The organism is Polynucleobacter necessarius, assembly GCF_900096765.1.
GTDB classification, from domain to species: domain Bacteria; phylum Pseudomonadota; class Gammaproteobacteria; order Burkholderiales; family Burkholderiaceae; genus Polynucleobacter; species Polynucleobacter necessarius_F.
The window spans coordinates 1,488,050-1,545,720 of record NZ_LT615228.1; the positions used below are offsets into that span (position 1 = coordinate 1,488,050).

The 57,671-nt window shown below is 44.7% G+C and carries 54 protein-coding genes, 1 tRNA gene and 8 pseudogenes (2 of these 63 running past the window's edge); 33 read left to right on the forward strand and 30 right to left on the reverse strand.

From position 1 onward, the window contains the following. From DXE33_RS07725 to DXE33_RS09635, 10 genes and pseudogenes are all read right to left on the reverse strand, one after another. Nucleotides 1–250: pseudogene (locus DXE33_RS07725) on the reverse strand (DUF2461 domain-containing protein); it reaches 434 nt to the left of the window's first position. Between the two features lie 132 nt (nucleotides 251–382). Then, on the reverse strand, nucleotides 383–1,567 hold the full coding sequence (locus DXE33_RS07730; RefSeq protein ID WP_114639374.1) for an MFS transporter: 1,185 nt from the start codon (nucleotides 1,565–1,567) through the stop codon (nucleotides 383–385). Between the two features lie 160 nt (nucleotides 1,568–1,727). After that, nucleotides 1,728–2,621, reverse strand: coding sequence for a cation diffusion facilitator family transporter (locus DXE33_RS07735; protein ID WP_114639769.1), 894 nt, complete (start codon nucleotides 2,619–2,621; stop codon nucleotides 1,728–1,730). A 37-nt stretch (nucleotides 2,622–2,658) separates the two neighbouring features. Continuing rightward, nucleotides 2,659–3,741 (reverse strand): ATP-binding protein, encoded by a 1,083-nt coding sequence (locus tag DXE33_RS07740; protein ID WP_114639375.1) that lies wholly within the window; start codon nucleotides 3,739–3,741, stop codon nucleotides 2,659–2,661. A 2-nt stretch (nucleotides 3,742–3,743) separates the two neighbouring features. Beyond that, entirely contained in the window at nucleotides 3,744–4,400 is a 657-nt protein-coding gene (locus tag DXE33_RS07745; RefSeq protein ID WP_114639376.1) for a winged helix-turn-helix domain-containing protein, read from the reverse strand. Then, nucleotides 4,381–5,019: a cytochrome b/b6 domain-containing protein gene (locus DXE33_RS07750; protein ID WP_114639377.1), complete on the reverse strand. Its 639-nt coding sequence runs from the start codon at nucleotides 5,017–5,019 to the stop codon at nucleotides 4,381–4,383. Before DXE33_RS07750 ends, DXE33_RS07745 begins: the two co-directional genes overlap by 20 nt. Then, entirely contained in the window at nucleotides 5,016–5,450 is a 435-nt protein-coding gene (locus DXE33_RS07755; protein ID WP_231970439.1) for a diheme cytochrome c, read from the reverse strand. Before DXE33_RS07755 ends, DXE33_RS07750 begins: the two co-directional genes overlap by 4 nt. A gap of 28 nt (nucleotides 5,451–5,478) precedes the next feature. Further along, nucleotides 5,479–5,871 (reverse strand): DUF1924 domain-containing protein, encoded by a 393-nt coding sequence (locus tag DXE33_RS07760; protein ID WP_174222301.1) that lies wholly within the window; start codon nucleotides 5,869–5,871, stop codon nucleotides 5,479–5,481. Nucleotides 5,872–6,048: 177 nt separating this feature from the next. Beyond that, on the reverse strand, nucleotides 6,049–6,690 hold the full coding sequence (locus tag DXE33_RS07765; protein ID WP_197712014.1) for a DUF6803 family protein: 642 nt from the start codon (nucleotides 6,688–6,690) through the stop codon (nucleotides 6,049–6,051). 57 nt (nucleotides 6,691–6,747) lie between these two features. Then, complete coding sequence (locus DXE33_RS09635; protein WP_162785433.1) at nucleotides 6,748–7,080, reverse strand: hypothetical protein; 333 nt, start codon at nucleotides 7,078–7,080, stop codon at nucleotides 6,748–6,750. Between the two features lie 37 nt (nucleotides 7,081–7,117). On the opposite strand from DXE33_RS09635, the gene DXE33_RS10770 reads away from it, so the two are divergent. Beyond that, nucleotides 7,118–7,258 (forward strand): hypothetical protein, encoded by a 141-nt coding sequence (locus tag DXE33_RS10770; RefSeq protein WP_331851809.1) that lies wholly within the window; start codon nucleotides 7,118–7,120, stop codon nucleotides 7,256–7,258. Nucleotides 7,259–7,512: 254 nt separating this feature from the next. After that, the gene (locus DXE33_RS07775; RefSeq protein ID WP_162785434.1) at nucleotides 7,513–8,268 is read left to right on the forward strand and encodes a hypothetical protein; all 756 of its coding nucleotides are present in this window, start codon (nucleotides 7,513–7,515) and stop codon (nucleotides 8,266–8,268) included. A 95-nt stretch (nucleotides 8,269–8,363) separates the two neighbouring features. Here DXE33_RS07775 and DXE33_RS07780 read toward each other — a convergent pair whose 3' ends face one another. Continuing rightward, nucleotides 8,364–9,011 (reverse strand): aquaporin, encoded by a 648-nt coding sequence (locus DXE33_RS07780; protein ID WP_114639381.1) that lies wholly within the window; start codon nucleotides 9,009–9,011, stop codon nucleotides 8,364–8,366. 225 nt (nucleotides 9,012–9,236) lie between these two features. Here DXE33_RS07780 and DXE33_RS09865 point away from each other — a divergent pair. Together DXE33_RS09865 and DXE33_RS07790 are read left to right on the forward strand one after the other, a co-directional pair. Continuing rightward, nucleotides 9,237–9,512 (forward strand): annotated as a pseudogene (locus tag DXE33_RS09865) (type II toxin-antitoxin system RelE/ParE family toxin). A gap of 20 nt (nucleotides 9,513–9,532) precedes the next feature. Next, nucleotides 9,533–9,820 (forward strand): helix-turn-helix domain-containing protein, encoded by a 288-nt coding sequence (locus tag DXE33_RS07790; protein WP_114639770.1) that lies wholly within the window; start codon nucleotides 9,533–9,535, stop codon nucleotides 9,818–9,820. Nucleotides 9,821–9,879: 59 nt separating this feature from the next. On the opposite strand, the gene DXE33_RS07795 is transcribed toward DXE33_RS07790, so the two are convergent. From DXE33_RS07795 to def, 9 genes and pseudogenes are all read right to left on the reverse strand, one after another. Further along, nucleotides 9,880–9,955: transfer RNA gene (locus tag DXE33_RS07795), tRNA-Phe, on the reverse strand. An 87-nt stretch (nucleotides 9,956–10,042) separates the two neighbouring features. Then, nucleotides 10,043–12,226 carry an OsmC domain/YcaO domain-containing protein gene (locus tag DXE33_RS07800; protein ID WP_114639382.1) on the reverse strand — a complete coding sequence of 728 codons (2,184 nt, stop codon included), beginning with the start codon at nucleotides 12,224–12,226 and terminating at the stop codon, nucleotides 10,043–10,045. A 110-nt stretch (nucleotides 12,227–12,336) separates the two neighbouring features. Continuing rightward, nucleotides 12,337–12,519 (reverse strand): annotated as a pseudogene (locus DXE33_RS10725) (helix-turn-helix domain-containing protein); the annotation flags it as partial. A gap of 155 nt (nucleotides 12,520–12,674) precedes the next feature. Continuing rightward, nucleotides 12,675–13,020: pseudogene (locus DXE33_RS10730) on the reverse strand (response regulator); the annotation flags it as partial. 2 nt (nucleotides 13,021–13,022) lie between these two features. Then, entirely contained in the window at nucleotides 13,023–15,299 is a 2,277-nt protein-coding gene (locus DXE33_RS07810; RefSeq protein WP_231970440.1) for a sensor histidine kinase, read from the reverse strand. Between the two features lie 20 nt (nucleotides 15,300–15,319). After that, nucleotides 15,320–15,901 carry a DUF4390 domain-containing protein gene (locus DXE33_RS07815; RefSeq protein WP_114639385.1) on the reverse strand — a complete coding sequence of 194 codons (582 nt, stop codon included), beginning with the start codon at nucleotides 15,899–15,901 and terminating at the stop codon, nucleotides 15,320–15,322. Then, on the reverse strand, nucleotides 15,898–17,226 hold the full coding sequence (gene rsmB / locus DXE33_RS07820) for a 16S rRNA (cytosine(967)-C(5))-methyltransferase RsmB (protein WP_231970441.1): 1,329 nt from the start codon (nucleotides 17,224–17,226) through the stop codon (nucleotides 15,898–15,900). The genes DXE33_RS07815 and rsmB overlap by 4 nt, the downstream gene beginning before the upstream one ends. Nucleotides 17,227–17,247: 21 nt before the next feature. Continuing rightward, nucleotides 17,248–18,231: a methionyl-tRNA formyltransferase gene (gene fmt / locus DXE33_RS07825; RefSeq protein ID WP_114639386.1), complete on the reverse strand. Its 984-nt coding sequence runs from the start codon at nucleotides 18,229–18,231 to the stop codon at nucleotides 17,248–17,250. Between the two features lie 9 nt (nucleotides 18,232–18,240). Then, nucleotides 18,241–18,756 (reverse strand): peptide deformylase, encoded by a 516-nt coding sequence (def, locus tag DXE33_RS07830; RefSeq protein ID WP_231970496.1) that lies wholly within the window; start codon nucleotides 18,754–18,756, stop codon nucleotides 18,241–18,243. A gap of 76 nt (nucleotides 18,757–18,832) precedes the next feature. Here def and dprA point away from each other — a divergent pair. Beyond that, nucleotides 18,833–19,497, forward strand: a pseudogene (gene dprA / locus DXE33_RS07835) (DNA-processing protein DprA). A gap of 205 nt (nucleotides 19,498–19,702) precedes the next feature. Continuing rightward, nucleotides 19,703–22,366 (forward strand): DNA topoisomerase III, encoded by a 2,664-nt coding sequence (locus DXE33_RS07840; protein ID WP_231970442.1) that lies wholly within the window; start codon nucleotides 19,703–19,705, stop codon nucleotides 22,364–22,366. Nucleotides 22,367–22,425: 59 nt separating this feature from the next. Here DXE33_RS07840 and DXE33_RS10250 read toward each other — a convergent pair. The 7 genes and pseudogenes from DXE33_RS10250 to rpmH all read right to left on the reverse strand — a co-directional run. Then, nucleotides 22,426–23,427: pseudogene (locus DXE33_RS10250) on the reverse strand (FAD-dependent oxidoreductase); the annotation flags it as partial. Nucleotides 23,428–23,473: 46 nt separating this feature from the next. Beyond that, a complete protein-coding gene (locus DXE33_RS07850) occupies nucleotides 23,474–25,339 on the reverse strand; it encodes a phosphoenolpyruvate carboxykinase (GTP) (RefSeq protein WP_114639389.1) in 1,866 nt (621 codons plus the stop codon). 89 nt (nucleotides 25,340–25,428) lie between these two features. Next, the gene (gene mnmE / locus DXE33_RS07855; RefSeq protein ID WP_174222324.1) at nucleotides 25,429–26,790 is read right to left on the reverse strand and encodes a tRNA uridine-5-carboxymethylaminomethyl(34) synthesis GTPase MnmE; all 1,362 of its coding nucleotides are present in this window, start codon (nucleotides 26,788–26,790) and stop codon (nucleotides 25,429–25,431) included. 41 nt (nucleotides 26,791–26,831) lie between these two features. Next, nucleotides 26,832–28,496: a membrane protein insertase YidC gene (gene yidC, locus DXE33_RS07860; RefSeq protein ID WP_114639391.1), complete on the reverse strand. Its 1,665-nt coding sequence runs from the start codon at nucleotides 28,494–28,496 to the stop codon at nucleotides 26,832–26,834. Nucleotides 28,497–28,511: 15 nt separating this feature from the next. Further along, nucleotides 28,512–28,745 (reverse strand): membrane protein insertion efficiency factor YidD, encoded by a 234-nt coding sequence (gene yidD / locus DXE33_RS07865; protein WP_114639392.1) that lies wholly within the window; start codon nucleotides 28,743–28,745, stop codon nucleotides 28,512–28,514. A 1-nt stretch (nucleotide 28,746) separates the two neighbouring features. Continuing rightward, nucleotides 28,747–29,064, reverse strand: a complete 318-nt coding sequence (gene rnpA / locus DXE33_RS07870) for a ribonuclease P protein component (protein WP_114639393.1) — start codon at nucleotides 29,062–29,064, stop codon at nucleotides 28,747–28,749. An 8-nt stretch (nucleotides 29,065–29,072) separates the two neighbouring features. Next, a complete protein-coding gene (rpmH, locus tag DXE33_RS07875) occupies nucleotides 29,073–29,207 on the reverse strand; it encodes a 50S ribosomal protein L34 (protein ID WP_011903922.1) in 135 nt (44 codons plus the stop codon). A gap of 227 nt (nucleotides 29,208–29,434) precedes the next feature. Between rpmH and dnaA the strand changes: the two genes are divergently transcribed. From dnaA to priA, 26 genes and pseudogenes are all read left to right on the forward strand, one after another. Beyond that, entirely contained in the window at nucleotides 29,435–30,859 is a 1,425-nt protein-coding gene (dnaA, locus tag DXE33_RS07880) for a chromosomal replication initiator protein DnaA (RefSeq protein ID WP_231970444.1), read from the forward strand. A 279-nt stretch (nucleotides 30,860–31,138) separates the two neighbouring features. Beyond that, nucleotides 31,139–32,254 (forward strand): DNA polymerase III subunit beta, encoded by a 1,116-nt coding sequence (dnaN, locus tag DXE33_RS07885; RefSeq protein WP_114639394.1) that lies wholly within the window; start codon nucleotides 31,139–31,141, stop codon nucleotides 32,252–32,254. 11 nt (nucleotides 32,255–32,265) lie between these two features. Then, nucleotides 32,266–34,764 carry a DNA topoisomerase (ATP-hydrolyzing) subunit B gene (gyrB, locus tag DXE33_RS07890; RefSeq protein WP_114639395.1) on the forward strand — a complete coding sequence of 833 codons (2,499 nt, stop codon included), beginning with the start codon at nucleotides 32,266–32,268 and terminating at the stop codon, nucleotides 34,762–34,764. A gap of 1 nt (nucleotide 34,765) precedes the next feature. Beyond that, the gene (locus tag DXE33_RS07895) at nucleotides 34,766–35,260 is read left to right on the forward strand and encodes an SET domain-containing protein (RefSeq protein ID WP_114639396.1); all 495 of its coding nucleotides are present in this window, start codon (nucleotides 34,766–34,768) and stop codon (nucleotides 35,258–35,260) included. An 8-nt stretch (nucleotides 35,261–35,268) separates the two neighbouring features. Beyond that, complete coding sequence (locus DXE33_RS07900; protein WP_114639397.1) at nucleotides 35,269–35,493, forward strand: DUF3717 domain-containing protein; 225 nt, start codon at nucleotides 35,269–35,271, stop codon at nucleotides 35,491–35,493. Between the two features lie 95 nt (nucleotides 35,494–35,588). After that, nucleotides 35,589–36,357, forward strand: a pseudogene (locus DXE33_RS07905) (ABC transporter ATP-binding protein). Further along, nucleotides 36,354–37,053, forward strand: a pseudogene (locus DXE33_RS07910) (ABC transporter ATP-binding protein). Before DXE33_RS07905 ends, DXE33_RS07910 begins: the two co-directional pseudogenes overlap by 4 nt. 64 nt (nucleotides 37,054–37,117) lie before the next feature. Continuing rightward, nucleotides 37,118–38,299 carry an ABC transporter substrate-binding protein gene (locus DXE33_RS07915; protein ID WP_174222304.1) on the forward strand — a complete coding sequence of 394 codons (1,182 nt, stop codon included), beginning with the start codon at nucleotides 37,118–37,120 and terminating at the stop codon, nucleotides 38,297–38,299. 17 nt (nucleotides 38,300–38,316) lie between these two features. Further along, nucleotides 38,317–39,237, forward strand: coding sequence for a branched-chain amino acid ABC transporter permease (locus DXE33_RS07920; RefSeq protein WP_114639399.1), 921 nt, complete (start codon nucleotides 38,317–38,319; stop codon nucleotides 39,235–39,237). A 2-nt stretch (nucleotides 39,238–39,239) separates the two neighbouring features. Further along, nucleotides 39,240–40,169 (forward strand): branched-chain amino acid ABC transporter permease, encoded by a 930-nt coding sequence (locus tag DXE33_RS07925; RefSeq protein WP_114639400.1) that lies wholly within the window; start codon nucleotides 39,240–39,242, stop codon nucleotides 40,167–40,169. Nucleotides 40,170–40,283: 114 nt separating this feature from the next. Next, on the forward strand, nucleotides 40,284–41,021 hold the full coding sequence (locus DXE33_RS07930; RefSeq protein WP_114639401.1) for a TSUP family transporter: 738 nt from the start codon (nucleotides 40,284–40,286) through the stop codon (nucleotides 41,019–41,021). A 106-nt stretch (nucleotides 41,022–41,127) separates the two neighbouring features. Beyond that, nucleotides 41,128–43,047 (forward strand): tRNA uridine-5-carboxymethylaminomethyl(34) synthesis enzyme MnmG, encoded by a 1,920-nt coding sequence (gene mnmG / locus DXE33_RS07935; protein WP_114639402.1) that lies wholly within the window; start codon nucleotides 41,128–41,130, stop codon nucleotides 43,045–43,047. Beyond that, complete coding sequence (rsmG, locus tag DXE33_RS07940; protein ID WP_114639403.1) at nucleotides 43,044–43,724, forward strand: 16S rRNA (guanine(527)-N(7))-methyltransferase RsmG; 681 nt, start codon at nucleotides 43,044–43,046, stop codon at nucleotides 43,722–43,724. Before mnmG ends, rsmG begins: the two co-directional genes overlap by 4 nt. 7 nt (nucleotides 43,725–43,731) lie before the next feature. After that, nucleotides 43,732–44,502 (forward strand): ParA family protein, encoded by a 771-nt coding sequence (locus DXE33_RS07945; RefSeq protein ID WP_114639404.1) that lies wholly within the window; start codon nucleotides 43,732–43,734, stop codon nucleotides 44,500–44,502. A gap of 18 nt (nucleotides 44,503–44,520) precedes the next feature. Next, on the forward strand, nucleotides 44,521–45,411 hold the full coding sequence (locus DXE33_RS07950) for a ParB/RepB/Spo0J family partition protein (RefSeq protein ID WP_114639405.1): 891 nt from the start codon (nucleotides 44,521–44,523) through the stop codon (nucleotides 45,409–45,411). Nucleotides 45,412–45,546: 135 nt separating this feature from the next. Further along, the gene (locus tag DXE33_RS07955; protein ID WP_197712016.1) at nucleotides 45,547–45,996 is read left to right on the forward strand and encodes an ATP synthase subunit I; all 450 of its coding nucleotides are present in this window, start codon (nucleotides 45,547–45,549) and stop codon (nucleotides 45,994–45,996) included. A 40-nt stretch (nucleotides 45,997–46,036) separates the two neighbouring features. Then, nucleotides 46,037–46,912 (forward strand): F0F1 ATP synthase subunit A, encoded by an 876-nt coding sequence (gene atpB, locus DXE33_RS07960; protein WP_114639406.1) that lies wholly within the window; start codon nucleotides 46,037–46,039, stop codon nucleotides 46,910–46,912. Nucleotides 46,913–46,957: 45 nt separating this feature from the next. Then, nucleotides 46,958–47,224: a F0F1 ATP synthase subunit C gene (atpE, locus tag DXE33_RS07965; protein ID WP_114639407.1), complete on the forward strand. Its 267-nt coding sequence runs from the start codon at nucleotides 46,958–46,960 to the stop codon at nucleotides 47,222–47,224. Nucleotides 47,225–47,287: 63 nt separating this feature from the next. Beyond that, nucleotides 47,288–47,758, forward strand: a complete 471-nt coding sequence (locus DXE33_RS07970) for a F0F1 ATP synthase subunit B (protein ID WP_114639408.1) — start codon at nucleotides 47,288–47,290, stop codon at nucleotides 47,756–47,758. A gap of 1 nt (nucleotide 47,759) precedes the next feature. Then, entirely contained in the window at nucleotides 47,760–48,296 is a 537-nt protein-coding gene (locus DXE33_RS07975) for a F0F1 ATP synthase subunit delta (protein WP_114639409.1), read from the forward strand. A 45-nt stretch (nucleotides 48,297–48,341) separates the two neighbouring features. Beyond that, nucleotides 48,342–49,883 (forward strand): F0F1 ATP synthase subunit alpha, encoded by a 1,542-nt coding sequence (atpA, locus tag DXE33_RS07980; protein WP_114639410.1) that lies wholly within the window; start codon nucleotides 48,342–48,344, stop codon nucleotides 49,881–49,883. 15 nt (nucleotides 49,884–49,898) lie between these two features. Further along, on the forward strand, nucleotides 49,899–50,768 hold the full coding sequence (gene atpG, locus DXE33_RS07985) for a F0F1 ATP synthase subunit gamma (protein WP_114639411.1): 870 nt from the start codon (nucleotides 49,899–49,901) through the stop codon (nucleotides 50,766–50,768). 55 nt (nucleotides 50,769–50,823) lie between these two features. Continuing rightward, nucleotides 50,824–52,224, forward strand: coding sequence for a F0F1 ATP synthase subunit beta (atpD, locus tag DXE33_RS07990; protein ID WP_114639412.1), 1,401 nt, complete (start codon nucleotides 50,824–50,826; stop codon nucleotides 52,222–52,224). A 21-nt stretch (nucleotides 52,225–52,245) separates the two neighbouring features. Then, nucleotides 52,246–52,662 carry a F0F1 ATP synthase subunit epsilon gene (locus DXE33_RS07995; RefSeq protein WP_114639413.1) on the forward strand — a complete coding sequence of 139 codons (417 nt, stop codon included), beginning with the start codon at nucleotides 52,246–52,248 and terminating at the stop codon, nucleotides 52,660–52,662. Nucleotides 52,663–52,677: 15 nt separating this feature from the next. Beyond that, nucleotides 52,678–53,790, forward strand: a complete 1,113-nt coding sequence (gene hemE / locus DXE33_RS08000) for a uroporphyrinogen decarboxylase (RefSeq protein ID WP_114639414.1) — start codon at nucleotides 52,678–52,680, stop codon at nucleotides 53,788–53,790. A gap of 265 nt (nucleotides 53,791–54,055) precedes the next feature. Further along, nucleotides 54,056–56,185 carry a replication restart helicase PriA gene (gene priA / locus DXE33_RS08005; RefSeq protein ID WP_114639415.1) on the forward strand — a complete coding sequence of 710 codons (2,130 nt, stop codon included), beginning with the start codon at nucleotides 54,056–54,058 and terminating at the stop codon, nucleotides 56,183–56,185. 2 nt (nucleotides 56,186–56,187) lie between these two features. Here priA and gcvH read toward each other — a convergent pair whose 3' ends face one another. Then, nucleotides 56,188–56,580 (reverse strand): glycine cleavage system protein GcvH, encoded by a 393-nt coding sequence (gene gcvH / locus DXE33_RS08010; RefSeq protein ID WP_114639416.1) that lies wholly within the window; start codon nucleotides 56,578–56,580, stop codon nucleotides 56,188–56,190. 89 nt (nucleotides 56,581–56,669) lie between these two features. On the opposite strand from gcvH, the gene DXE33_RS08015 reads away from it, so the two are divergent. After that, nucleotides 56,670–57,314: an MBL fold metallo-hydrolase gene (locus tag DXE33_RS08015; RefSeq protein WP_408634186.1), complete on the forward strand. Its 645-nt coding sequence runs from the start codon at nucleotides 56,670–56,672 to the stop codon at nucleotides 57,312–57,314. Between the two features lie 43 nt (nucleotides 57,315–57,357). Here DXE33_RS08015 and DXE33_RS09640 read toward each other — a convergent pair whose 3' ends face one another. Both DXE33_RS09640 and DXE33_RS08020 read right to left on the reverse strand, forming a co-directional pair. After that, nucleotides 57,358–57,543 (reverse strand): hypothetical protein, encoded by a 186-nt coding sequence (locus tag DXE33_RS09640; RefSeq protein ID WP_162785435.1) that lies wholly within the window; start codon nucleotides 57,541–57,543, stop codon nucleotides 57,358–57,360. Between the two features lie 41 nt (nucleotides 57,544–57,584). Continuing rightward, nucleotides 57,585–57,671: the 3' end of a fatty acid desaturase gene (locus DXE33_RS08020; protein WP_114639417.1), read on the reverse strand. It continues 948 nt past the right edge of the window; only the last 87 of its 1,035 coding nucleotides appear in the window; the start codon falls outside the window, past its right edge; it ends in the stop codon at nucleotides 57,585–57,587.

Consider the following 57,671-nt stretch of genomic DNA (forward strand, 5'->3'; position numbering starts at 1 on the left):
ATGGATGCTTGGCCTTTGAGAAACGAGCATCCCGATTAATTCTAAAAAGAGATCTCTTGGGGTCGCCCCATAACGGGATATTCTTTTTGGATAAGTTTTCCGAGAGCGCTTCCGTAAAACACTTCATTGGCTCTCACACAAAGTCTTCATATTCAGATCGATGTTCAGCAAACCAAAATCGATTTTGGTTCTGAGTCAAATCCTCAAAAAACACAAAAGCCTTTGGATCAAAGCCAAGAAAATTTTTCATAAAGCGTAATCCTTATAAGCAATCTTAGCGCTTAAACAAATCTTGCTCGTTGGCTCCGGCTCAAGCAAAACTCACCTGATTCGCCACGCCCTAAAGCACGAATTAAATATGGAGAAAAAAATCATATTTCAATTAAGCCTTTTTGACATCTTGTGTTTGATATACCCAAGCTGCCATCAATATAAATGCTAATAGGGCACAAGCTCCCGAAAACAAGAATGCGTAAAGAGGTGCAATGGATTCGTAAATCCACCCAAAAATGAATGATGCAGGAAATAGCATCAGCCCCGTAATTAAATTAAACCAACCAAATGCTGTCCCTGCCAAACCCTTAGGCGCCATATCTGCCACGAGAGCCTTCTCTACCCCCTCGGTTGCCGCCTTAAATAGTCCATAAACGCCAAAGAGTGCAAATATTTGGTAAACGGAAATATCTGGCAAGCCCATCGCGATGTAAAAGAATGCAAAGGAAATCCACGCAATCAAAATAAATCTCTTACGGCCGAAAGTATCTGAAAGCGCCGATAGAGGCGTACCAAATAAGGTTGTAATTAATGAGATGGCTGCCCAAAGCAATGGGATCTCTTCCTGTGGAACCCCTGCTTCCTTTGCTCTCAATAACAAAAACATATCTGAAAAATTGCCTAATGCAAAGATTCCCGCCACAACAAGATATCTTTTAAATTGGCTAGGCATGCCTTCAAGCGACCAACTGAATTTGCTTGTCTGTGGAGCAGCCTCTCGCCGGGGCTCGCGAATAAATAAAGCTAGTGTGATGGTGATGACTGCAGGAACTATTGCCCATAAAAAAATTTGCTTCAGCGGCATGCCCATCGATAAAAACATCGCCGCCAATAAAGGGCCATTGACTGCGCCGGCATTATCCATCGATCGATGCAGGCCAAATGTAATGCCTCGCTGATTTTCGTTCACACTCTCAGCCAATAAAGCATCACGGGGCGAGCTTCGCAAGCCCTTTCCCATGCGATCTGTAAACCGGATCGCCAGAACCCAAAGCCATGAATTAGCAATTGCAATCAAAGGTCTTCCAATTCCAGCAAGCGTATAGCCGAGGACGATCCAGGGCTTTGCTTTTTTGGTGCGGTCGACGATGACACCAGAAACTAATTTAAAGATGCTTGAGGTTGCTTCTGCAATGCCTTCAATAATGCCTAACGCTTTTGGTCCAGCCATGAGTACGGACGCGAGATACAAAGGCATGAGTGGATAGAGCATTTCGCTCGCCGAGTCGTTCACTAGACTAATAAGGCCAATTAGCCAAACGGTTCGAGGGAGAGCGAGGATGGTTTTGAACATAAACCCAATTTACTCTTGTTTTATTGTTTAAGCCTCTAATTAAAACTTAGAAATAAAAAATCCACCCAAAGGTGGCTTCTTATTTCTTGGTAGCCTAAGCAGGAGAGGCTATGAAAGAGAGCATCAGCCCTACATCTAAGCCGTCATTTAAATCGATATGCTAGACAGGATCAATATGGGTCATCACATTGAGAACAGGCAATTCTTTCATGATCTGATTTCTTGCAGTTAGGACAATGTCATGACCTGCTTGAACAGTAGAGTTAGCATCTACCTCAATATGAACATCAACTAAGATCATGTCACCCATCTTACGAGTTCTTAAGTCGTGAAACCCTTTCACGCCTTGTGTTGATCTAATGATCTCTTCAATTCTTTGATGCTCTTCGTTTGAAACCGCTCTGTCCATCAAATCATGGAGAGCATCCCAACTAAACTCCCAACCCGTTTTAGCCACCATCAAACCTACGACTAAGGCACCAACCGAATCTAAGATGGAATAGCCGAACAGTGCCCCAACAATACCTACGGCAACCACTAAAGATGAAGCTGCATCCGATCTAGCATGCCACGCATTTGCCACTAACATAGAAGAGCGCACTCGCTCTGCTACTGAGAGCATATATCTAAATAATAATTCTTTCGCCACCAGAGAGCCTAGCGCGACATATAAGGCCATAATTTGAATTTGTCCGGATGGAGCTGGATCAATGATTTTTTCACCGGCCTTCCAAAGCATGCCAATACCCACAGCCAGTAATGAGACGCCTAAAAATATAGAAGCGGCGGTTTCATATCGCTGGTGCCCATAATGATGATCTTCATCTGCATCTTTGCTGCTGTGGTGATTGGCAAATAAAACTACAAAGTCAGCCACTAAATCGGTCAGAGAATGAATGCCGTCGGCAATCAAACCCTGCGAACCAGACACAATGCCGGCAAATACTTGAGAAATAGTCAATCCAATATTAACAACTACACTGACCAAAGTGCTTCTTTTGGCAGCCTGCTGTTTATCTGGAGTCTCTATTTCGTGGTCTTCTAAATAATTCATATTGACAATAATACCAACCAAGTTTGTCATTTATGTGTCATAAAGGAAATTTTATGGACACCAGCAAGCCGCCCAATTGAGGACTCTTAGATACACTGATAGATAAATTCTGCACATCCGCAATCTTTTTAATAATCGACCAACCTAAACCGCTACCAGCTGAATCATGCTGTCCAATACGCTGAAATCGAACACCAAGTTTTTTGATTTGGTCATTAGTTAATCCAACGCCACTGTCTTCAATAGATAGATACACATGTCCATGTTGTTGAATTACAGATACATCAATCTGGCCATTTGAAGGAGAGTAACGAATTGCATTATCTAAAAGATTTCTAACCACAATACTTAAAAGAGCTTCATTAGCATTGACCTGATAAGCACCTTCTTCGATAAATTGAATTTGTTGGTGTTTTAACTCAACTTTAGGGTATACATTCGCTATCTGTTTTGTAACAAAATCAGAGATGCTAATAGCATAACGATCAAATACTTCTTTAGATGTTTCAACCCTTGATAACGCTAGCAATTGCTCAATTAATCTACTCGCTCGATCACATCCCTCAATTAAGTTATCCAAGGCATCTTCTTTAATTTCTTTTTTAAGCTTAATCACTTCTGCTTGCGCTTTAATTGCAGCCAATGGTGTTCTTAGTTCATGCGCCGCATCCGCAGTAAAACGCTTTTCATGTTCTATGGATTTTTTGACTCTCAATAGCAGTTCATTGAGCTCATCCACAAGGGGTGATATCTCCTCAGGGAGTCCTGATATTTCAATAAGCTCTAGAGATTCAGGCGTTCTATCAAATATGGCTCTTTGTAAAACAAAGATAGATGAGCTTGCCCAATATACGATGGTGTAAACAATTACAGTTAAGATTGGCAACCCAATAATTAATGGCCATATTAGCCCCCACAACAAATCACTTAACAACTCATCTTTTTCATGGGTTAGCTGATCAATTGAAATATGGTGCTCGATAATCTTATGGAAAATTTCTTCTAATTCATTCTTGGCATCAAACCAAACCAATATTGAAGTTCCAATCCAAATAATGGTAATACAACCAATGATCAGGACTAGTAGGCGATTTTTTAAAGAAAATGTTTTAGAGCCCATAACTAGCCTCTGAATTGGTAGCCAACGCCACGAATGGTTTGAATTAAGTCTGAACCAATTTTTTTTCGCAAGTTGTGAATATGAACTTCTAAAGCATTACTTTCGACTTCATGACCCCAGCTATATAACTGGTCCTCCAACTGAGTTTTTGTTAAAACTCTATTAGAAGAAAGTATTAGCGCATGCAGCAAAGAGAATTCTTTTTTGGACAAATCTAGTTCTTGGCCATCAAGTTGTGCTTGATATGACAAAGGATTCAACATTAGCCTTCCAACTTTAATTTCATTCTTGCTAACACCTTCAGATCGCCTAATGATTGCCCTCAACCTTGCCGCTAAGACTTCAAGAGCCACAGGCTTTACAACATAATCATCACCACCCAAATCTAAGCCCTGAGTAATACTGTCAACCCCATCTTGAGCAGTCAAAAGTAGCACGGGCAATTGGATACCATCAGAGCGAATTTCTTTTAATACAGAAAAACCATCTCTAAATGGCAAACCAATATCTAAGATTAGTGCAGTGTAGTTTGTGTTTTTAATTTCATACGATACCGCCTCACCATCTCGCACCCAATCCACTTGAAACCCATGTTGGATCAAGCCTTGCTTAAGCGCATTGCCTAAATTTTTGTCATCCTCAGCTAAAAGTACTCTCATTACCAAATTCTAAATTGAATACCCAAAAATAAATCATTAGTAACAAGATTATTACTGTTACCCACTTATAGGCTCTCGCCTTAACAACTATTACACTCATCTTTGAAGTAGCTGTTGAATTATTTTTTTGTAAGTAGTGATACAAAGCATTTAATAAAATTGAGCCCACATGAACTACAACAACCGCTATGAGCGCATTGCCTACTAACTCGTGTAGCTCGCTAATCAGTTCGGGTCCTATTTCATTAAAAGTTAAATAGCCGGTAGCCGATACCAATAGGACCAAAAACATCAATACATAAGCGGCCAAAAAACCAATGGCATTCAACCCCATCAATGCCTGTCTCTCACCAGATAGAATAGCTTTAATGTTTTCATGAACCTTTAGAAAACGAGGTTTGATCGTGGAGAATCTCGCATATTTAGAGCCGATGAATCCCCAAATTACTCTAAAGCCAACAATACCCAACATCGTATATCCCAAGGTAACATGGACAAGCCTAAATTGTTCACTTTCTTGAGTAAGAATTGCTCCCACAAAGCACAGCGCCAATATCCAGTGGCTCACATATAGCGGGGAATCCCATACCAGCATTCTTTTTCTAATTTCATTGATCATTTTGGAATCCTCACAAAATCTTCGTTGTAGTTACCTTTATCGGCTGTTGTATGACAAGCCATACAGTTAGATTTACTTTTAACTTTTGGGTTTGACCATGTTTTTGGATCAATTTCTCGGTGTTTTTTTACAAACCATGATGATTCTGTAATTCGATCATTTGGCGGGGCAATAGAAGTTTTTCTACTTGCTCCAGAATTATCGGTTAGCCACTTAGTAATTTCCTTTGTTGACTGAGGATCAAGTGAAGCATCAACCCCATAGTGCTTACCTAAGCTATTCATGATTCTTACCCACGACTCTTGTGGAAGAAGTGATGGTTGATAAACCATGTGACATGAAGCACATTCAGCTTGTACTTTTTCAGGAATTTTTACTCTAGGCACATTTACATCGGCTAGAGCATTAGCTGAGACAGTGAGCAATAACAAGAATTGATATATTTTTCTCTTAAGCCACCTATTTGAGTGAATTTAGATAGGCCATAACATCAGCCTTTTCTAATGAAGAACATTCGCGTCCAAGCACATCATTGCAGTTGCGCTTGAACCACTTGTTTACCTTTGCCTCATCTGTAAATCTTTTTGGGTTAAATGCTGGGGCTAATGGGCTAATGGATTTATCTGTAGAGGCATGCTTACCGTCTTTAGTAGGAGGAAATCCATGACATGTGGCGCAACTCCAATCTTTATCTTGTTTGCCGGTAAAAAACTTTTCACCTCTTACTGAGGAGGCGGATTGGTGGGCGTCGGATGCGTACTGTTTTTCTAATGAAACAGCATCAATAGCCCACACATTTACCGTGAACAGTCCAATTAAGGAAACGCCTATAGTTTTATTAATTAATCTCATAAATCCCTCCATGTGATTAATTTAGCCGTTGAATATTAAGAAATACTTAAGTTTTGTCATTCAAAATGACATCGACTAGCGCAAGGGTATAAAACAATTGGAGTGGTGAAAGCAAAAACCACCCGAAGGTGGTTTTAATGTTTCCTGGGGGACAGTACTGATAATACCAATATTGCCTTAATGATTGTGTCCTTGATTATTCATAGGCATTTGGCCACCACCCATAGGCATTTGATTAGAAGGCATATTGCCCATCATTTGTTGATGTTGTTTCATCATCTTTTCGTGCTCTTCCGGATGGCAAAACTCATGATCATCAGGGCCTGAGCTCATTTGATGAGCGCTTGCACCTTTATAGCCAAGAATGCTTGGATCCACCATGCCAGCAATCATCGCAATATGTCCAAACACCAAGAACAAAGCCACGCAGATCGCATGAATCTTTAGCTTACCCATTTGATCTAAGGCTCGATTAACTAAACCAAACTCCTGTAGGGCAATCCAAATTAAAGGCAAGCCCGCAATCACATAACTACCTACCGCAATCGGATCAACGATAGTTCTCCATTCACCAGCTTTAGTGATTGGAATGACGGCATTGGTCATGATGTAATAAATGATGCCAATAAAATAGATGCCTACTGCAATACCAGCAAAGCGATTGAGATAATACACAGCGCCATCAAACTTACGAGTAAATAGCAAGTACAGCTTAGTAATAGCCAATGACTCAGCCAAGATGACTGGGATAGCCATAAAAATAATTAAATTCCAAGGCTGGTTAACAGCCAATAACTCCATGTAGTGAGTCATGTTCATAAGATTTCTCCAAAGAATAACGGTGGCAATGCGCCACAAAAATTAGTAAATGCGAAATTAACTAATCTGTCTTGGAGGTTTAAAGATATGGTTGGGATCTGCCTCAACGATAAGTTGGGACACCAAAGAAATAAAGTGATTTGAGAAATCAGGCTGTATATATTGGCTTGTAGATAAGTTTGCTACGACGCCCACACAACACTGGTGGTGTGTTTGGTGGTTTGTTGTATGTGACTTATCCATCTTGCTATCTGCTTGAGGATGGCAATCGTGCTTCACAATATGCTGAGCATGAGCTTGACCCGCCTTTTCAATAGAAGCAGGAATACTGCCCACATGAATAAGACTTACGAAAAGCGAGAGGCACAAAAACATACAAATCCGACGCATAATTCATTTTATTCCTTTTTAATACTTTTGTTAAATCATGGCTTGGATCATTACGAAATACCTACTCACTGCTGGAATGGTGGTATTCATTAGCGAAGTAGCGAAGCGACAAGATGGGCGGCTTCATTGCGGCACTACCCCTGATGACTTTGCTAACACTCACTTGGTTGTTTATTGAAAACCAATCGGAAGAAAAATTTCTAACCATGCTTATTACACTTTTTGGTATGTAATTCCAACATTACCTATGTTCTTGTTATTCCCATACTTGCTTCCAAAGATAGGTTTTTGGATGACGATGGGCTCAAGCGTTTTTGTAACAGCAATCTGCTTTAGCTTGTTTGCTCTGCTAATGAAAAACTTTGGGATTCAACTCTTGTAAAGTCTTGTCGTTTCTAAAAAAATTTCATATCGATCCTATATAGTGCCGAAATGACCGTATTTCGTCTCTTAGTCCGCTTTTTGAAATTTGCGCTTTGCCTCATATGCCAATTTTGCAGCCTAGTGATAGCAGCGCCTTTTAAGATTAAGGTTCACGATGAACTCATTGCCGATTACCAGCATTCAGCCTACGAAATTGAGACAAACCTTTTTCAAGCTCCCGCCTCACAGGGTCTGAAAACTAATGTCTTTCAAACAAGACTGGAGTATGGGTATGGCATTACTCAAAGGAGCGAAGTTGGAGCCAATGTCTACCTCAGTAACTACAACGGTGTTAGCTATGTAAACGGCGGCAAGATCAGCCATATGTACATACCAACGCACGATGAAGAGGGATTGTGGCACTATGGAGTTAAGAATGAGATCAACCACATCAAAGATGTTGGCGGAAATGAAACGAGCTTTTATGAACTAACTCCCATTCTTGCTGTACAACTTCAAGACTGGCGATTTACCATCAACCCAAGTATTGATGTCACTCTGAATAACAATAGCACCGTTACTTTTTCACCATCGGCAAAATTAGCTTATGGACTGACTCCATCTACTGATATTGGCGTTGAGTATTACGCAGACAATCTTCCCATTCAAGGCTTATATAGCAGTGCACAACAACCTAATACAGCTTACCTAGTGATGGATACTAAGTGTGGGAAATCTACATTTAATATCGGTGTGGGCAAAGGCGTTACAGCGGTGAGCGATAACTGGGTAGTAAAGCTCATAGCGTCACTAAACTTCGATTAGGGAAGAATCAAATGAAAAACCACCTAAAGGTGGTTTTGGTGCCTTAAGATGGTCAAAAGTGCAATTGACCAAAGCTGAGATTGCCAAGCTTTAACTCAAGACTTTTGTTTTGAAAAAGAAAGCATTCCAACGATCACTAAAGCCGCCAATACTTCCGCTAGCATAAATCCAAAAACGCTTGATGGTGCAATTCCTACAAATGTATTTGTGAAGCTCCTAGCCAAGGTAACCGCAGGATTGGCAAAGAAAGTGGATGAAGTAAACCAATAGCCTGCTGTGACTGTTAGGGCAACAAGCATGGGCACACGATCCTTAGCTTCCTTATCACCAACGCGAATCACGATAAGCAATACGAGTGTTGATATAAATTCACTCGTCCAAATACCAAACCCAGCTCTAACCTTTGTTGACTCTTGAATGATAGGTAGGCTAAACATTAAGTGTGTTAACCAAATACCAACGATAGCGCCGGTGAATTGACAAGCCCAATAACCCAACATCTTTTTTAGATTGAGATGACCTAGTTTCCAAAACATTAAAGTCACAACAGGATTAAAGTGAGCGCCAGAAATGGGTCCCAGCAAACCAATCAAGACATATAAGCCGGCACCTGTAGCAATACTGTTGCCTAGTAAAGCTACAGCGGCATTACCAGCGCCCAAGGTCTCGCCCATAATTCCTGAGCCAGCAACAATTGCCAGCAAGAGGGCTGTACCAATATATTCGGAAAGATAAAATTTCATATGCAAATCATAAAGGCTTAATATGAAAAAACCACCCGAAGGTGGTTTTGGTATTTCTTTGTGGCCCGGGGCATAATCGAACCACCGACACAAGGATTTTCAATCTTGCCCCTAGACTGTCGTTTTAAAAGAGAATTTAGTCTTGCCCAATGTTAACAAATTTGTTAACATACACGAATGAGCTATTCCATCCTTTATTACAGCGAGCAGGTTCAGGAGGACATCATGAATCTTCCCGACACGCTTCAAGCTCGCTATATTGGATTGACCTCACGAATGATTGAGCATGGGCCAAGTTTAGGCTTGCCTCATACCGATTCGTTTGGCGGTGGCTTATTTGAATTAAGACTTAAAGGGGCTTAAGGTATCGCTCGGGTTTTCTTTTGTACGATGGTGGAGCAGGAAATAGTGATGCTTCATAGCTTTATTAAGAAAACTCAAAAGACGCCTGAGAAAGAATTGAAGATTGCGAAAGCTCGCATGAAGGAGTGGAGAAAATGACAACACGGAAGAAAACAAAAATGCTTACTCATAAACAAATGGTAAGTAAGATGCTTAAGAAGCCCGCCGTAAAAGCCGCGGTGAAAGAGCTTGACCGTACTGAATTTGCGATTCTTGATGAGATTCTTGCGGCAAGAAAAGAGGCTGGATTAACGCAAGCGCAAGTAGCAAAAAAGATGGGGACGCAAACCCCCGCTATTGCTAGATTAGAAAGCTCTTTGGCTACCGGCAAACATTCCCCAAGCCTAACTACCCTAAGAAAGTATGCGGCGGCACTGGGCAAGAGAGTTGAACTTCATTTAGTCTAAAAGACTCATCCGCCCGACCAAAAAAATGCCCTGCACGAAGCGGGGCACTATTTGTTTCTTGGTGGCCCGGGGCGGAATCGAACCACCGACACAAGGATTTTCAATCCTCTGCTCTACCGACTGAGCTACCAGGCCAAGACTCTGAATTGTAAATGAAAGTGCCAATTGGCCCAAAAATGGGGTATCTATAGCCAATATCAGTCATTTATTGGGGGCCAAGCCTTAGCCCTTGCTTGCATGGAGCTTTCGATAGCTATCCATCAAACGATGGTGCCTATCAAGGCCTTCCAGTTTCATGCTGGTTGGGGTGAGGCCGTAAAAACGCACCCGCCCCTCAACTGACCCCATGACCGCATCCATTTTTTCATCGCCAAACATCCGGCGGAAATTAGGGAGGTAGTCATTGATGTCTAAATCCTCGTCTTGCAACACCTCCAACACAGCACTCAATGCCTGATAAAACAATTTGCGCTCAACCGTGTTGTCGTTGTATTGCAAAAAGGCCCCAGCCAATTCAGCTGCTTCATCAAATTGTTTGAGCGCAAGATGAATTAATAGTTTGAGCTCTAAAACCGTCAGCTGGCCCCAAACAGTGTTCTCATCAAACTCGATGCCGATCAAGGTTGCGATATCGCCGTATTCATCTAGTTCATTATTTTCTAATCGATCCAGTAATGCTTTCAGGCTTAAATCATTCAAATTGAAAATATTCAAAATATCGGATCGAAACAATAGGGCTTTGTTGGTGTTATCCCAAATAAGGTCTTCGACGGGATAAATCTCAGAGAAACCGGGCACTAAAATTCTGCAGGCAGTCGCTCCAAGCTCATCATAAACAGCAATGTACGCTTCTTTGCCCATCTCCTGAAGAATGCCAAACAAAGTGTTTGCCTCAAGACTATTGGAGTCTTTGCCTTTGCTTGAAAAATCCCATTCAACAAAATCATAGTCCGATTTAGCACTAAAGAAACGCCACGATACAATGCCGCTTGAATCAATAAAGTGTTCAACAAAATTGTTCGGTTCGGTCACTGCCTCGCTTGAAAAGGTCGGTGGCGGCAAATCATTTAAACCCTCTAAACTTCTTCCTTGTAGTAGCTCCGTCAAGCTTCGCTCCAGAGCAATCTCGAAATTAGGGTGGGCGCCAAATGAGGCGGACACACCTCCTGTGCGTGGATTCATGAGGGTAACGCACATTACTGGATACACCCCTCCTAAAGACGCATCCTTCACTAGCACTGGAAAACCTTGCTCTTCCAATGCCTGAATACCAGCCAAAATACTTGGGTATTTAATAAGTACATCCTGAGGAACATCTGGTAGCGTAATCTCGCCCTCAATGATTTCGCGCTTAATTGCTCGTTCAAATATTTCAGATAAACACTGAACTTGAGCCTCAGCCAATGTATTGCCTGCGCTCATGCCATTACTGACATATAAGTTTTCAATCAGATTGCTTGGAAAATAAACCACCTTGCCGTCTGAATGACGCACAAAGGGTAAAGCGCAAATTCCACGCTGAACATTCCCAGAATTGGTGTCGACCAAATGAGAAACACGCAATTCACCATCGGGATTAAAAATTGCTAGGCAATACTCATCCAAAATTTCTGGTGGCAAAGCATCATCGCTACCAGGCTCAAACCAACGCTCATTTGGATAATGGACAAATGCTGCACTGGCAATCTCTTCGCCCCAAAAAGCGCCCGCATAAAAGTGATTATTACTAAGCCGCTCAATGTATTCGCCTAAAGCTGATGCAAGGGCGCTCTCTTTGGTGGATCCTTTGCCATTAGTAAAGCACATCGGTGAATGAGCATCGCGAATATGCAAAGACCAGACATTGGGAACAATGTTTCGCCAAGAGGCAATCTCAATTTTTATTCCGAGATTAGCCAACACTTGCGACATATTGGCTATGGTTTGCTCTAGCGATAAGTCTTTACCAACAATATAGGTTTTGCTTTCTGCCTCTGGTTTTAGGGTTAAGAGAGCCTGTGCATCAGCATCTAAGTTTTTTACCTCTTCAATAACAAACTCTGGGCCTGCCTGAACAACTTTCTTAACAGTACACCGTTCGATTGAGCGCAATATACCCTGACGATCAATTGCAGATATTTCTTCTGGTAACTCAACCTGAATCTTAAAAATCTGTTGATACCGATTTTCAGGATCAACAATATTATTTTGTGAGAGGCGAATATTTTCAGTAGATAGGTTGCGTGTTTCGCAATACAGCTTCACAAAATACGCTGCACATAAAGCCGATGAGGCCAAAAAGTAATCAAAAGGACCAGGGGCAGAGCCATCGCCTTTATAGCGAATGGGCTGATCGGCAACTACCGTAAAGTCGTCAAACTTAGCTTCAAGACGAAGCTTATCGAGAAAGTTGACTTTAATTTCCATGGAGAAAATTCCAAAATGGCAGACAAATAAGATGGCAGTAATAATTGATCACTGTGCCAAAATCTCGTGACGCACGGCTGTCTATGCTTATGCGAGTACTGGATTAAGGATTATTGCTCGCCCTTGTTGCGTGAGGTATCGATACCTAGAGCCTTCAGTTTACGGTACAGGTGGGTTCTTTCTAATCCCGTGTACTCGGAAATCTTGGTCATACTTCCGCCCATAATTTGCATTTGACGCTCAAAATAGGCTTTTTCAAACAGATCTCTTGCCTCCCGCAATGGAAGATCAAAGTAGGTCTTTGCAATTCCATCGATGTACTCAGCCTCGGCTGCTGGGATAGCAACTTCGCTACTCTGTTGTTTTGGCGAAGGGCTTGCGGAAGCGCCAGACTGAACTACTTTCTCTCCCTGGGGCTCAATATATTTTGGCGAGCTCTCTAGTGCCTTATTAACCGTCTTGAGTAGTTTTTGCAGGGCAATAGGCTTTTCTAAAAAATTGAGGGCGCCGATGCGCGTGGCCTCGACGGCAGTATCAATCGTTGCATGTCCAGACATCATTACTACAGGCATTGTGAGCTGCCCAGTTTTGGACCATTCTTTGAGCAAAGTAATGCCATCAGTATCAGGCATCCAAATATCCAACAAAACCAAGTCTGGCCGCATTTGCTCGCGAATGGTTCTGGCCTGTATCGCGCTCTCAGCTGCGTAAACAGTATGACCCTCATCCGTGAGAATCTCATTGAGAAGCTCCCGAATCCCCATCTCATCATCAACAACCAAAATACTAGCCATGCTTAGGCTGCCTCTTTTGCTAAATTCATAAACAAAATTGAAACTTGCGCACCAATCACTTCGTCTCCCTGCATTCGATTTCGTATCTCTATCTTGGCGCCGTGATCATCAATAATTTTCTTTACGACTGCCAAGCCCAATCCCGTGCCTTTTGTCTTGGATGTGACATAAGGTTCAAATGCTCTTGCCAATATCTTAGCTGGAAATCCAACCCCAGAATCACTTATTGTCAAACGGACTGCGCTTTGCTTCACGCCATTTTGCTCGCCATATGGGACAAGCTCCGTTTTTACCTCCACAGGCGCGTTCTGGCGAGCGCCCTCCAAGGTTGAGTCTTGGGCATTTTGGAGCAAATTGTGAATAACTTGCCGCAATTGTGTGGAGTCGCCCATGATATTTGGACAACGATCATCCAGCTGAGTCACCAATGGGCTGCCCTCATAAAGACCCAGAATTTCGCTTGTCAGCGTATTAATTGAAACTGGCTTTAGCTGTGGTGTTGGTGTTTTAGCAAAATCCCTAAAATCATTGACCATTTCTTTCATCGCCTGAACCTGACCAATAATTGTCTCAGTACTGCGATTAATCATCTCTTCTTGCTCGGGACTTAATTTACCTGCAAGCTTGTGTTGCAGTCTCTCAGCAGAAAGCTGAATTGGAGTCAGCGGATTTTTAATTTCATGGGCCAAGCGCCTTGCTACTTCGCTCCACGCAATTGATCTTTGAGCGCTCACCACATCCGTAATGTCATCAAACACTACCATTCGTAAATCTGCAGTTAACTGAGTGCCGCGGACAAATAAAGTAGCCCCCGGATCATTTTCAAATTCATTGGTCGTGTGAAGTTGAACTTGTTTTTGCCAAACCGGGGAAGCCTGCGGGATAGATGCCGAAGTTTGATTGCCAGCCCCCAGACTCATCGTTGCAAAGCCTTCTTTGACGGCCTCCTCAAACTCTGCAAGGGCTACGTTACTACTTAAAGGCTTGCCATCCAACAGGGTTAAATCCTGCGCAAAAATGCGATCTGCCCCAGCATTACTAGAAACAATGTTGTACTCTGTATCAAAAATGCATACACCAGCCGTCAAGCTACCAAGAACCTTCTCCAAAAACGCTTTTGATTCTTGCAAAGAGGTACGGGTATCGGCAAGCTGACGCGTCATCACATTAAATTGCTGCGTTAGCATCCCCAGCTCATCACCGGTATCGAGCTCTGGTTTTGGCGATAAGTCACCTTGTGCAACTGCCTGAGTACCTCTTAGCAACATTAATAATGGTCGAGCCAATTGACGGCCCAATAGTAGCGCCAAGATCACCGCCACAAATAAGGCAAAGAAAAGGGTGAGTGTTAGGGTTCCCACAAACATTTTGCGCAAGCCTGCGCGCCCCAAAGATTTCTCTTGATATTCGCTGTAAGCGGTCTCAACTGCAAAAATATTTTTTGCGAGCGGAACGGGAATATAGCGAACCAGTTGTAAAAAGTATTTATCGTCCACTTCCTTGTTTTGGTCTGGCCTTGTCTGCGCACCCCTCTTACGGACAATCGGCACAATCGCCCGAATGCGATAACCATGCTGGCCGCCTTCAAGCTCCACCTGATCTAAAAAGGTAAGCCCCTTCTTTTCAAAAGCCTCAGCAACTTGACTTCCATCGGGAGGGGGCAAATAGTTTTTTGCTTTTGGCTCACTCGTGAAGAGCATTTCCCGTTGCATATTAAAAAGGGTAATTTCTTGAATCCCAAACTGGTTGCGGATCTTCATGACCATGGCGCCAACTTGTTCGGAACTGGTGCCGGAGGGAACCTGCGCCACTTGTTCAGCAATAAAATTGCCTTCGCCCAAGATCTCTTCTTGAGCTATTCGTAAGGTTACACGCCCTAACTCTAGGCCGGAGTTCAGCGCAGACTCGACCTGTACATCAAACCAAGTTTCAATGCTTCGTGACACGAATTGCAAAGAAACGCCGTACAAAATAAGTCCTGGCACAATTCCTACCAATGCAAAAATCATTGCCAACTTAGCAATTAGGCGAGTTCCGAAACGGCCCTGGTACCAGCGTACCCCAATCACTACAACCAAAGTCAAAATCACTAAAGTCAAGCAAATTCCAATCACCACATTGGCCGCATATAACCAAATAAAGTAGCGATCAAAAAAAGCCGTGTTTGATGAGGCTAATAGCAAAAGCGCTAAAAGCAAAAGAGCAAAAGCACCAATCAAACCGATTACTATCGGTAGTAATTTTTTGCGCCAAACTTTTGATTCAAAAAAGCTGGACATTGGTGTGCCTATCGCCCCTATCATCGCTTAATAAAATTAGATCCGCTTGGGGAAAAAGGAAAATACAACCAATCGCTTGAGACGTTCCAATCGCGATTATTTAGGGCATTTACTTGAAACGGTTTTGGTAATTTGCTCAAGTCTAAGTTCATTCGCAAACCAGCAGTATAGGTTTTGCTTGCATCAACCTGTCCGCCATCTATGACACGCCATCCACCAACACTTCCTACGGCTTGAAGGGCCTCCGATAATGACTTTGCAGAAAAAGTGAAGCCCTCTGAAGCAATGCGGTATTGCTGCGTCAATGGCTGATAGGAAAGACGGGTTTGCCTATGTGCAAGTAGTGGTTTTTCATCAAACCAGTACCAGCGCGAGCGCGATAAATCAAAGTCTGTTTGGAAATAAAGTACAACCCCTTTTTGAACGGCATCTTCTAAACCGGGAGAGAGTTCAATTTGAAAAGCTGCATTTAAAAACCAGTCGCTATCAATCCTCTCCAACTCAAAGGATTTAATCTTGATTCCTTCAGCGCTCACTGGTGTTGTGAATATTCCCAACACCATCAAACCCAAAAAGATGAATTGCTTAATTCTTTGGCTCATGGCCCATTTTTCTTAAACAAAGCATAGTAGAAACCGTCATTGACCTCTGTGGGCAAAAGTTGTCCCGGAGCGCCTAATCGTACCGCATTGCTGTGTTGCTCAGCAAACCAAATGGCCTGCCCCTCCCCCTCCTCGGGAAATACCGAGCAGGTAACGTATAAAAGGGTTCCGCTTGGCTTTAACATTCTCCAGGCTTGATTCAGTATTTCGCGCTGCCTAAGTTGTAAGGACTGAATATCAGCCTCACGACGCAAAAATGGAATGTCTGGATGCCGAGAGACGATTCCAGAAGCAGAACAAGGGGCATCAAGCAAAATTTTGTCAAATAGAACACCATCCCACCAAGCACCTTTTGAAGCATCCCCCCGCTGAATTTTGACGCGTTCAGAGTGAAGCCGCAGTCGATCTAGGTTGCCGCCAATTTTTCCAAGTCGCGCCCCATCTAGTTCGAGCGCAAGCATCTGACAGTCGGCCAACTCTAAGATGTGAGCAGTTTTACCCCCTGGAGCAGCACACGCATCTAAGACCAATTCACTTGGTTGAGGATCTAGCAAAATGGCGGCTAATTGTGCTCCCGCATCTTGCACAGAGGCTGCGCCACTATAAAAACCCGGCAAATCTGAAACGGGTGCCGGTATTGATATCCGCAATGCTGATGGCAAAGCAACTCCCGCTACAGATTCAATCTTTTCAGATGCAATACCCACATCAAGCAAAAGCGCCTGATACTGCTCTCGAGAATATTGGCGCTGATTTACCCTCAAAATTAACGGTGCGCGTTTTGCTTGAGAAAACAAAATCGATTGCCAAACCTTTGAGTAATTGCGCTTTAAGTTGGCACGCCACCAAGCCGGCACAAACATTGGTATTGGATCGGGCGGATAAGAGGGCTTTCCTGGGGCTGGTTCTAACGCTAAACTAATCTTGCGTAACACAGCATTTACCAAACCCTTTGCATACATCGTCTTGTCGTATTGGTTGCAGGCCTGCACCGCTTGATCAACAATGGTGTGCGTCGCATATGGCTTGCTATCAGAGCCATCTCGCACAAATAATGCAATAGCAACACTTAAGAGATGGTCAACTTCCGGCGGTGGTGTCTTGGGAATAAATTGTTTAATCAATTCGTGAGAGCGTACCCACTTGCGAAGGGCATCAAAAGTGAGGCTCTGAACAATAGGCCTCTCATGAGAATCTAGCTGCTCCAATACCTCGGTGAGTGACCTGCCACTCATCACCTCGCTGATTGCTTGCGCTGCAATCGTGATTGCTTCGGAAAGCGGAAGACTGTGAGATGTTTTTTGATCTACCAAAAGATTTTGCACGAAGCTGAAAAGCTCCGCCTTTTATGAAAAAAATAATTTTTCGGTAGCATGAAATGTTTGCAAGCATGTTTTTGCATCCATTCGCTTGCCACCGGACTTTTGCATCTCCAACACTTCTAGCACGCCATTGCCACACTGCACATAGGCACCCCTGTCACTAAATCCCAATACCTCTCCAGGCCTAGCGACACGAGGAGCCTGCAATTCCGCAACTGAGGAAGCCCATAGCTTTAGCACCTCGCCATTCATCTTGCTGCTGGCTCCAGGAAAGGGATTAAAAGCGCGAATACGACGATCAAGCACTGGCGCATCGGCAGACCAATCGAGCTCGGCTTCACTTTTTAAGATTTTTTCTGCATAAGTAGTGCCAATAGTCGCTTGTGGTGTGCGCATTATTTTTTCACCCGCTTGTAAAGCGCTCAGCGTTTCAACAATCAAGTTAGCACCTAGCTGAGCCAGTCGATCATGCAAACTTGCGCTGGTTTCTTGTTTTGTAATTTCAAGCTCGGCAACTAAGACTGTATCGCCCGTATCTAAGCCTGCATCCATTTGCATAATGCACACGCCTGTTTTTGCATCTCCAGCTTCAATTGCTCTCTGTATTGGCGCAGCGCCACGCCAACGAGGCAATAAAGAAGCATGAATATTAAAGCTCCCATGCCTACCTGGCCGCTCAGTGATATCTAAAACCTCTTGGGGCAATATAAGGCCATAAGCAACTACCACCATGGCATCAAACTCAAGCTCAGAAAGTTGCTGATATGCATCTTCAGCTTGCAACTTTTTTTCAGGATCTGCTATGTTGCGCCTCAGGGTTATGGGCTGCAGTAGAGGAATATTTTTTTCTAAAGCAAATGCTTTCACAGGGCTAGCTTGAAGATGCATGCCCCTCCCGGCTCGGCGATCAGGTTGAGTTAAAGCCAAGACAATTTCATGGCCCGCGTCATAGATAGCCCGCATTGCTTGCGCCGCAAATTCGGGAGTTCCAGCAAATACAATTTTCATTCAAGGCGCTTAGCGCTGTCCCAACAATTCTTTGGCGCGCTTTTTCATTTTTTGAGCAATACGATTGCGCTTTAAGATCGACAAATATTCGACAAATACCTTACCCTTTAGATGGTCTAGTTCATGTTGCAAACATACTGCGAGCAAACCATCCGCATCTAACTCAAACTCTTTTCCATTTAGATCTAGGGCTTTTATTCGAATTTGTGCTGGCCGCTCAACTTCATCATAAAACTCAGGCACCGAAAGACAACCTTCGCGCCATGATTTTTTCTCAGGGCTTGCCCAAATAATTTCTGGATTAATGAATACCATTAATTCATTTTGATCATCAGAGATATCAACCACCACAATGCACTCGTGAATGTCCACTTGTGTTGCAGCCAAGCCAACGCCTGGAGCGTCATACATTGTGTCTGCCATGTCTTGCACAATTTTTTTAATGCGGGCATCCACCTGCTCTACGGGTTTAGCAACCGTATGCAGACGCGGATCTGGATAGCAAAGGACATTTAATAAAGCCATGTATGAATTATCCAACAGTGCAATAAACCTGTCCCGATTGCCGCAATTTCCCTGGCCTTGAAAATGTTTGGCAATCATGACCACCTCCAGACCCCTCATTAATAAAATTAAACGCGGAGATGCAAGTTACCCGGTTCGGCTTGAAGATCTCTACGACCCGCCAGACTATATCTATATTTGCGGCGATGAAAAAGCTTTGCAACAGCCCATGATTGCAATTGTGGGGTCGCGCGAGGCCAGCCTTCAGGGGCTACAAAACTCCTCTCTGTTTGCCCAAAGCCTTTCACAGTCAGGGTTAGCCAGAGGAATTGATGGGGCAGCTCACAGGGCTGCCTTAGGTTTGGGGCGAAAGCACCCTACTGCAGCGGTTTGCGGAACGGGCATAGATATCGTTTATCCAAAAGAGCATCTAGGGTTAGCCCATGCAATTAGTCACCAAGGGCTTTTAATCTCTGAGCTCCCTCTGGGGGTTGGGCCAAAGCCCTTTCACTTCCCACGGCGCAATCGAATTATTGCTGCCCTCTTCTTGGGGTTGTTGTCATTGAAGCCGCCGAACGATCTGGCTCCTTAATCACCGCCCGCATTGCTGCTGAACTAGGAAGAGAGGTTTTTGCCCTCCCAGGGCCCATTCATGACCCTCATTTTTGGGGTTGCCACCAGCTCATACAACAGGGCGCCAAGCTGGTTCGAAACCCAAAAGATGTCCTGGAGGAGCTTATTTTCCCCAAAAACCTCATTTAAGGTTACCTAAAAGCAGATTTTGGAGCGGAATTACTTCCTGCTTAGGCTTTGCCAAAGCCTAAAAAAGGGCTTTTTTGGACTTTTCTAGATTTATCGGTTGATAATAAAAAAGGGGGTGGCTATAAGCCAAATCTTGATTTTGCTTATTTGACCCTCATTTTTTGACATTAAAGACATTAATTCAGACTCAAATTTAGGCAAACGCGTGGCTAAAGCATCTACCAAAAGCAGTTCCAAGACTACCTCTGTGGATCACCTAAAGGCATTGATCATTGCTGAAAAACCATCGGTAGCCAACGACATTGCGAAGGCCTTAGGGGGTTTTACTAAATATGAAGACTATTTTGAAAATGATGACTTTGTTATTTCATCAGCAGTTGGTCACCTATTAGAGATTGCGGCACCAGAGGAGTATGACGTCAAACGTGGCAAATGGTCATTTGCCAACCTACCGGTTGTCCCCCCTTATTTTGATTTACGCCCAATTGCTAAAACCGAATCTCGCCTCAAGGTTTTACAAAAACTCATCAAACGTAAAGACATTACCTCTTTGATCAATGCCTGTGATGCTGGACGAGAAGGCGAGTTGATTTTTAGATTAATTGCGCAACATGCAAAAGCATCTCAAACCGTTAAACGTTTGTGGCTGCAGTCGATGACACCAGCGGCTATTCGTGATGGCTTTGCCAGTTTGCGCACCGATGACGAGATGCAGCCTCTAGCAGATGCTGCACGCTGCCGCTCAGAGGCAGATTGGCTTGTGGGCATTAATGGCACTCGTGCAATGACCGCTTTCAATAGCAAAAGTGGTGGCTTTTTTCTCACCACAGTTGGTCGTGTTCAGACCCCCACACTTTCCATTGTTGTTGAGCGTGAGGAACTGATTCGCAAATTTGTCTCCAAGGATTATTGGGAGGTAAAAGCGGAGTTCATTGCCGCCGCTGGTATATATGAAGGTCGCTGGTTTGATCCGAAATTTAAGAAGGATATTACCGAGCCCGATGCTCGCGAAAACCGCCTATGGAGCGAAGCCGCAGCCCAAAGTATTGTGGCCGCTTGTCGAGGCAAGAAGGGCAACGTAACCGAAGAGGCTAAACCAGCAACACAGTTAGCTCCGCAACTATTTGACTTGACCAGCTTGCAGCGTGAAGCTAATGCTCGTTTTGGTTTTTCTGCAAAAAATACGCTGGGGCTTGCTCAAGCACTCTATGAGCGTCACAAGGTATTGACCTATCCCCGTACTGATGCAAAAGCACTTCCGGAAGATTATTTAGATACCGTCAAACAAACTATGGAGAATCTTGCCGAACATTCGCAAGAGTACCGTCCATTTGCTAAACAAATTTTGCAAGGCGACCCAAAGGATCCAAAAGCAAAATCAGGGTATGGGTGGATCAAGCCCAATAAACGTATCTTTGATAATTCCAAAATTTCTGATCACTTTGCGATCATTCCAACCCTAGAGACGCCAAAAAGCTTGAGCGAGCCAGAGGCCAAGTTATACGACTTGGTGGTGCGTCGCTTCTTAGCTGTGTTCTATCCTGCTGCAGAATTTAGAGTCACCACCCGCATTACGGAAGTCTCTGGTCACCACTTCAAAACCGAAGGTAGGGTCCTAGTGAACCCTGGCTGGCTTACTGTCTACGGTAAATTCAATCAAGCAGACGATGAGCTGGTGCCCGTTCAAGAAGGTGAATCTGTACAAACCGAAGCCGTTGTTGCGCTACCCTTAAAAACCAAGCCACCTGCGCGCTATACCGAAGCCACTTTACTCTCCGCAATGGAAAGCGCTGGAAAGTGGGTTGATGATGATGAAATGCGTGAGGCTATGGCGGAAAAAGGGTTGGGAACCCCCGCAACGCGCGCAGCCATTATCGAGGGCCTATTGGCAGAAAAATATATAGTGCGCGAAGCACGTGAACTCATTCCCACTGCAAAAGCGTTTCAACTCATGACGCTTTTGCGCGGCCTGGATGTTGAAGAGCTCACACGCCCCGACCTCACTGGTAGCTGGGAAAACAAGCTGTCGCTCATTGAGCAAGGCAAGATGAACCGGGATACCTTCATGCAAGAAATTGCACAAATGACACAACGAATTGTGAAGCGTGCCAAAGAATATGACAGTGACACCATTCCGGGTGACTATGCCACGATGACCACCCCATGCCCTCACTGCAAAGGTCTGGTAAAAGAGAACTATCGTCGCTTCGCCTGTGAAAAGTGTGGATTTACTATTAGTAAAACCCCCGGTGGCCGCGCATTTGAGTATCCAGAAGTCGAAGAGTTATTGCGAGAAAAAACGATTGGCCCACTGCAAGGCTTTCGCAGCAAAATGGGTCGCCCGTTTGCAGCCATCATCAAGCTGAGTGAAATTCCTGAAGATGATGCAGACTATCCGAATGCCGGATTTAAGCTAGAGTTTGATTTTGGTAACGCCCAAGATGACGAGACTGAAGCGGTGGATTTCACCGGGCGTCAAGCTCTAGGCGTCTGCCCCAAATGCTCTGGCGCAGTCTATGAAGATGGCATGCGCTATGTTTGTGAGAACAACACTAGGCCCGCAAAATCGTGCGACTTCAAAACGGGCAAGGTGGTGTTGCAACAAGAAGTTTCTGGCGAGCAAATTCAAAAGTTGCTCAAAGAAGGCAAAACAGATTTGCTCACCAACTTCAAATCCAATCGAACTGGACGCGGCTTTAAAGCTTACTTGGCCCTTGGTTCAGACGGCAAAATTGGTTTTGAGTTTGAAGCCAAAGCCCCTGGTTCAGCCAAGGCTCCAGCCAAGAAACGCGCTGGCGCAAGCGCAGCCACCAAGTCTGCAGCAAAACCTAAGCGTGCAAGCAAAGCAACATCATCCTCTAGTAGCTGAGCAGTAATGAGCTTAGCCGCTAGGGCTGACCACAAGATTCCCCTTGAACCTAAAGCAGTTGCCAAGAAAATTCCTGGTCGCTGAGTTAGGGCGCCGATGATGGGGAGACGATCTCCAGCGACACAACGAATGCCCACAAACTCCCCACTTTTTTTCAATGAGTTGATGTCACCAGCGGGGTAATCCACCAACCTCTTCGCCTGCTCTCCATTAAAGTCATCACTACTTGCCCTTGGCAGCAAATCATCTTCGCCTTCATCGAAGCTAGAGCCCACTATCCAGCGATAACTGCCATCTGTAAGTTGCTCTGCAGGCAAGCAATATCCATCGCCCGATATTCCCACCTTGGGTAATTTTTCTACCCATGCGTCATCTGAATTAATAGAAAAAATACTGAGCTGTCCACGAACGGGCTTTAAAGGCAAACGCACGCCAAGACTATTAATTAATGCCTTACTATCCATGGCCGCCGCAATCACAAGCTTATCTGTAGAGGCAATGACTTGGTCTGCGTTATCCAATAAAAACCGTGCTCCATTGCGCTCATCGATTTTGACAACCCGTCTATTCCAAAGACAAGTCAGCCCTTCGCGTTCATGCAGCAATTGCTTGCTAGCCTCAAGCAAATTGAGACAGGCGCCCCGAGACATCCATACACCGCTTTGAGGAATGCCACAAATTTCTTGTGCCTGCTGTTCATCAAGGGCAATTGCAATGTCTTCTTTTAGATCGAGAGAGTACAAATGCGCCGATACTTCTTCGGAATTAAATAGTCTATCTTTTTTAGTCGGCTGAAAAATGCCATGTGCCCGCCAAACCTCTCCCCACCGAGCCTCAGCAAGCAAAAAAGCTAGGCGTGTTAGACGCAGTAAACGGGGAGAGCCTTTACCAATGTGGGGATGTGCAATTGCATAAGCGTGTCTTGAACAGGCGCTCGCCGGGGAAGAAGAGGCATCAATAACGCAGACAGATTTGCCGCGCTCAAATAGTTCATTTGCGATAGTTGCACCGCAAATGCCGGCCCCAATCACCACGATCTCATGGTGTTGGGGTTTGGTCATAAATACTTTCTATGTGAAGCGTTAGTTACTACTTGGTACTCACTGCTCAAGCATTCAAACGTTGTTCAATCTTTGCACGAGTATCTTTCAGCTCTTTAGGCAAACGATCACCAAGGTGATCAAACAACTCTGTGTGAAGCTTTAATTCGTTTTTCCAATCATCCACAGCAACGTTGATTGCTTTCGCGAATTTATCAGCAGAGTAATCTAGGCCACCCCAGTGCAAATCACTATATTCAGGAGTAATACCAAATGGAGTTTCTTTGCCATTTGCTTTACCTTCGGCTCGATCCAAGATCCAAGACAAAACGCGCATGTTCTCACCAAAGCCAGGCCAAACAAATTTGCCATTCTCATCTTTGCGGAACCAGTTCACACAATAGATTTTGGGCAATACAGCGCCTTCTGCCTCTAGCTTCTTGCCGATATTGAGCCAGTGTTGGAAATAATCGCTCATGTTATAACCAGCAAAAGCAATCATTGCAAACGGGTCACGACGCACAACACCGATTTGACCGGTAATTGCGGCGGTAGTTTCCGAACCCAAGGTTGCAGCCATGTATACACCCTCAACCCAATCCCGTGCTTCGCTAACCAATGGAACCGTGTTCGAGCGACGACCGCCAAACAAGAATGCATCGATTGGAACGCCTTCAGGATCATCCCACTTAGGATCAACAGCTGGGTTGTTGGTTGCTGCCACAGTAAAGCGTGAGTTTGGATGGGCTGCTTTACGGCCCGCTGCTCCGTCAGCCGGAGTCCAGTCCTTACCTTGCCAATCGATCAAGTGTGCAGGAGGGGTTTCGGTTAAACCCTCCCACCAAACATCGCCATCATCAGTCAAACCAACGTTAGTAAAGATCACATCTTGATTTAAAGAATCAATACAGTTTTGATTGGTTTGACGGTTTGTGCCTGGGGCAACACCAAAATAACCAGATTCAGGGTTGATCGCAAACAAGCGGGTCTTGCCGGTAACCGGATCTTTACGTGGCTTAATCCAAGCAATGTCGTCACCAATAGTAGTAACCTTCCAACCATCGAATCCTTTTGGAGGAATCATCATGGAGAAGTTTGTTTTTCCACAAGCGGATGGGAATGCAGCAGCAATGTGATACTTCTTGCCCTCTGGTGATGTCACACCGAGAATCAACATGTGCTCGGCAAGCCAACCTTGGTCACGACCCATATTCGAAGCAATGCGCAATGCAAAGCACTTTTTACCCAACAAAGCGTTACCGCCGTAACCAGAACCAAAAGACCAAATTTCGCGGGTTTCTGGGTAGTGAACAATATATTTGTTTTTATTGTTAGGCCATGCAACGTCTTTTTCGCCGGCAGCCAATGGCTTACCAACAGTGTGGATGCAGGGAACAAACTCACCATCCGCACCAAGCTGATCAATCACCGCTTTGCCCATGCGTGTCATTAAACGCATATTGATTGCCACATAGGGGCTGTCTGATAATTCAACGCCAATGTGTGCAATTGGGGAACCAATTGGGCCCATAGAGAATGGCACTACATACATGGTGCGCCCACGCATACAACCATCAAACAAGGGTTGTAGGGTTGCACGCATTTCACTTGGCTCTACCCAATTATTAGTTGGGCCCGCATCTTCTTTCTTGGCCGAGCAAATAAAAGTACGGTCTTCAACACGCGCCACATCCTCAGGATCAGACAAAGCCAAGAATGAGTTTTTGCGCTTTGCTGGATTAAGACGCTTAAATACACCAGCCTTGACCAATAACTCACACAGCTCGTCGTACTCAGCCTGTGATCCATCACACCAGTGAATTGCATCGGGCTTAGTCAGTGTAGCAATCTGTACAACCCACTCAATGAGGCGCTTATTTTTGACGTAAGCAGGCGCATTGACATTGATCTGGCCGGTCGTTGTTGAAGTCATATGATTCCCTATGAAAATTAAATTCTTTATTCCGACAATTTTAACATTTCGGTCATATTTGGCTTTCCACCACTGACGCCAAAAATCTCTTATTTACCGATGCAAAATTGGCTAAATATTTTTCCTAAAAGATCGTCTGGAAGCAATTTTCCAGTGATTTGGCCAAGATGATTTTGGGCTAAAAATAGCTCTTCTGCGAACAATTCAAGCGAATTGTTGCCATTTGCAGCGAATTGTTCTGATTTTTCAATATGTTCTGCCGCACGCTCTAGGCAGTCTAAATGTCTTCTTCGGGCAACAATGGCGCCCTCCTGAGGGCCATTCCACCCCACCAGCATTAGGATTTTCTGTTTAAGCTCATCTATTCCGAAGCCTGTTTTGGCAGAAATGAAGATCTTATCACCTGTTTTCGGCGCTAAATCATCCCCCAACAAATCAGACTTATTGAGCACCTCCAGTATTGGACACCCGGAGGGAAGGGATTTCATAATCTGCTGCCTTAAATCATCAGAATCTGTGTCATGCCCGGGGGCGGTGAGGAAAATGACGAGGTCAGCCAAGCGGATTGCCTCCCATGTGCGCTCAATACCCTTAACCTCAACTTCATCAGCTGTGTGGCGAAGCCCTGCCGTATCAATGATGTGCATTGGCACACCTTCGACCTGAATGCTTTCTTTTACTCTATCGCGCGTGGTTCCTGCAATTGGCGTAACAATAGCAACCTCTTCGCCAGCAAGCTGATTAAGTAGAGAGCTTTTTCCAACATTGGGTGCGCCCGCCAATACAAGTTGTATGCCGTCGCGCAATATCTTTCCTTGTTTGGCGCCAGCCCGCAATGATTGCAATTTATTTTTTACGGCAGCCAAACGCTCGCGCGCTTGTGCATTCTCTAAAAACTCAATCTCTTCCTCAGGAAAATCTAATGTCGACTCCACCAAGATTCTCAGTTGAGTAATCTCTTCGACTAGACCATTGATCTTTTCAGAAAAAACACCCTGCAATGAGCGGGCTGCACCGCGCACTGCAGCCTCACTTTGAGCGTCGATCAAGTCAGCAATAGCTTCGGCCTGAGCCAGATCAACCTTGTTATTTAAATATGCCCGGAGAGTGAATTCACCTGGGTCGGCAATAACCAAACCCTCCTTTTTGCCCAACTCAAGACAGCGCCTCATTACTAGCTCGAGCAGGTGTGGTCCACCATGACACTGAAGCTCCAAAACATCTTCACCAGTAAAGGAAGCCGGCGCTGCAAAATAAATTGCCAGCAATTGATCTATGAGCTGCCCATCGGCATCTCGTAATTTCAGAAGGTTGGCCTGACGTGGGTTAAGTATCTTTTGGAAAAGCGCCTGAATGATGGGGGCAAGGTTTTCTCCGCTGATGCGAACAACACCAACCCCCGCTTTGCCTGGCGCAGTTGCAACAGCAATGATAGGCAATTTTCTTGTCATCATTGCTATGCTTTTTGCTGAACTATTAGGCCAGCAAGGAATTATTTCGCGACTTTTTTACCAAACAATTTATTAATTTGCCATTGTTGAGCAATTGATAACAAATTGTTGGTAACCCAATATAAAACTAGGCCGGCAGGGAAGAAGAAAAACATGATCGAAAAAACAATCGGCATGTATAACATCACCTTGGCTTGAACAGGATCGGGTGGCGTTGGGTTTAATTTGGTTTGAACAAACATGGATATCGCCATGATTACCGGCAAAATGTAATATGGATCGGGCACTGAAAGATCTTTAACCCACAAAATCCATGGCGCCCCACGCATCTCAACCGATGACAGCAATACCCAATACAAAGAAATAAACACAGGGATCTGAATCACAACCGGCAAACAACCACCCAATGGATTGATCTTTTCTTTTCGATACATTTCCATCATGGCTTGATTGAGTTTTTGTGGATCACCCTTAAATTGCTCTTTCATCGCCATCAAACGTGGTTGCACTTCCTTCATGCGTGCCATTGATTTATAGCTTGCAGCTGATAATGGGAAAAACACCAACTTAATCAAAATGGTTAGCAAGATGATTGACCAGCCCCAGTTGCCGGCGATGTTATGGATGTGCTCGAGCAACCAGAAAATGGGTTTTGCCAAAATAGTTAAATAACCATAGTCTTTTAGCAACTCAAACCCTGGAGCAATACGCTCTAGCATGCGCTCTTCTTGTGGGCCTACAAACAATTGTGCGTTTGCTGTAATGGTTGCGCCCGTCGCTACCGCTCCCAGCTGAGATTGGATACCAACGCGATATAGGCCGCTATCGATTTTTCCAGAGTAGATATCACGAGAGAATTTGTCGTCCGGGATCCACGCGCTGGCAAAGTAGTGCTGAACCATTGCAACCCAACCAGGTTGACCAGCGAGAATTTGCGCGGGGGGAGTAAATTTGTTTTTCTCGATATCAGCAAATGGGATCTTCTTAAACTTGTCGCCATCGGTATAAATAGCGGGGCCAGTAAAGGTGCTGGCTGAGAAGGCGCCACCAAACGGCCCAATTTTTGCCTCTTCAGACCCATCTCTGATGATTTCTGTATAGAGAATTAAAGGTGCGCCGTTTGCAGCAAGCCGAGTAACGCGGTGACCAACATAGATGTCATAGCTTCCAGGATTGAGAATAAATGTTTTCTCTAACTTCACACCACCGCGCTCACTAGAGAGCACCAAGAATGGTCGACCGGATCCATCTTTGCCAGATTTATCCAACTTAAACATGCTGGTATGGTTGGGTAGGTCTGCGTTGCCCATGGCAACCAAGCCAGAGCGAGCAACATAGGTATGGGTTGGTGTGTGTCTAAAAATTTCTACAGGCTTTTGATCGGCCGTTAATTCTTTTAATAGCTTAGCTTGCACAACATTAGCGCCGGCACCGCTTACTTCTAGCGAAATTAAATCGTTTTCCAATACATACTGTTGAGCATTTTCAATTGCGGCAGGCTTTGCACCAGGAACTTGAGATGCAGGCGATCCCGATATGGCGGCTGGCGTATCAACCTTTGCCGTATTTGTTGTATTGCTAGTGGTGGCAACATTAGATGGCCCACCAAACATAGATGGCTTGCCCTCATGAACTTGCCAATTGTTGTATAGCATCAGACCCGACAGCGAAAACACAGCCCAAAGAATCGTTTTTTTAAAGTCCATTTGTATTCACTTAAATTAATGAGATGTTTGTTTTACCGCAGGATCATAACCGCCGTGTGACCATGGATTACAACGCAAAACTCTCCACAACGTCAAACCGGCACCCTCAAGAAATCCATAGTGCTCAAAACACTCACAGGAGTACTGTGAACAAGTAGGCACATATTTGCAATGGGTTCCCAAATAGGGACTTAAAAGCATTTGATACTGCTTTACCAATTTAATTGCGACTTTATTTAAAACGCACACCTTAAATTAGCTCCGCAATTTGAGAGCGCAGGTGTTCTTTTTCTTTTCTTCTGAGTCTGCCACGTGTTTGTCGTCCAATGGGCTTTTTAAGCTTCACCACAACATCATTATTGACTGTTGTTGCTTGTGCAGCCCAGACCAATTCGCGAATCATCCGTTTTAGACGATTGCGGTCAACGGCTCGCCTAACCAATTTTTTGGCCACTGCAATCCCTAAGTCGGGCTCAGCAGTTTTTTGAGCGCCAACAGAGTACTTACCCCAATACAAGTTTGTTTTGGGGCGCGTCTTTAGTAGTTCAGAAATCCTTGCGCTCTTCAACTGCTAAATTAAACGGCTAAGCGTTTGCGGCCCTTGGCACGACGTGCATTTAAAACAGCGCGACCGCTTTTGGTTTTCATGCGAATACGAAATCCGTGGGTACGTTTGCGACGTGTTACTGATGGTTGATATGTTCTTTTCATGATAGATCCTGGGCTGGGAAAACCTATTATTTTCCTTGTTGCGAAGCAAAAGGTCAATCCATGGCTAGAATTAAATAGGTGTTTTTCACTATTTGTGGTCTATTTTTCAATAAAACATTAATTTATATAGGTTTTTTGGCTTTATTCACAAGTTATCCACAGTTTTTCCACGAATTTTTGGCTTGTGGATAACTTTCCTGGATGGCTACAATGGATCCTCCAAAAATATGAGCAACTTACAGAACCCCCCCGCCTTGAATTCAACTAGCCCTCTGGGTTTTTGGGATGGTGCAATCGGCGCACTGTCCCGCGAACTATCGCCCCAACAATTTAAAACTTGGATACAACCCCTTACATTCATATCTTTTGACGATAGTGAGCATTCGCTAACCATCGGGGCGCCCAATCGATTTAAGCTCGATTGGATCAAAAAAACTTTTGCAGACCGCTTTCAAGAAATGGCCTCGGAGTACTTTGGCTCGCCTATTAATATTAATTTTGTACTCGCTGTGGAGGGCTCTTCGACTCATGCTGTTGACGCCACAACAAAAGAGGTTGGTCCTGCCGCGCCCGAAGAACCAATAGAGGCACCACAAAACATCACCATTGAGGAATCATTTGAGATTGAGGATCACTCAAAACTGAACCCCAATTTAACTTTTGAAACTTTTGTAACTGGCAAAGCCAATCAATTGGCTAGAGCAGCCTCCATTCAGGTGGCACACAACCCAGGCACATCCTATAACCCCATGTTTTTGTATGGTGGTGTTGGTCTGGGGAAAACCCACCTCATTCATGCAATTGGTAATCATCTTCTAAAAGAGAAGCCAAATGCTCGTATTCGCTATATCCATGCCGAACAATATGTATCGGATGTTGTCCGCGCCTATCAACAAAAAGCTTTTGATCGCTTCAAACGCTATTACCACTCTCTGGATTTATTACTTATCGACGATATTCAGTTCTTTAGTGGTAAATCGAGAACTCAAGAGGAGTTCTTTTATGCTTTTGAGGCTCTTTTAAGTAATAAGTCCCAAGTAATCATCACCAGCGATACCTATCCTAAAGAAATGGCTGGAATTGATGACAGGCTCATTTCTCGCTTTGACTCTGGCTTAACGGTGGCAATCGAGCCACCAGAACTGGAGATGCGGGTGGCTATTTTGATGAAAAAGGCTGCAAGCGAAGGCATTCCCATGAGTGAGGATGTGGCGTTTTTTGTGGCCAAACACCTGCGCTCTAACGTTAGAGAGCTTGAGGGGGCTTTACGGAAAATCTTAGCCTTTGTTCGTTTCCACGGCCGAGAGGTGACTATTGAGGTTGCCCGCACCGCCCTAAAAGATTTGCTCTCGATTCAAAATCGCCAAATATCGGTTGAAAATATTCAGAAAGCTGTTGCTGATTTTTACAGTATTAAAGTTGCGGACATGTATTCCAAAAAACGACCGGCCAATATTGCGCGACCACGTCAAATTGCCATGTTTATGGCCAAGGAATTAACCCAAAAAAGTCTTCCAGAGATTGGTGAATTGTTTGGGGGCAGGGATCATACAACCGTTTTGCACGCAGTTCGAAAGATCGCAGATGAGCGGTCCCATGATAGCCAACTTAACCACGAAATCCACGTTATCGAACAAACCTTAAAAGCGTAGTTTTTTACCTGTGGATAAGGTTGTGAGTAACCCAAGGGATAAGTTTGGGGAATAAGTGTGGATAAATTGTGAAAACATCACTCTTCATGCAAAAATAGGGTGTTGAAAAATAGTTATTCAATATTTATGCAACCCTTATACAGAAGTTTTCCACAAGTTTTTAAGTATTTAATATGTTGTTTTGTTTGGGGTTTTTGAGTTATCCACGGAAGTAAGAAGCCTTACTACTATTACTACTAAGATATATAACAAATAACAAGGTACAAGGATTTAAAAGCAATGCAACTTGTTAACACCTCGCGTGACAATTTATTAAAACCACTACAGGTAGCAAGTGGAATTGTTGAACGTCGACACACACTTCCAATTCTGGCTAACCTTTTATTTAAGAAGGTTGGTGAAAAAATTTCATTTATCTCAACTGACATTGAGATTCAAATCACTACAAATGCAAACTTTGGGGTTGGTACCGAGGATGTAACAACAACAGTTGCAGCTAGGAAATTATTGGATATTTTGCGTGCGCTACCAGAGGGTCCGGTTTCCTTGAACCTCAAAGACAATAAGATGGTTGTGCAAAGCGGAAAGAGCCGTTTTTCTTTACAAACCTTATCAGCAACAGAGTTTCCGGTAATGCAAAGTGTAGGTGAAGTTACTGCCGCCTGGAAGATGCCTCAAAAAAGCTTTCGTCAGTTGATCAGTCAGGTTCACTTTTCTATGGCTCAGCAAGATATTCGTTATTACCTCAATGGCATGTTGTTGGTGGTTGAAGGTAAAGATGTTGTTGCTGTAGCTACCGATGGTCATCGTTTGGCATTTTCTCAAGTAGAGCTTACAGAGGCACCATCAGGTTCGGGTCAACGTCAGGAAATTATTATTCCTCGGAAAACAATTCTTGAATGTCAACACCTTCTTGAGGATTCAGAAGATGCTTTAGAGATTAGTCTTACTGCAAACCAAGTAAGGTTTGCTTTTGGTGATATTGAGTTGATTTCAAAATTAGTGGAAGGTAAGTTTCCAGACTTTCAGCGAGTAATTCCAAAAGGTCACAAAAACTCCTTAACTGTTGGCCGTGATGTTCTTCAGTCTGCCCTACAGCGCGCTGCTATTTTGACTACCGATAAATTTAAAGGGGTTCGTTTTTCTTTATCGCCGAATCGCATTACTGTGCAATCAACTAATGCTGAGCAAGAAGAGGCGCAAGAAGAGATCGAAACTGAATATAGTGGCGATGCCGTAGAAATTGGTTTTAATGTGAGTTACCTGCTCGATGTTTTAGCCAATTTAAAAAATGAAAATATTCAAATTAGCTTAGGTGATGCTAACAGTAGTGCGGTGATTACCTTACCTGGTTCAGAGAACTTTAAGTACGTTGTAATGCCGATGCGCATTTAATTTAGAAAAAAATGACTGAAGAAAAAAAAGTAGTTGAGCAGTATGGTGCCGCATCGATTCAAATCTTAGAGGGTTTTGAAGCTGTTCGTAAACGCCCAGGTATGTACATCGGAGACACTTCTGATGGTACTGGTTTACATCACCTTGTCTTTGAGGTTTTGGATAACTCGATTGATGAGGCTTTAGCGGGCTACTGTTCTGAAATTACGGTAGTTATTCAAACTGATAACTCCATTTCTATTGTTGATAATGGTCGCGGTGTTCCAACCGGAATTAAATTCGACGATAAACATGAGCCAAAAAGAAGTGCTGCTGAAATCGTGATGACGGAGTTGCATGCTGGCGGCAAGTTTGATCAAAACAGTTACAAAGTCTCTGGCGGTCTTCATGGAGTTGGTGTTAGTTGTGTTAATGCACTTTCTAAGTGGTTAAAACTTACGATTCGTCGTGATGGTAAAGCCCACTACATGGAATTTGAGCGCGGCATCATCAAAAACCGCAATGTTGTAGATGAAAATGGTGTGTTGATTTCCCCGATCACTGTTACTGGTGATACAGAGTTATCAGGAACTGAAGTCCATTTTTTGGCAGATGAAGAGATCTTTGGAAATGTAGAGTTTCACTACGAGATTTTGGTAAAGCGTATTCGAGAACTCTCATTTTTGAATAATGGCGTTCATATCAAATTAATCGATCAGCGCACTGGACAAGAAGAGGATTTTGCTTTTTCGGGTGGTGTAAGGGGTTTTGTTGAATACATCAACCAAACCAAAAATGTTTTACATCCAAATATTTTTTATGCTGAAGGCACTCGCCCATTAGACTTGGGTGGTCAAATTACCGCTGAAGTATCAATGCAATGGAACGATAGCTTCAGTGAGCAAGTACTTTGTTTTACGAATAATATTCCTCAGCGTGATGGTGGTACTCACTTAACTGGTTTGCGTGCGGCAATGACACGCGTCATCAATAAATATATTGATGAAAATGAAGTTGCTAAAAAAGCAAAGGTTGAGATTTCCGGCGACGATATGCGCGAAGGCTTGGCCTGTGTTTTATCTGTGAAGGTTCCTGAACCAAAATTTTCTAGTCAAACCAAAGATAAGCTTGTATCTAGCGAGGTTCGTGGACCCGTTGAGGAAATTGTTGCTGAGGCATTAAGCGCTTATCTTCAAGAGCGACCAGCAGATGCCAAGATTCTTTGTGGAAAAATCGTAGATGCTGCTCGTGCACGCGAAGCTGCTCGTAAAGCGCGTGATATGACAAGGCGAAAAGGTGCGCTTGATGGTCTTGGTTTACCAGGAAAGCTGGCTGATTGCCAAGAAAAAGATCCCTCGAAATCAGAATTATTTATTGTGGAAGGTGATTCTGCGGGCGGCTCTGCAAAGCAGGGTCGTGATCGTCGCTTTCAAGCCATTCTTCCTTTAAAAGGAAAAATTCTTAACGTAGAAAAAGCGCGTTTTGACAAAATGTTAGCCAGTCAAGAGGTGGTGACTTTAATTACCGTTCTTGGAACTGGTATTGGTGTCGAAGAATATAAGGCAGACAAGTTACGCTATCACCGCATCATCATTATGACCGACGCGGACGTTGATGGAAGTCATATTCGCACCCTCTTGCTTACATTCTTTTATAGACAGATGCCTGAATTGATTGAGCGTGGCCATATTTATATTGCACAGCCACCGCTTTATAAAGTGAAGTTTGGCAAGAGCGAGCAATACATAAAAGATGATGCGGAATTAAATCAGCTATTGTTAAAAATCGCATTAGAAACAGCCTCCTTGCAAACACCATCGGGTGAGATTATTGAGAGTGATTCATTAAATGAATTGGCAAAACACTACCAAGTGATTCAGTCTATTGTCGATCGCTTGTCCCGCACTATTGATGAGGACGCCCTGCGCGCAATTGCTTCTGGCACACAGCTCAATTTGGATACCGAAAAATCAGCAAATGAGTCGGCCGACCGCTTGAGACAAGCGCTCGCAGACTCTCTGAACCCACTGGCTTTACCCCCAGAAATTATTGTTCAAAAAGAAGACCGCACAGAGCGCTTCCGTCTGTTATTGTCTCGCCGTATTCACGGCAATCTAAAGTTGTCGACCATAAATTCCGATTTTGTTCATGGTGACGACTATCAAAGTTTGGCAAATGCAGCTGCGGTTCTTTCTGGTAAGATGTTGCCGGGTACTAAAGTTCGTCGTGGCGATCCCGACAAAAATCCAAAAGAGCAAACCATTAGCGATTTCAGGGGAGCATTCTCTTGGCTGCTATCAGAGGCCGAACGCGTTCTTAGTCGCCAGCGCTACAAAGGTCTTGGCGAGATGAATCCATCACAACTGTGGGAGACCACAATGGATGCAGATTCACGAACACTATTACAAGTAAAAATTGAAGATGCCATTGCGGCTGATCAAGTATTTACAACGCTCATGGGGGATGAGGTTGAACCCCGTCGCGCGTTTATTGAGAAGAACGCCCTCATTGCTCGTAATCTAGACGTTTAATATGCCATCTAAAAAAACCAAACCACCCAAAGTAGACCGATCCTCCATTATTGTTAAGTCTTCCCCAATTCATGGCAAGGGCGTGTTTGTGGCTAAGCCAATTAAGAAGGGCCAAGCCATCATTGAATACAAAGGGGAGCGCATTAGTTGGAAGCTTGCGCAAAAGCGTCACCCACACGATCCTAAAGACCCAAACCATACATTTTATTTTTCACTCGAAGATGGCCGCGTCATTGATGCCAAGTACGGAGGCAACGCCGCCCGCTGGATCAATCATTCTTGTAAACCAAGCTGTGAAACCCGAGAAGACAATATTAATGGAGAGCCGCGCGTTTTTGTTTATGCAAAGCGCGCCCTAAAGGTTGGTGAGGAGTTGTTTTATGACTATTCCTTAGACATCGAAGGTAGGATCACTAAGCAGATGAAAAAAGACTATGAGTGTCGCTGTGGCGCCAAAAAATGTCGCGGCACGATGCTGGCTCTAGACGGCAAATAATCTGTTCCATGTTGTACATCACAATTCAAGAACTTGAAGCGGCCATCAATTATTGGCGTAGCCAGTCACCATCCTCTGGTGATGAGTTGCGCTTGTGCGCCCAAGCCGCTGCACTTGCTAAACCATATGCATTGATGATTGTTCAAGGCTCCCAAAGAATGCCATTGGATGTTTTAGATGAATCGGCTAGAGAAGCAATTCAGAAGTTTATTAAAACATCACAAACCCAATAAGATATAAACCCGCTTGGTTTAGGGTTATCGCTATATATATAGCAATGCTGTCTTAGGTTATTCTCAACATCTTGCCTCGGTGTGGGGTAGAGGGTATGAGCCTGCAAGAAACAATTTTAAAAACAATTGGACTGGGGAAAATCCTTCAAGGGTTTTTCAGCTGTAAGTGACGTTAATCTTGACGTCACTAGAGGGACTATTCATGCTTTGATTGGTCCAAATGGAGCCGGGAAAACGACCTGCTTTAATTTGCTGACTAAGTTTTTAGAGCCCAGTAGTGGACAAATCTTGTTTAATGGTTGTGACATTACTAAGGAGGCGCCTGCTCAGATTGCGCGTCGTGGCGTCATTCGTTCATTCCAAATTTCAGCTGTTTTTCCTCATCTCACCGTTTTAGAGAATGTTCGTGTTGCGTTGCAGCGAGGCTTGGGCACGGAGTTCCATTTTTGGAAATCAGGCAACTCCTTAAGCGTTGTAAATGAGCGTGCAGAAGAACTTCTTTACGAGGTGGGTCTTGAGAGTTTTGCAAACGAGGAAACTCTCAACTTGGCTTATGGACGCAAACGGGCCCTAGAAATTGCGACAACCCTGGCAATGGAGCCAGAGTTAATGCTTTTGGATGAGCCCACCCAAGGTATGGGTCACGAGGATGTTGAGCGAGTTACTGAGTTAATTGATCGTGTGGCCAAAGGCCGCACCATTTTGATGGTTGAGCACAACATGAAGGTGGTTTCTTCAATTGCCGATAGGATCACTGTGCTACAGCGTGGATCTGTCTTGGCCGAGGGCTCGTATCACGAAGTTTCAACCAATCCGCTGGTGGTTGAGGCTTATATGGGTAGCCATGGGGGTGATGCTCTATGACAATGGCGCTCGAAGTAAAAAATTTAGAATCTTGGTATGGTGAATCCCATATTCTTCATGGTGTGAATTTTGCTGTTCGAGATGGTGAAGTGGTCACGCTGTTGGGGCGAAATGGCGCTGGCCGAAGCACCATCCTTAAAACTATTTTGGGCTTAACTAGTAGGCGCACCGGCTCCGTTCAAATTTATGGGGCCGAAACCATTGCTGCGCCTACCTACAAAATTGCTCGTCTTGGTGTTGGTTTTTGCCCAGAAGAGAGGAATTTTTGCCAGTTTAAGCGCCGAAGAAAATTTATTGTTATTGCCTGAAGTTGCTCCCGGCGGTATGGGTCTGGATGAGATTTATGAAATGTTTCCAAATCTGTATGAAAGGCGTAATAGCCCGGGTACCCGTCTTTCAGGTGGTGAGCAGCAGATGCTTGCTATGGCGCGCATTTTGAGAACGGGCGCAAAACTATTACTCTTGGATGAGATCACCGAGGGGTTGGCGCCTGTGATTGTGCAAAAACTAGGGGAGGTGGTTACTAGTTTGCGTAACAAGGGCTTCACCATTGTTTTGGTTGAGCAGAATTTTCGCTTTGCGGCACCTTTGGCTGATCGTCATTATGTGGTTGAGCACGGCAATGTAGTTGAGGTTGTACAACAAAACGAGCTTGCTCAAAAAGCGGCCTTATTAAATGAGTATCTTGGTGTTTAGTGGTTCTATTTAGGAGATAAGATGAGGTTAAAGCAAATAACCGCAGGCCTGGTAGGCCGCGACAATGTTCGCCTCAAATCCAGTTTTTGCACAATCTAACGCTAAAGTGTCTGGTGATGTGGTCAAGATTGGCGTGTTGACTGATTTGTCATCCACCTATTCTGATTTGGCCGGTCCTGGTGCGGTGATTGCTGCCAAAATGGCAATCGCTGATTTTTCTAGAGACGGCACTGTTATTGGCAAGAAGATTGAGTTGGTTAGTGCAGACCACCAAAACAAAGCTGATATTGCAGCAAACAAGGCTCGTGAGTGGTACGACAAAGATGGTGTTGATGTGATCGTGGAGTTGGTTTCCACCAACGTTGCTTTGGCTGTAATGGAAGTGGCTGAGCAAAAGAATAAGATCACCCTTGTTTCTGGTGCTGGTTCACTCCCAATTGCTAATGAAAAATGTACTGCCAATAATGTTCACTGGGCTTATGACACTTACGCCCTATCAAACGGAACCGGTAAGGCAGTAGTAAAGCAGGGTAAAAAGAATTGGTACTTTATTACTGCTGATTATGCCTTTGGCGCGGCCCTTGAAAAAGATGCCACCGCTGTAGTAAATGCAAACGGCGGTAAGGTTCTGGGAACCAGCAAGCATCCATTTCCTAATAGCGATTTCTCTTCCTACCTCTTGAAGGCACAAGCTAGTGGTGCCGATGTTGTGGCTTTAGCAAACGCTGGTCAAGACACTATCAACACCGTAAAACAAGCGTCTGAGTTTGGCATTAACAAAAAGCAGACCGTCGTTCCATTGTTGATGTTCATCTCCGATGTTCACTCTTTGGGTCTAAATGCTGCACAAGGCATGTACCTCACCGAGGGCTTCTACTGGGATAAGGACGAAAAGACTCGCGCATTCTCTAAGCGCTTCATCTTGCAGCATAAGCGTATGCCAACCATGGTTCAGGCCGGCGTGTACTCATCGGTACTGGCTTATTTAAATGCGGTTCAAAAGGCCGGCACTGACGATACACAGGCTATGATGAAGGTTCTCAAATCAACCAATATTGATGATGGTTTATTCAAAGGCAAGATTCGTGCTGACGGTAAGTTTGAACATGACATGTACTTGTTAGAAGTCAAAAAGCCATCTGACTCTAAGAGCCCATGGGATTACTACTATGTACGCGCGACGATCCCAGCCGCCGAAGCTACTTTGCCGCTTTCACAGTCAAAGTGCAAATTAGTTAATAAGTAAGCAAATAGAAATCAAGAATGTTTGAACTTCTCGGAATTACCCCCCAAGGGCTGGTTGCCCAGCTTTTGGTGGGGCTTATTAATGGCTCGTTTTATGCCATATTGAGTTTGGGATTAGCCATTATTTTTGGCCTTCTCAATATCATTAATTTTGCCCATGGTGCTCAGTACACCATGGGTGCATTTATTGCGTGGATTGGCTTAACGCAAATTAGCCAATGGCTTGGTTTTCCAGAGCTATCAATGAATTATTGGTTTGCTTTAATTATTGTTCCTTTGGTCTTGGCTGGATTTGGATTAATTCTTGAGCGCACGATGCTGCGCCGTCTTTATCATCTTGATCACTTGTATGGGCTGTTATTAACCTTTGGTTTGGCGCTCATTATTGAGGGCATGTTCCGCCACTGGTATGGAATTTCTGGTGAAAGCTATCCAGCCCCAGAGATGCTTCAGGGCGCAATCCCTCTAGAGTCTATTGGCATTATTTTGCCCATCTATCGTTTATGGGTTGTGGCGATTTCATTGACTGTTTGTTTTTCAACTTGTTATGTAATTGAGAGAACAAAGTTGGGCGCTTACTTGCGCGCTGGTACAGAGAACCCAAAACTCCTTCAGGCTTTCGGCATTAATGTGCCGCTGATGATTTCCTTGGCTTACGCATACGGCGTTGGTCTAGCTGGATTTGCAGGTGTTTTGGCTGCACCAATTTTCCAGGTGAACCCGCTGATGGGTTCGAATTTGATTATTGTTGTTTTTGCTGTGGTGGTGATTGGTGGTATGGGTTCTATCATGGGTGCGATTTTGACTGGTTTGGGATTGGGATTGATTGAGGGTCTCACTAAGGTCTTTTATCCAGAGGCATCTGGAGTGGTGATTTTTGTAATTATGGCCATTGTGTTATTGCTGCGTCCTGCTGGGCTGTTTGGGCGGGAAGAATAATCATGAACCCAAAAACAAAATTACTTTATGGCATCTTGGTATTAATTGCACTGCTTTTGCCGTTCCAAGATTTTATTTATTTGGTGTTTGCAATGAAGGTGCTGTGCTTTGCACTTTTTGCATGCGCATTTAATCTGCTTTTAGGGTTTACTGGGCTTTTGTCATTTGGTCACGCTGCATTCTTCGGAACTGCCGCTTACATTACCGCCTACTTTTGTAAAGAAGAAGGCCTTTCGCCAGAACTTGGCATTCTTCTGGGTGTTGTTGGTTCGGGCGCATTGGGTTACTTAATTGGTTCCTTGGCTATTCGTCGTCAGGGTATTTATTTTGCGATGGTGACATTGGCCCTCTCGCAAATGGTGTATTTCTTGGCTGTCCAGCTTCCATACACCGGTGGTGAGGATGGAATTCAGGGCGTGCCTCGCGGAACATTGTTTGGCTTGATTGATCTTAAAGATGATGTTGCCATGTATTACTTTGTATTGGTCGTCTTTATTTTTGGTTTTGCATTAATCATGCGCGCCGTTCACTCTCCATTTGGGCAAGTATTAAAAGCGATTCGAGAGAATGAGCCTCGCGCAATTTCCTTGGGATATGACGTTGATCGATTTAAGCTGATGTCTTTTGTTATCTCCGCTGCCTTATCTGGCTTAGCTGGATCGATGAAGTCCTTGGTGTTCCAGTTGGCAACCTTGACAGACGTTCATTGGCATATGTCTGGTGAAGTAGTGTTGATGACATTACTTGGTGGCATGGAAACCATCTTGGGGCCAGTGGTTGGTGCGGGTATTGTAGTTGGTTTGCAAAATTACTTAGCCAACATCGGCTCTTGGAGCACAATCGCAACCGGATTTATTTTTGTGATTTGCGTTTTAGCGTTTCGTCGTGGTGTTGTTGGTGAAATTGCTGCGCACTTCAAAAACAAAAAGTAATTTCCTTTTATTATTTGGTCTTAGTGTGGCGCTAACTTGAAAAGTGCCGCACCCATTTAACTTAAAGAGACTCCCATCGAATTTTCAATTTACATTTGGCTGTTGCTTTTCGCGATGGCCTTTTTCGCTGGCCTTGTCGATGCTGTTGCTGGGGGCGGTGGACTCATTCAAGTGCCCGCACTTTTCGCGGTCTATCCCAATACACCACCAGCAACACTGCTTGCTACCAATAAACTGGCCTCTATTGGGGGAACGCTTAATGCGGCACGCAGATACTTGCGTCATGTTTCATTGCCTTGGGCGGTTGTTGCTCCAGCAGTCGTTGCTGCCTTTATAGGGTCGCTCATCGGCGCAGCTGCTGTGAGCAATTTTCCGGCTGAGCCTTTGCGCAAAGCATTGCCCTTTGTTTTGCTTTTTCTGTTGCTATACACCTGGTTTCAGCCTTCGCTTGGTGAGACGCACGCCCCAAAGGCAATCAGTTCCCTTCAACAACTTAAAGGAGTTGTTCTTGGTTTAACAATTGGTTTTTACGATGGTTTTTTTGGTCCAGGAACAGGAAGTTTTTTATTGCTTGGTTTTGTGCGATTTTTTGACTTTGACTTTTTACATGCTTCGGCTGCAACTAAGTTGGTAAATGCCTCGACAAATTTAGCGGCCATCCTGATGCTGGCAAGTCTTGGCCACATGAACTGGACTCTTGGGTTTGTAATGATGATTGCCAACATTGCAGGTAGTCAGTATGGTAGTCGCTTAGCAATTAAATATGGCAGCGGATTTGTCAGAAAAGCCTTCTTAATTATTGTTACCGTGTTGATTCTTAAGTCAGCTTGGAACGCCTATTTCATTAATTAAATCAGATACTTATAAAACACACCGTTGTTTTTCAATGATTTTTTCAGGTTTTGTTTCACGTGAAACAAACAAAATGCTATGATCATCGCCCTATCTGAGGCAAATCATGCGTTATTCCAAAAGTTTTGATGTCATTGTTGTTGGAGGCGGTCACGCCGGGACTGAGGCCGCCCTCGCATCTGCACGCATGGGTTGTGACACCCTCTTGATTACCCATAGCATCGAAAATTTAGGCGCTATGAGCTGTAATCCCTCCATTGGTGGAATTGGTAAAGGCCATTTAGTTAAAGAGATTGATGCCATGGGCGGCGTTATGGCTGCCGCTACTGATGAGGCTGGAATCCAATTTCGCATCCTAAACTCAAGCAAGGGCCCTGCCGTAAGAGCTACTCGCGCTCAGGGTGACCGTGTTCTATACAAAGCAGCTATCCGTCGTCGCCTAGAAAACCAGCCAAACTTAAGTCTCTTTCAAGCTTCAGTTGATGATCTTCTGGTCAAGGGAGATGAGGTTCGGGGCGTGGTTACTCAAATGGGCCTAGAGTTCATGGCAAAAAAGGTGGTCTTGACTGCTGGAACCTTTTTGGATGGAAAGATCCACGTTGGTTTGAATAGCTATGCTGGCGGACGCGCAGGCGATCCCGCAGCAGCTTCTTTATCCACTCGTTTGAAAGAGTTAAAGCTTCCACAGAGCAGACTTAAAACAGGTACACCACCCAGAATTGACGGCAGAACCATTGATTTCTCGGGCATGTTGGAGCAGCCTGGGGATTTAGACCCAGTCCCAGTCTTTTCCTATTTGGGGCGTCCTGAACAGCATCCTAAGCAGGTTCCCTGCTGGATTTCCCATACCAATGAGAAGACTCACGACATTATTCGAGGTGGTTTAGATCGCTCTCCCATGTATACCGGGGTAATTGAGGGGGTTGGCCCCCGCTACTGCCCTTCTATTGAAGACAAAATTCATCGTTTTGTTTCTCGAAACAGCCACCAGATCTTCCTTGAGCCGGAGGGCCTAACTACCAATGAGTTTTACCCTAACGGTATTTCAACAAGCTTGCCTTTTGATGTTCAGTGGGACTTGGTGCGCAGCATTCGTGGTCTTGAGTCGGCTGTAATTGTGCGACCAGGTTATGCCATTGAGTATGACTTCTTCGACCCGCGCCAATTGCGTCAAAGTTTAGAGACGAAAGTGATTGGTGGACTTTATTTTGCTGGTCAAATCAACGGAACCACCGGATATGAAGAGGCTGCTGCTCAAGGAATGCTGGCCGGAATTAATGCTGGTTTGGCGGCCCAAGGAAAAGAACCGTGGTTGCCTAAGCGTAGCGAGTCTTATATTGGGGTTCTGGTGGATGATTTAATTACCCGCGGCATTCAAGAGCCCTATCGGATGTTTACTAGCCGAGCTGAATACCGTTTAAGTTTGCGTGAAGACAATGCAGATATGCGCTTAACCGCCATCGGTCGCGAACTAGGCCTTGTAGATGATCATCGCTGGGAAGTATTTTGCAGAAAACAAGAGGCTGTTTCACGTGAAACATCCCGTTTGCAAGAGATTTGGGTGGGCCCAAAGCATGAGGCTGCCCCTCTTGTGGCTCAATTATTGGGGCAGGATCTCTCACACGAGTGCAATTTAACTGAATTATTGCGGCGCCCAGGTGTAACTTATGAGGCCATTACGGGTCTTGGAGGCGGGTTGTGGTCCCCAGGCGTTTTGGATGAAGACCTTGGTCTTACAGCCCAAATTAGTGACCAAGTGGAGATTTCTGTGAAATATCAGGGCTACATTGACAGACAAGCAGTAGAGATTGCGCGTCAGGGAAATAATGAGACCTTCCCTCTTTCTGAGGATTTGGACTACTCTCAAGTGCTCGGCTTATCTAAGGAGGTTCAGCAAAAGCTCAATCTGCATAAGCCGGCCACATTGGGCCAAGCCGGCAGAATCTCCGGGGTAACTCCAGCAGCCCTTTCTCTGCTTTTGGTGCACCTTAAAAAAGGTTTGGGGCGCACCCAAGAGACGGCATGACTAAAGATTTGCTTGCACTGGGGATTGAAGATCTAGGCCTGAATTTAAGCAATAAAAGTATTGTCGATTTAGAGCTGTTTCTTCAAGAAATGGGCCGCTGGAATCAAGTGCATAACCTCACCGCAATAGAAGGTGAAAAGGATTCTATACGTCTTCATCTTATTGATTCTATTGCTGTTTTGCCCGTCATGAGACAATTTGTTCAGAGTGTGTCTCCTAGAATTGCCGACCTGGGTTCGGGTGGAGGCTTGCCTGCTATCCCCATTGCAATTGTTCAGCCAAGCTGGCAGCTAAGCTTGATTGAGGCTGTTCGCAAAAAAACGGCTTTTCTGCAACATATTCGTGGGAAGCTTGGGCTGCAAAATATTCAAGTGATCAGTGATCGAGTAGAAAATGTTGCGATGCAACAACCAGGACAATATGATGCGGTAATTTCTCGGGCCTTTACGCATCTAGCTCGTTTTTTAAATCTAGCTTTACCCCTCTTAAAGCCTGACGGCCTTGTATTTGCAATGAAGTCCAAGCGTGCCGACGAAGAGATGGCTAATGTTTGTAAAGATGACTGGCGTTTGTTGGCTGATGAATCCGTTTTCATCCCAAACCTTTCAGTTGAGCGCCGTTTGTTGGTCTTGAGCCCCGTGAGAAAATCAATCCCTACCCCATTAAGCAAAACATAAAGCACTTATGGCAAAAATATTCTGTATCGCAAATCAAAAAGGTGGTGTTGGCAAAACCACAACAGCTGTGAATTTGGCGGCGGGTTTGGCTGGACTAAAACAGCGCGTGTTGCTTGTGGACTTGGATCCACAAGGCAATGCAACGATGGGCTCTGGAGTTGAAAAAGGAGACTTAGCGAACAGTGTTTATGAAGTCCTTATCGGCCATGCTTCTGTGAAAGAGTGTGCGCAACGATGTGACAGCGCTGGGTACGATGTGCTTCCTGCTAATCGAGATTTAGCCGGAGCAGAAATTGAGTTGGTGGATTTAGAGTCGCGTGAATCACGCTTGAAAGATGCTCTCGCACAAGTCGCCAATGATTATGACTTTGTATTAATCGACTGCCCGCCAGCTTTATCGTTATTAACTCTAAATGGATTATGTGCAGCTAATGGCGTAATTGTTCCAATGCAATGTGAGTATTTTGCGTTGGAGGGTTTATCTGATTTGGTAAACACAATTAAACAAGTGCATGCAAATTTAAAACCAGACCTTGTCATTATCGGTTTGTTGCGCGTCATGTTTGATGCACGTATGACACTCCAACAACAGGTGTCTGACCAGCTACTAGAGCACTTTGGAGATAAGGTGTTTAAAACGATTATTCCGCGCAATGTTCGATTAGCAGAAGCGCCGTCTTACGGCCTTCCTGGGGTGGCATTTGATAAATCATCACGCGGAGCCAAAGCATATTTAGAGTTTGGCGAAGAGATGATTGAGCGCATTGAGCAAATGTAAATTTTTAAAGAAAACATCATGGTTGCAATTAAGAAAAAAGGGTTGGGCAGAGGTTTAGAGGCCTTGTTGGGCGAGAAGAAGCCGGAGGCGTCTTCAACAGCAGAAATCAACCGTTTGCCGTTAAGCGCTTTACAGGCTGGCAAGTATCAGCCGCGTCAAAAAATGGAGGCCGGCGCCCTACAAGAGCTAGCAGAAAGTATTCGTGAACAAGGCGTCATGCAACCATTGCTAGTTCGTTTAGTTTCAACTGGTAAGTATGAAATTATTGCGGGTGAACGTCGTTTTCGCGCGGCCACTATTGCCGGCCTCAAGGAGGTGCCCGTATTAGTTTCTGGTGCAGATGATCAAGCGGCAGCTGCTATGGCCTTGGTTGAGAATATGCAGCGCGAAGATCTCAATCCTTTTGAAGAATCACAAGGGTTGGCTCGATTAATTGAAGAGTTTGGTTTTACACATGAGCAGGCAGCAAAAGCGGTTGGCAAATCCAGAAGTGCAGTTACTAATCTCTTGCGCTTGGCTCAACTGGCAAAGCCAGTCCAAGCAATGCTTTTGGCTGGTGATATTGATATGGGACATGCTCGCGCACTCTTGCCATTGCCTGGGGCAAGCCAGGTTGCTTTAGCTCAAAAAATTGCCGCCCAAGGTCTGTCGGTACGAGAGGCAGAGAGAATGTCAGCCGCATTGGCTATCGCTGGTGGTCAAATTGGCGACAAGAAAACCAAGACTAGTTCTGGCTCCGCCCCCCCAAGCATTGATCCAGATATGCGTCGTCTTACACAAGAAATTGCCGACTTAATAGGCTTAAGCGCCGAATTTAAGTTCAAAGGCAAAGGCGGAGAGTTGCGTATCCGTTTTAGCCAATTCGATGAGCTTGATTCCTTATTAAAAAAGTTGGGTATTGAGTCATAAGGAGAAAAATGCCCCTAACTTCTTTGACATATTGCGCTGCACACATTAAACTTTCGGGGCTAAATTGATTCCTCAAAAAAATCAGTTTTCCGATGTAAATGAGTGGGATGAGCCCGAAGAGGAGGTGTTTCGGAGGTGTTTCGGGTTTACAGCAAAGAAGAGATTGTTGCATTGCAGCAAAGCAATGCAAACAAGTACCGAACACTCTCGCCTTGGAAACTCTCGCCTTGGAAATTATTATTGGCCCAAGTGCTGGTTACAGCGCTCAGTGTGGTGTTTTGGTCATTTTTTGGGGAGCCGGTAGGGGTAAGCCTTTATACTCAGTCGGCCTTTTTAGGTGGTTTGATTAGCGCCTTGCCTTCGGCCTTGTTTTTAACAAGGCTAGAGATGGCAAAAAAATCGCAAGGATTAAATCCAGGAAGTTTTTTGGCGGCATTGGTTTCTGGCGAATTTATAAAAATCGCCGCGACGCTGATGTTGTTTGTAGGGATTGCATACCTCGTCCCTGGCGTGCTTTGGGTCCCATTGTTGGTGACTTATCTGCTTGCCTTGAAGTGCGTATGGCTGGCTTGGTTGTTGCGCTGAGTAGTGACAATTGAGATTGAAACAAAGGACTAGTTAAGAGATGTCTAGCGAAGTACACCAAGCCCATGAGGCAGCCGAGCAAATGACGCCAACCGCGTACATTTCTGAGCATTTACAAAATCTCACCAGCACTGGTGAGCATCAAGCATCCATCATTGATTTCAGCGTTATTAATTTAGATACTATTTTTTGGGCCTCTTTAATGGGCTTCATCGCAGTATTTATTTTGCTCATTGCAGCCCGTCGTGCAACCCCAGGTGTTCCAGGTCGTTTTCAGTGCTTGGTTGAGATGGTTGTAGAAATGGTGGGTACGCAGGCCAAGAGCATTGTTCACGGCAACCGTACTTTTATTGCACCACTCGCATTGTTTGTTTTCTTCTGGATCATCCTGCTCAATACTCTTGATTTGATTCCAGTAGATTGGGTTTTAGGCGTAAACCATTTCATCGAGAGTTTTGGTGTGCATGTGCCTCATCACAGATTAGTTCCTACAACAGACTTGAATGCCACTATGGGTATGTCATTGTCTGTATTGATCTTGGTTTTCTTTTACAGCTTCAAAGTAAAAGGTTTTGGCGGATTCTTGCACGAACTTATTTCTGCTCCTTTTGGTGCTAAATGGTATTTGGCGCCATTTAACCTTGCGTTAAACATTATTGAATATCTAGCTAAAGGCGTTTCATTAGGAATGCGACTCTTCGGAAATATGTATGCCGGTGAGTTAGTGTTCTTGTTGATTGCCCTGCTCGGTAGCGTATGGACTTTTAATTTAGATTTAACTGTGTTCGGTTTGGTGGGCCATGTCATTGCTGGATCAGCTTGGGCCATCTTCCACATTTTGGTTATTTTGTTGCAAGCCTTTATTTTTATGATGTTGACTTTGGTTTACATTGGGCAAGCGCATAGCCATCACTAAGATTTTATTTTTAACCTACCTCTTTTAACTTCAGGAGTCAGCAACATGCAACAATTTCTCGCAAACATTCAAGGTTTCACAGCGATCTGTATCGGTATCATCATCGGCCTCGGCGCGATCGGTGCTTGCTTGGGTATCGCATTGATGGGTGGCAAGTACATCGAAGCTTGCGCACGTCAACCAGAATTGATGGAGCCATTGCAAACTAAGATGTTCCTCTTGGCTGGTTTGATCGACGCTGCGTTCTTGATCGGCGTTGGTGTTGCAATGTTGTTTGCTTTCGCAAACCCACTGCTCGCAGTTATTAAGTAATTGTTTTGGCGTGGATGACCAACGGGTCATCCAACTGTTCTCAACAATACTGAAAGGAATATCGTGAATCTGAACGCGACCCTATTCGCGCAAATGATCGTTTTCTTCGTCTTATGGTGGGTTGTTGCACGCTTTGTGTGGCCACCCCTTGTTAAGGCGTTGGACGAGCGTTCAAGCAAAATTGCTGATGGCTTGGCTGCTGCAGAGCGCGGCAAAGAAGCGCTCGCATTAGCAAGCAATGAAGCAGAGCAAGAATTAAATAAGGCTCGCCAAGAAGGTGTTCAACGCGTAGCTGAAGCAGAAAAACGTGCACAAATGTCGGCCGAAGAAATTCGCGCTAACGCACAAGCTGAAGCCGCTCGAATCATTTCTCAAGCGAAGCAAGATGCTGATCAACAAGTTACACGTGCACGTGAAGTGTTGCGTGCAGAAGTTGCTCTTCTTGCAGTTAAAGGTGCCGAGCAAATTTTGCGTCGTGAAGTAGATGCAAAAGCTCATGGCCAATTACTTGACCAACTAAAGGCAGAACTTTGATATGGCTGATTTAGCCACCATTGCACGTCCTTATGCTGAAGCGCTTTTTCAAAGCGCTAAGCCGGCTGAGCTTGCAGGTTGTTTAGAGCAATTAAGTGAATTGGCGCAGCTTGCAGCTTTGCCAGAAATTGCTGCATTGTCAAACAACCCAAAGGTATCTGCTGATGATTTGAGCAAGCTGCTTTCTGGTATGGTGAAACCCAAGTTAGATCCTAAGGTTGCTAGCTTTTTAAATCTTGTGAATCAAAACCACCGCTTGGCTGCTGTTCCTGAAATTGCGCGTCAATTTGAGGCAATGAAGAACCAGAGCGAAGGTGCAGCAGAAGTATTGATTACCAGCGCATTCCCTTTAGAGGGTTCTGCACTAAATGATTTGTTGTCAAGTTTGAAGAAGCGCTTTGGGGGTAAAGAATTGCGCCCTACTATTCAAGTTGATCCAGAGTTGATTGGCGGTGTCCGCATTCAAGTCGGAGATGAAGTGATGGATAGTTCTGTTAAGGCACAGTTAGCTCAAATGCAAGCAAGTCTTGGCGCATAAGTTATCCCTATTAAGAACATACGAAATAAGACCCAGGAGTAAGTAATGCAACTCAACCCTTCCGAGATCAGCGAACTGATCAAAAGCCGAATTAGCGAATTGGGCGTTGACTCCCAAGTTCGTAACGAAGGCACTGTAATTTCAGTGACCGACGGTATTTGCCGCGTACATGGTTTGTCTGGTGTGATGCAGGGCGAAATGTTGGAGTTCCCTAACAACACTATCGGCCTCGCTTTGAACCTTGAGCGTGATTCTGTTGGTGCTGTGGTGTTGGGTGAGTACACCCACATTAAAGAAGGCGACCCAGTGAAATGTACGGGCCGCATTTTGGAAGTTCCAGTTGGTCCTGAGTTGCTCGGTCGCGTTGTAAACGCACTTGGCCAACCAATCGACGGCAAGGGCCCAATCAATACTAAGTTAACTGACTTTATTGAAAAGGTTGCTCCTGGTGTTATCGCACGTCAATCTGTTAGTCAGCCAGTTCAAACTGGTTTGAAAGCGATTGATGCAATGGTTCCAATTGGCCGTGGTCAGCGTGAGTTGATCATTGGTGACCGCCAAACTGGTAAGACAGCAGTTGCGGTTGACGCGATCATTAACCAAAAAGGTAAAGGCGTTTATTGCGTTTACGTGGCGATCGGTCAAAAGGCCTCTACTATTGCTAACGTTGTTCGCAAGCTCACTGAATTGGGCGCGATGGAGTACACCGTTGTTGTTGCAGCGAGTGCTTCCGAGTCTGCAGCAATGCAGTACCTCTCGGCATATGCAGGTTGCACCATGGGTGAATACTTCCGCGATCGCGGCGAAGACGCTTTGATTGTTTACGATGACTTGACTAAGCAAGCGGTTGCTTATCGTCAAATCTCCTTGTTGCTCCGCCGCCCACCAGGCCGCGAAGCATATCCTGGCGACGTGTTCTACCTCCACTCACGCTTGCTCGAGCGCGCTGCTCGTGTAAATGCTGATTATGTTGAGAAGTTCACGAATGGCGCAGTAAAAGGTAAGATTGGTTCTTTGACAGCATTGCCAATTATTGAAACTCAAGCTGGTGACGTGTCTGCATTCGTTCCAACCAACGTGATTTCGATTACTGACGGTCAGATCTTCTTGGAAACTGACTTGTTCAACGCTGGTGTACGTCCTGCGATTAACGCCGGTATTTCTGTTTCCCGTGTTGGTGGCGCCGCACAAACCAAAGTTATTAAGAAACTGTCTGGCGGTATTCGTACCGACTTGGCACAGTATCGTGAATTGGCAGCGTTTGCTCAGTTTGCATCTGATCTTGACGAAGCAACCCGTAAGCAGCTCGAGCGTGGTCGCCGTGTCACTGAATTGTGTAAGCAAGCTCAATATAAGCCTCTCCAAGTTTGGGAAATAGCGGCATCTTTGTATGCCGTTAACAATGGCTTCTTTGATGACCTCGAAGTGAAGAATGTATTGGCATTCGAAAAAGGCTTGCAAGATCATTTGAAATCTAAATATGCAGACTTAGTTGCACGGATTGAAGAAACTAAAGATTTGAGCAAAGAAGACGAAGCCGCTTTGCGTGCTGCGATTGAGGACTACAAGCGTTCAGCAGCCTTCTAAGGACGCATAGAGATCATGGCCGGCACAAAAGAGATACGATCAAAGATCAAGAGCGTGCAAAACACGCGCAAGATCACGAAGGCAATGGAGATGGTCGCCGCATCCAAGATGCGTCGCGCCCAGGAGCGCATGCGTAATGCGCGTCCATATGCTGAAAAAATTCGTGAAATTGTTGCCAATCTTTCTAAAGCAAATCCTGAGTACCGCCCTGCTTACATGGCTACTCGTGAAGTAAAGAAAGTTGGCACAATCTTGGTTACTACAGACAAAGGTTTATGCGGCGGTTTAAATACCAACGTATTACGTTTGATTGCTAACCAAGTGCGCGACTTGCAAGAAAAGAATGTTGATATTGAGTACACCGCAATTGGTTCAAAAGGCCTGCAATTTTTGAATCGCTCAAAAGCAAAACTCATTTCTCAAACAATTCAAATTGGCGATACCCCTCATTTGGATGTTTTGATTGGCGCAATTACTGCTCAATTGGAAGCGTTTGAAAGAGGAGAGATTGATGCGGTTTATTTGGCATACACCCGCTTTGTAAATGCAATGAAACAAGAGCCTGTTTTGGAAAAGCTTTTGCCTTTGGAGCCTGCGGCTTTAACTCCAAAAGACAAATCTGGCCCATCTTGGGACTATATTTATGAGCCAGACGCTGAGTCCATTTTGAATGGCTTATTAAAGCGTTATGTCGAAGCAATGATTTATCAAGCTGTTGCTGAAAATATGGCATCTGAGCAATCTGCACGAATGGTCTCAATGAAGGCCGCTTCAGATAACGCGAAGAATGTGATCGGCGAATTGCAATTGGATTACAACAAAACTCGACAAGCTGCTATTACCAAAGAGTTGTCAGAAATTGTTGGTGGGGCGGCTGCGGTTTAAGCGGTCAGCATTTAGGAATACGAAAGAATTTACGGAATTAAAAGCGGAGAAAGCGATGAGTAACGGAAATATCGTGCAATGTATCGGTCCAGTGGTGGACATTCAGTTCCCACGCGACAAAATGCCAAACATTTATGATGCGTTGACATTAGTCGAAAGCGGCGAAAAATCATTTGCTGAAAAAGGTTTGACCTTTGAAGTTCAGCAACAAATTGGTGATGGCGTAGTTCGCGCAATTGCCATGGGCGCAAGCGATGGTTTGCGTCGTGGCATGGAGGTAACATCCACTGGCCAGCCAATTTCTGTTCCAGTGGGTCCAGCAACCTTGGGCCGCATTATGGATGTATTGGGTCGCCCAATTGACGACGCAGGACCAATTGCTACTGAAGAGCGTCGCGCGATTCACCAGCCGGCTCCAAAGTTTGATGAGCTTTCTCCTTCTGTTGATTTGTTAGAAACCGGCATTAAGGTTATTGACTTGGTTTGTCCGTTCGCTAAGGGCGGTAAAGTTGGTTTGTTCGGCGGTGCTGGTGTTGGTAAGACCGTGAACATGATGGAATTGATTAACAACATTGCTAAGCAACACTCAGGTTTGTCTGTGTTCGCCGGTGTTGGTGAGCGTACTCGTGAAGGTAACGACTTCTACCACGAGATGAAAGAATCTAACGTTATCGACAAAGTAGCGATGGTGTTTGGACAGATGAACGAGCCTCCTGGTAACCGTTTGCGCGTTGCGTTGACTGGTTTGACTATGGCTGAAGCGTTCCGTGACGAAGGTCGTGACATTTTGTTCTTCGTTGACAACATCTACCGTTACACATTGGCTGGTACCGAAGTTTCTGCATTGCTCGGTCGTATGCCTTCTGCTGTGGGTTATCAGCCTACTTTGGCTGAAGAGATGGGTAAATTGCAAGAGCGTATTACCTCTACTAAGACTGGTTCAGTTACCTCTATTCAGGCCGTTTACGTTCCTGCGGATGACTTGACCGATCCATCACCAGCTACTACCTTCTTGCACTTAGACTCCACCGTTGTGTTGTCACGTGATATTGCTGCATTGGGTATTTATCCAGCGGTTGATCCATTGGATTCAACCAGCCGTCAGCTTGACCCACAAGTTGTTGGTCAAGAGCACTATGAAGTAGCTCGTGCAGTACAGATGACATTGCAGCGCTACAAAGAGTTGCGCGACATTATTGCAATTTTGGGTATGGACGAATTGTCTCCAGAAGACAAATTGGCAGTTGCCCGTGCTCGTAAGATTCAACGTTTCTTGTCCCAGCCATTCCACGTTGCTGAGGTGTTCACTGGTTCACCAGGCAAATACGTTCCACTGAAAGAAACCATCCGTGGCTTCAAGATGATCGTCAGCGGTGAATTAGATCACTTGCCTGAGCAAGCGTTCTATATGGTGGGTTCAATTGATGAAGCCATCGAGAAAGCTAAGAAGCTTTAATCGAATTCATCTAGGGAAATTATGTCAAGCATCCATGTCGACGTAGTAAGCGCTGAGCGCTCCATTTTCAGCGGTGAAGCAAAGTTTGTTGCGCTTCCTGGTGAGAGTGGTGAGCTCGGTATCTTGCCCGGCCACGTACCATTGATTACGCGCATTCGTCCAGGTTCGGTCCGGATTGAAAAATCCGATGGTGATGAAGAGTTTGTATTCGTGGCGGGCGGCTATTTAGAGGTTCAGCCTGATCATGTCACCGTATTGGCAGACACTGCAATTCGTGGCCATGATCTGGATGAAGCCAAGGCGATAGAAGCTAAAAAGCGCGCCGAAGAAGCCATGCAAAATCGTGGTACTGACTTTGATTTGGCACTAGCCCAATCCGAGTTTGCAATGGCTGCTGCACAGCTTGCTGCTATTGCACGTTTCCGTCGCAAAAAATAAAAACCGGTCACCTCTTTGTTGTTAAATGATCGGTTTTTAAAGGCCTGCCTGGGCGAAGCGGTAGATCAAACACCGCTTTGGCTCATGCGCCAAGCCGGCAGATATCTGCCCGAATACAATGCAACCCAAGCAAAAGCGGGAAGCTTTTTGGGTCTCGCCAAAAATCCTCGATACGCTACAGAAGTTACGCTTCAGCCTTTGGATCGCTATCCATTGGATGCGGCCATTTTGTTCTCCGATATTTTGACGGTTCCAGATGCAATGGGTCTGGGATTGAAATTTACTGCGGGCGAAGGCCCTAGTTTTGATCATCCGCTTCGCACCGAAGAGGCCGTAAAAAAACTTCGCATTGCAGATATGGATCAGCTCAAATATGTTTTTGACGCTGTATCAGAAATTCGTAAAGCGCTGATACAAGACGGCAAGCAGCGCGTGCCCCTCATTGGCTTTACTGGAAGCCCTTGGACCTTGGCCTGCTACATGGTTGATGGATCAAGCACCGATGATTTTCGTCATGCTAAAACTATGATGTTTAGTCGTCCAGATCTCATGCAGCATATTTTGGATGTCAATGCAAAGTCGGTTGCTGCTTACTTGATTGAACAACTAAAAGCAGGTGCGCAAGCGCTGATGATTTTCGATACCTGGGGCGGAATGTTGCCTGATGGTTGGTATCAAAAGATGTCTTTGGCGTCGATGCAAAAAGTTATCGAGTTGCTTCCCCGTGAGTATGAGGGCAACAGAATCCCAATCATCATGTTTACTAAAGGCGGAGCTGTTTGGATGGATGATATGGCTCAAGCAGGCGCTGATGTAATTGCGATTGATTGGACGATCTCACTAAGTCGTGCTCGTAAACAGCTACTTGCTTTAGGAAAGCCATTAGCATTGCAGGGCAATTTAGATCCACTGATATTGTTCTCAGAGCCCGAGCAAATTGCAACACAAGCAAAGTCTTTGTTAGATGACCTGGCAAGCGCGCCTGGGCTAAAGCCAGGACTGCATGCCTTAGATGGCCATATTTTCAATTTGGGCCATGGAATTTCTCAATTCACCCCTCCCCAAAGTGTGTCCGCTCTAGCAGAGGCGGTGACTAAATACTCCCGTGCTCTTAGATCAAAGCGGTAATGCTAAGTAATTACTAACTTTCACAGACAGTTTGGGGTAAAAGTTATGCACAGTTTTGGCCGTTGATGAAAATACAGCAAGATTGCGATTAAACATGAACTATAACTTACGGAAAGTACTACAAGTAATTGATTTATAAATAAAATTGCCAATTTTCATAAAAATTTAAATAAAAGCTGTTAGCTGGTAAATTAGCCTATAAATCAGAGTTCATGGATGATATCCACAGACTTATCCACAAGTAAAATCAAAAAACGAAGTAAAAATGCCCTTACCCATTGTGGTTCAAGTAGTAGTAGATAAGCCCTTGACCCAGGGTTTTGACTATTTATGGGATCAAGAAAAACTTGGGATTGAGCCAAAGCTTGGCCAGCTTGTAGAAGTGCCATTTGCCGGCACATCCGTGGTGGGAATGATTATAAAAGTAAGCAATCACTCCGAATTTGATGCGAGGAAATTAAAATCCGTATCTCAAATAGCACCACTACCCCCTCTGGATCCTGCAAGTTTGCGGCTGATGAATTTCGCGAGCCAATACTACATACATGGGCTTGGTGAAACCATCATTCCAGCAATTCCACAGATGTGGAAAAAGCCGTCGGAATGGGAAAAAATTCCCAAAAAAGTTAATGCAGCAAAAGAAAAAAAACAAAGGAAAGAAAAAGTTGATGTAGCTGAGGGATATATTGCAGAGAGTCAAATGAACAGTGCACAAGAGGCTGCTTTATATAAATTAAGGCAACTTAAATCTGAAAATGGTTTTAGTGCAACGCTGCTTCAGGGACAAACTGGCAGCGGAAAAACCGCAGTCTTCTTAAATTGGCTAAAAAATATTTTAGACGACAAAAAAGCACAAGCATTAATTTTGGTGCCTGAAATTAATTTAACACCTCAACTAGAGCGAAGAGTGCGCGCCTACTTTCCAGATAAAAAAATGGTTGTGCTGCACAGCGGAATAAGCGAAGGTAAACGTGGTCTAGCTTGGTATGAAGCATTTATAGGTGATGCACAGATTGTCTTGGGAACCAGGCTTGCGGCATTAACCCCCTTGCCGAATTTACGAGCAATCGTAGTAGATGAGGAGCACGACCCTTCTTACAAACAGCAAGATGGCATACGTTATTCAGCACGAGATTTAGCAGTTTGGCGTGCGCATGATTTGAAGATTCCGATACTGCTATCGTCAGCTACGCCGTCTCTAGAGACTTGGATGGCTGCAAAGGCAGGTCGCTATGAGTACTTGCGCTTAGATCAGCGCGCACAAGGCGCTGGACTGCCAAAGGTTTATCTCATCAATACACGCGATCCGCAAACTCAATTTAGCCCTGGGGATCCCGATAAGCCCAAATCAAAAATTGCCTTTAGCAAGCCGCTAGTAAGCGCAATTGCGAAAAATTTGCTGAACAAAAAACAAAGCCTTGTTATGATTAATCGCAGAGGTTATGCACCAGTGCTTAGCTGCAATGCATGCTCTTGGTTATCTAAATGCAATCAATGCAGTTCTTACACAGTGATGCATAAAGCCGGCGCATTGGGTCGGAAAGCTGTGCTGAGCTGCCATCATTGCGGTTTGGTTAAGCCCGTACCCAGCCACTGCCCTGATTGTGGCAATGTGGATTTAAAAGCGCTGGGACACGGTACTCAGAAATTAGAAGATGAGGTGGATAATGCTTGGCCAGGTGCACAAGTATTGCGCATAGATACAGATTCAAGTCGTAAGAGTAAGGGCGCAGAAGAGCTCTTTCAGGAAATTCATGAAGGCAAAGTAGATATCGTTGTTGGTACGCAGATGATTGCCAAGGGGCACGATTATCAAAACATTGGCTTGGTGGCAGTTGTAGATGCAGATAGCCGTTTGTTCTCGCAAGACTTTCGTGCGGCTGAGAGATTATTTGCGCAGCTTGTGCAGGTTGCTGGTCGAGCTGGCAGGTCAAGCAAAGATGGCGAGCTCGTTGGGGATGTCTACCTAGAGACACAATTTCCAGAGGCACCCGTCTTTCAGTATTTACTCATACATGATGTTGATGGATTTTTAGCGCAGATGGCCAGTGAACGAGAAGAGGCCAAGTTGCCGCCATTTTCTTATCAAGCCTTGATTCATGCTGAAGCAAAAAGCTTGAATCAAGCGCTTAGATTTTTAAGTAGCCTAAAGGAGCGAATAAAGGCCCTGGGTCTCATAACATCAGGGCTTAGGGTCTATGATCCCGTTCCTAAAAGCATGATGCGCGTTGCTAATATTGAGAGAGCGCAGTTGGTAATTGAGTCTGACGATCGGAGGCAATTGCAGGATGCGCTCGAGACAATTGATCGAGAGTTGCGGGCAAATTCTCAAGGCCGAATTAGCAAGCAAGAACGCATTCGTTGGTTAATTGAACGTGATCCGATTTCAATTTAATTTTAAGCCCCTAGTCCAGTTTCGTATTGCTCTAGATTCATAAGTTGTTCTAATTCTGTAGCAAGACTACTATCAGAAGTAGGTTTAATTTTGAACAGCCAAACCTCATAAGGCTTTTCATTCACGCGTTCTGGCGCGGCATCCATATCAGCATTTAGTGCAACAATTTCACCACTCACAGGAGAATGAATATCACTAGCCGCTTTAACGGATTCAATCACCGCAATTGCTTCACCCTGCTTTACTTGTTGACCAAGTTTGGGCGCCTGAAAGAACATCACATCACCTAGGGCCTCTTGGGCATGGTTGCTAATCCCAACCCAGACCAAACCGTTGCTTCCGAGATCTGCCCATTCATGGGTCGGTGCAAATTTAAATGTATCTTGGCTATTCATTGTTTTATCCTTTGAGAATATTTTATGCTCAGTTACTCTGTTAAGTCTTCTATCAAAACGCTCTTTTATCTAGTCCAGTGAATTTATCTATGCCAATCAAATTAGGAATCGTGCCCGTTACTCCCTTTGAGCAAAACTGCTCGATTTTGGTTTGTCAGGAAACTGGAGACGCTGCAGTGGTTGATCCTGGTGGCGATATTGAAAAGATCTTGGATGGCGTGGTGCAACTGGGCGGAAATGTAAAAAAGATTTTATTAACTCACGGGCATTTAGATCATTGTGCGGCAGCGAAAGATTTGGCAGAGCAATTGGGCGTTCCGATTGAGGGCCCACAAGAAGATGAGCGGTTTTGGATTGATCAATTGCCAGAGCAGACAGTACGGTTTGGGTTTGGACATGCCAAAGCCTTCGAACCGAATCGCTGGCTGAATGATGGCGATCATGTGCAAGTAGGTAGTGTAGATCTGGAAGTCTTTCACTGTCCAGGCCACACTCCAGGGCATGTGGTGTTCTTCGGCAAGGAAGATCGCTTAGCAATCGTGGGTGATGTCTTGTTCGCGGGCTCAATCGGTAGAACCGATTTTCCGCGCGGCAATCGTGCAGATTTAATTCATGCAATTAGGACAAAGCTTTGGCCACTTGGTGATGATGTGCAATTCGTACCAGGACATGGACCGATGTCTACTTTTGGCAAAGAGCGCAAGTCAAATCCATATGTTGGGGACGGCGCTTAAGACATCTTGGAGACTGGGCCGCAATGTATGCTGACAGGGAATTTTAGGTTTTTGCTGAGCCGGTACGGTGTGTGCGGTTGTACAAACAGTTAGCGCAGATCCAGCGTTGCTTGCGATTGCTAGTTGGAATCCATGTGCCGCCTTCAAGGCGTTTTTCGCGACTGCAAGAAGAGCAAAATTTTAGGCTCTGAGAAGAATCTTGGGTGGCGGCGGGAGTCGAGGTAGTCATGGGCAATCCGGGTAAGGCAAATCTTTGTAGAGATGTCTATTTTACCCGTTTTGTCCTGCTGGCACTGGGGTTAAGACAACTCTGACGGAATCAGCCGTTTTGTTGCCATCAAAATCCAACCAAGCCTT

Coding starts and splice junctions, on each gene's coding strand:
- mnmG (WP_114639402.1), top strand. CDS start 41,128: ATGCGTTATTCCAAAAGTTTTGATGTCATTGTTGTTGGAGGCGGTCAC.
- atpE (WP_114639407.1), top strand. CDS start 46,958: ATGCAACAATTTCTCGCAAACATTCAAGGTTTCACAGCGATCTGTATC.
- DXE33_RS07925 (WP_114639400.1), top strand. CDS start 39,240: ATGAACCCAAAAACAAAATTACTTTATGGCATCTTGGTATTAATTGCA.
- atpG (WP_114639411.1), top strand. CDS start 49,899: ATGGCCGGCACAAAAGAGATACGATCAAAGATCAAGAGCGTGCAAAAC.
- atpB (WP_114639406.1), top strand. CDS start 46,037: ATGTCTAGCGAAGTACACCAAGCCCATGAGGCAGCCGAGCAAATGACG.
- def (WP_231970496.1), bottom strand. CDS start 18,756: ATGGCTTTATTAAATGTCCTTTGCTATCCAGATCCGCGTCTGCATACG.
- DXE33_RS07900 (WP_114639397.1), top strand. CDS start 35,269: ATGTTGTACATCACAATTCAAGAACTTGAAGCGGCCATCAATTATTGG.
- DXE33_RS07745 (WP_114639376.1), bottom strand. CDS start 4,400: ATGAGAGTACTTTTAGCTGAGGATGACAAAAATTTAGGCAATGCGCTT.
- gcvH (WP_114639416.1), bottom strand. CDS start 56,580: ATGAATAGCCAAGATACATTTAAATTTGCACCGACCCATGAATGGGCA.
- yidC (WP_114639391.1), bottom strand. CDS start 28,496: ATGGACTTTAAAAAAACGATTCTTTGGGCTGTGTTTTCGCTGTCGGGT.
- DXE33_RS10770 (WP_331851809.1), top strand. CDS start 7,118: ATGGCTTGGATCATTACGAAATACCTACTCACTGCTGGAATGGTGGTA.
- DXE33_RS07975 (WP_114639409.1), top strand. CDS start 47,760: ATGGCTGATTTAGCCACCATTGCACGTCCTTATGCTGAAGCGCTTTTT.
- DXE33_RS07850 (WP_114639389.1), bottom strand. CDS start 25,339: ATGACTTCAACAACGACCGGCCAGATCAATGTCAATGCGCCTGCTTAC.
- DXE33_RS07815 (WP_114639385.1), bottom strand. CDS start 15,901: ATGAGCCAAAGAATTAAGCAATTCATCTTTTTGGGTTTGATGGTGTTG.
- DXE33_RS07995 (WP_114639413.1), top strand. CDS start 52,246: ATGTCAAGCATCCATGTCGACGTAGTAAGCGCTGAGCGCTCCATTTTC.
- DXE33_RS07765 (WP_197712014.1), bottom strand. CDS start 6,690: ATGAACATGACTCACTACATGGAGTTATTGGCTGTTAACCAGCCTTGG.
- DXE33_RS07895 (WP_114639396.1), top strand. CDS start 34,766: ATGCCATCTAAAAAAACCAAACCACCCAAAGTAGACCGATCCTCCATT.
- DXE33_RS07790 (WP_114639770.1), top strand. CDS start 9,533: ATGCTTACTCATAAACAAATGGTAAGTAAGATGCTTAAGAAGCCCGCC.
- gyrB (WP_114639395.1), top strand. CDS start 32,266: ATGACTGAAGAAAAAAAAGTAGTTGAGCAGTATGGTGCCGCATCGATT.
- atpD (WP_114639412.1), top strand. CDS start 50,824: ATGAGTAACGGAAATATCGTGCAATGTATCGGTCCAGTGGTGGACATT.
- rsmG (WP_114639403.1), top strand. CDS start 43,044: ATGACTAAAGATTTGCTTGCACTGGGGATTGAAGATCTAGGCCTGAAT.
- DXE33_RS07800 (WP_114639382.1), bottom strand. CDS start 12,226: ATGGAAATTAAAGTCAACTTTCTCGATAAGCTTCGTCTTGAAGCTAAG.
- priA (WP_114639415.1), top strand. CDS start 54,056: ATGCCCTTACCCATTGTGGTTCAAGTAGTAGTAGATAAGCCCTTGACC.
- DXE33_RS07775 (WP_162785434.1), top strand. CDS start 7,513: ATGACCGTATTTCGTCTCTTAGTCCGCTTTTTGAAATTTGCGCTTTGC.
- dnaA (WP_231970444.1), top strand. CDS start 29,435: ATGAGCAACTTACAGAACCCCCCCGCCTTGAATTCAACTAGCCCTCTG.
- DXE33_RS07740 (WP_114639375.1), bottom strand. CDS start 3,741: ATGGGCTCTAAAACATTTTCTTTAAAAAATCGCCTACTAGTCCTGATC.
- DXE33_RS07760 (WP_174222301.1), bottom strand. CDS start 5,871: ATGAGATTAATTAATAAAACTATAGGCGTTTCCTTAATTGGACTGTTC.
- DXE33_RS07920 (WP_114639399.1), top strand. CDS start 38,317: ATGTTTGAACTTCTCGGAATTACCCCCCAAGGGCTGGTTGCCCAGCTT.
- DXE33_RS07950 (WP_114639405.1), top strand. CDS start 44,521: ATGGTTGCAATTAAGAAAAAAGGGTTGGGCAGAGGTTTAGAGGCCTTG.
- atpA (WP_114639410.1), top strand. CDS start 48,342: ATGCAACTCAACCCTTCCGAGATCAGCGAACTGATCAAAAGCCGAATT.
- DXE33_RS07930 (WP_114639401.1), top strand. CDS start 40,284: ATGGCCTTTTTCGCTGGCCTTGTCGATGCTGTTGCTGGGGGCGGTGGA.
- DXE33_RS07735 (WP_114639769.1), bottom strand. CDS start 2,621: ATGAATTATTTAGAAGACCACGAAATAGAGACTCCAGATAAACAGCAG.
- DXE33_RS08015 (WP_408634186.1), top strand. CDS start 56,670: ATGCCAATCAAATTAGGAATCGTGCCCGTTACTCCCTTTGAGCAAAAC.
- fmt (WP_114639386.1), bottom strand. CDS start 18,231: ATGAAAATTGTATTTGCTGGAACTCCCGAATTTGCGGCGCAAGCAATG.
- DXE33_RS09635 (WP_162785433.1), bottom strand. CDS start 7,080: ATGCGTCGGATTTGTATGTTTTTGTGCCTCTCGCTTTTCGTAAGTCTT.
- DXE33_RS07780 (WP_114639381.1), bottom strand. CDS start 9,011: ATGAAATTTTATCTTTCCGAATATATTGGTACAGCCCTCTTGCTGGCA.
- dnaN (WP_114639394.1), top strand. CDS start 31,139: ATGCAACTTGTTAACACCTCGCGTGACAATTTATTAAAACCACTACAG.
- DXE33_RS07945 (WP_114639404.1), top strand. CDS start 43,732: ATGGCAAAAATATTCTGTATCGCAAATCAAAAAGGTGGTGTTGGCAAA.
- mnmE (WP_174222324.1), bottom strand. CDS start 26,790: ATGACAAGAAAATTGCCTATCATTGCTGTTGCAACTGCGCCAGGCAAA.
- DXE33_RS07750 (WP_114639377.1), bottom strand. CDS start 5,019: ATGATCAATGAAATTAGAAAAAGAATGCTGGTATGGGATTCCCCGCTA.
- DXE33_RS09640 (WP_162785435.1), bottom strand. CDS start 57,543: ATGACTACCTCGACTCCCGCCGCCACCCAAGATTCTTCTCAGAGCCTA.
- DXE33_RS07915 (WP_174222304.1), top strand. CDS start 37,118: ATGTTCGCCTCAAATCCAGTTTTTGCACAATCTAACGCTAAAGTGTCT.
- rpmH (WP_011903922.1), bottom strand. CDS start 29,207: ATGAAAAGAACATATCAACCATCAGTAACACGTCGCAAACGTACCCAC.
- DXE33_RS07810 (WP_231970440.1), bottom strand. CDS start 15,299: ATGTCCAGCTTTTTTGAATCAAAAGTTTGGCGCAAAAAATTACTACCG.
- DXE33_RS07730 (WP_114639374.1), bottom strand. CDS start 1,567: ATGTTCAAAACCATCCTCGCTCTCCCTCGAACCGTTTGGCTAATTGGC.